The following is a 56,387-nucleotide window of genomic DNA, read 5'->3' on the forward strand; positions in this document are numbered from 1 at the left end:
AACTACAGGAGGCAGACTTCCACATCATTGCCTTTGATGCACCGGGACATGGATATTCCACCGGGCATCAACTTTATGTTCCCTTGTACAGTGAATGTTTGCAAGCCCTTATTGAAAAACACCAACCGCAGTTTTTGGTGGGACATTCAGTAGGAGGCATGACCTTACTTTACAATGATTTCAAAAACCAAAATGAATTTATCCAAAAGATTGTCACTATTGGTTCCCCTTCCGAATTCCATGAGATTATGACCCATTATCAGGGCTTTCTAAGATTCAATGATAAGGTTTTAAATGCGCTGGATGCCTTTATTCAAAGTAAGTTTGATATGCGGATCAAAGACTTTAGCTCCTCCAAATTTGTGGCCACCAACACCAAAAAAGGCCTTTTGTTCCATGACCGATTAGATCTTATTGCTCCGTATCACGCTTCCGAACAGGTACACCAAAATTGGAAAGGCAGTCAGCTTGTCAGTACCGAAGGTTTGGGTCATTCCATGCATCAAGAGGAGGTGAACAATCAAATTATCCAATTTTTGGAAGCTTAAGGGAGATCAAGTAACTTTCCGAAAAAAGTAATTGATATGAAAACCTTGACTCCTTTTCATGTTGCCATTCCTGTTCATAATCTGGAAGAATGTCGAACCTTTTATCGCGAAGTTTTAGGATGTGAGGAAGGAAGAAGCAGCAACCATTGGGTGGATTTTGATGTATTTGGTCACCAAGTGGTCATCCATTACAAGCCAAAAAGTGAAGAGGCTTTGCATACCAATGCGGTAGATGGCAAAAACGTACCGGTGCCGCATTACGGTGTGGTATTGCCTTGGGAAACCTTCCATGGTTTTGCAGAGGACCTGAAAAGCAAGGGGATAGATTTCATTATAGAACCTTATGTTCGATTTAAGGGGGAAGTTGGAGAACAGGCCACAATGTTCTTTTTGGACCCCTCTGGCAACGCCTTAGAGTTTAAAGCATTTAAAGACATGGGGCAGTTATTTGCCAAGTAATTACACCTTTAATACAATTCGAAATCTAGCCTTTCCTTCTTCCAAATGTTGCATGGCTTCATTTACGTTTTCCAAAGCGAATTCCTCAACAATGGGGTAGATATCATGCCGAACACAAAACTCCAACATTGTTCTTGTGAGCGCTGGACTGCCAAGAGGACTTCCTCCAACAGATTTTTCCCCGCTAATTAGCGTGAACGCTGGAATGGGCATAGGGTCTGGTACGACACCCACGCTATGCAGTTTTCCTTTTGGAGCCAAAGTGATCAAATAAGCGTTCCAATCTAGGTTTACATTGGTAGTATTGAGAATAAAATCAAGAGTGCCTGCTATACTTTCCAATTCTTGTGGATCTCTGGAATTGATGACTTTGTCCGCTCCCATATCAAGAATTTGCTTTTTTTTAGCTGGGTTGGAACTAAAGGCAATCACCTCACATCCCCAATGTTTTAAAAACTTGAGGGCAATATGTCCCAATCCTCCAATACCGATTACCCCAACTTTATCGGTAGGTTTCACCCCTGAAAGAATAATAGGGTTAAAAACAGTGATTCCGCCACAAAACAAAGGTCCCGCCTTTGCCATATCTATCCCCTCTGGCAAGGGTGTGGCCCATGACCAATGGCAGCGGACATAGTCCGCAAATCCGCCATATCTTCCCACTATGGTCTGTTCTGCGGTTGGACACAGATTATGGTTACCGCCCATACATTGGTTGCAATGCATACAAGATTCAGAGAACCATCCCAGGCCTACCTTGTCACCTACCTTCAGGTTTTTTACCTCCTCCCCAATCGACACAATTTCACCAACCACCTCATGCCCAGGCACAAAGGGGAATTGGGTCATACCCCATTCGTTGTTCAACATACTCAGATCCGAATGGCATACACCACAATAATGAACTTTGATGTCAACATGTTCACTTCCAATTTTACCAAGTTCGTAGTTGAATTTTTCCAGCTTGCCATTAGCTTCGCTGGCTGCATAGGCTTGCACTTTCATAGTGTTGGATTTTTTGGTGTTCTTTTAAAATTATGGATTATTTGGAGCCTAACCCAGCGACAGGATGAACCTATTCCGATTCTTAACAGGACTTCCTGAACTTAATCAATGACCAAGCCTTTTCGTCTTACCCAAAAATAGGCGAATATTATGTTGGGCACCCAGCACAACCATGCTACAATTTTATAGGCAATTAAAAATTCTCCGAACAAAATGGTCAATAGTGGCAACCAAATTCTTAAGGTCACTGCTGCGAAGCAAGCGGCGTAGCTATAGATCATCATAGCCTGGTGTACGGCAATGTCTTTGACCCTAATCGCCAAGTAAGCTTTACCAGTGGTGTACAACCAAATGACACCTAAACTGATGAAGCCCATGGACGTAATCCAGCCTCCGGTAGCAAAAAAACCTATATACACCGCACAGGTTCCACTGATCAACACCGAAAGCGAATAGAATTTTCCAAGATTGCGGTGCAAATTCAGGTTTTTAGCCCTTAATTTCTTGCTGAACTGCGACCATCCACTCAACAAGGCCAGTCCCCCAAAGGTAATATGGCCATAAAAGCCTATGTTCCAAATCGTACTGGACAACAATTCATCACTTTTGCTTTGAAGTAGCGCTATTTTACCGTCGGCCAACAAATACAACCCTGGATAAAATCCCACTCCAATAGCAAGAAAAGCAAATACGACCCAAGCAATTTTGTTAGAAGTTCTCCCTGCCATAATCTTTATTTATACCGCCAGCTTTTCAAATCTGCCCCTGTTGGAGCGCTCTTGGCAATCCGTTCCATAATTTTGGGCACATACATACTGTTGTAGCGCAAACGGCTAATATGGTTGGGCAACGCGGGGTCACCATTCCAACAATGTTCTGCCCTATCCCCGTACAACACTTCACCCTCGTAATATGGATTTTGGGTTTGCTCCAAAAAATCTTCCATCAAGTAGACAGCGTTGTTAAGATAATAATTGTCCATATCCCCACAATAGATATGAATCTTTCCACGCAATTTCTCCCCCAATTTATCCCAGTCACGCTCTAAAATGTGCTTTAGGTCATAGTTTTCTTTCCAAAACTCAGCCACTTCTGGATTGATATCTCCCGTCATCTTGTTCCAAATCCTTTGTGGATAACCATCTTCCCCCTGTGGGGAATAGGTGGCCTCCCAAATATCCCACTGCTGTCCCGACCTGGATTTTGTACCCAATACCAATTCCAAATGGTTGTATTCCTTCACTGAGATATCAACATGCCCCAAATAATCGCGATGGGCGGGCACCTCAAACTCCTTGTGCTCACTTTCGTAATAATAGGCATTTTTATCATCGTAAATATTCGTAAGACAGTAAGCGCTAAAATCTATAGGGTCGGGGCAAGCGGCAAAGCAACCATTGTACTCATCCGGGTATTTGACTTGTACAGCCAAGGCCTCCCAGCCCCCTGTGGAGCCCCCGTACAGAAAACGGGACCAGCCTTCACCAATTCCCCTAAATTCTTTTTCGATATACGGAATCAACTCATGGGTTATGGCATCACCATAAGGTCCTTGACTTGCAGAGTTTACGGCATAGGAATCATCATAATATGGGGTTGGATGCTGTATTTCGATAATCAAAAATCTTGGAAAATCGGGTTCGTTCCATCGCGTATAAAAATCATAGGCCTCTTGCTGTTGGACGATGTTATACCCTTCAACACCAAAACGTTCAGAATATTCCGGTTCCAAATCAGGATCTGGGGGTGTGGTTCGAAATCCGCCGAAATCATCAGGAAAATGTCCATGAAAAATCATCAAGGGATATACTGCTTCAGGATGTTCATCAAAACCCTTGGGAAGCAAAATATGTGCTCCCAAATACATATCCCTTCCCCAAAACTCAGAGAGTTTCTCTGATTTGATTTTCACGTGCTTTATCCATTCTGTATCCTCCGGTTCCTCAATAGACGGAATTTTTTGGTCCATAACCACCTGAACCTTCGTCAAACCATTTTCAGTTATCGTAACCTGAAAGGGTTTGCTGTAAAGGTTTCCTGGGGAGCGGTTCCACTTTTGCCCCTCGCCATTATCCATAGGTAATTTTACGGTATGTCCGGTTGACAAGTTGAAGGTTTCATACACATGCAACAAAGCCTGAACCTGATAGTCACCGGGGGGAATTTCCTTCATATCGGTATAAGGAAATCCGAATACCTCGTCATCGAACACCTTGGTATCCGCAGGTTGCATATTCTCTACATCCATCCCATAGATGATCTGGGCATCAAGGCCTGCTTTGATTTGAAAGCGGGGCTCCTCTTCATCATTGCTTGAGAACATCAGCAAAAGGCGACCGTCTTTGGCCTCTTTTGAAACCGCTTCAGAAAAAGAAACCTCAATGGCAAAATTGGATTTTTTCGAGGGAGTACAAGCGCAAAATAGAAGAGAAATGGAAAGGCAGTAAAAGAACAGGTGTTTCATGGTGGGTTGTTTTGTTGAAAAAAGATACTGATTTTGGCCGGAGTTGTCATCAAATTCCAATTCAAAAAACATACGAAACTACTTGGTTTCAACGTTTTTACCCTATAACCTACTTATTACGTTACCATGAAAACTATATTGCTTTTGATTACGGTAAGTCTATCCTCCCTTGCCTTGGTCGGTTGTACAAACGATGAAGGTGACAGCGACTTGGATATTATAACCCCCAATGAGGAAGAAACCAGTGCAATCACCAATTCAAGTACTGAAGAAAAGGGGAACTAAGCGTTTTTCTGCTTATGTCTCTCCCTTGCCAATAATGTATTTTTTAGCAGCATGGCAATGGTCATGGGACCCACACCTCCTGGTACAGGAGTGATATAGGAAGCTTTTTCCTTGACCGCTTCAAAATCTACATCCCCTGTAATGTAGTAGCCTCGTTCACGGGTTTCGTCAGGAACGCGGGTGATGCCCACATCAATAACTACCACATCTTTCTTGACCATGTCCGCCTTCAGGAAATTGGGTACACCCAAGGCAGAAACGATGATATCGGCTTGCAGGGTCATGGATTTGATATCCTTGGTACGGCTATGCGTCAATGTTACCGTAGCATTGGCTGCCTTTCCTTTTTGGCTCATTAAAATACTGATAGGCCTTCCCACAATATGGCTTCTGCCAATTACCACAGTGTGCTTCCCTTCGGTGTCCACCTCATATCTTCGAAGCAATTCCATTATTCCAAAGGGGGTAGCTGGAATAAATGACTCCATATCGAGGGCCATTTTTCCAAAGTTTGTGGGATGGAATCCATCCACATCCTTATCTGGATGCACCGCCATCAAAACTTTTTGCTCATCGATATGCTTTGGAAGGGGAAGTTGAACGATATACCCATCGATGTCGTCATTGGCATTGAGGTTGGCCACTTGTTGCAACAGGGTTTCTTCGGATGTATCCTCGGGAAGATGAATCAACGTAGACTCAAATCCTATTTTTTTACAGGAGCGCACTTTGCTTCCGACATAGGTAAGACTTGCCCCATCATTACCTACTAAAACAGCTGCCAAATGAGGGACTTTTTCTCCCCTTTCTTTCATTTGGTCCACTTCAATGGCAATTTCTTCCTTGATTTGATTGGAAACTTTTCTTCCGTCAAGAATTTTCATGAGGGTTGGTCTTTTATTGTGGTTATCTAACTTTATGTAGCTCTATCGCATATTTTGCATCATCTGCATCATCTTCTTTCCACCGCCACCTTGCATCATCTTCATCATTTTGCTCATTTGCTGGAATTGCTTTAATAGCTGGTTGACCTCTTGAATAGACCTTCCGCTACCCACTGCTATTCGTTTTTTTCTGCTCGCATTGAGCTTAGATGGATTGGAACGTTCGTCCGGCGTCATGGAATGAATAATTGCTTCAATGTGTTTGAAAGCGTCATCATCGATATCCAGACCTTTCATGGCTTTGCCAACACCGGGAATCATGCCCATTAGGTCTTTCATGTTCCCCATCTTCTTGATTTGCTGAATCTGACTCAAGAAATCATCAAAGCCAAACCTATTTTTGGCAATTTTCTTCTGAATTTTTCTGGCCTGCTCTTCGTCGAACTGTTCCTGTGCCCTCTCCACCAAGGAAACTACATCACCCATGCCCAAAATGCGGTCTGCCATCCGATTGGGATAGAACACATCGATGGCGTCCATCTTTTCACCCGTTCCGATGAACTTAATGGGTTTGTTTACAACGGATTTAATGGAAATGGCCGCACCCCCGCGGGTATCACCGTCCAATTTGGTAAGGATCACTCCATCGAAATTCAAGACATCATTGAAGGCCTTTGCGGTGTTCACGGCATCCTGACCGGTCATGGAGTCCACAACAAACAGCGTTTCTTGTGGATTAACGGTTTTATGGATGTTCGCAATTTCAGTCATCATTTGCTCATCCACTGCCAAACGCCCAGCGGTATCGATGATGACCACGTTATTGCCATTTTTCTTTGCATGGGCCACACCTGCTTTGGCAATGGCCACAGGGTCGTTGTTTTCCTTATCGGAATATACCTCAACCCCTATTTGCTCGCCAACAATGTGCAATTGGTCAATTGCGGCAGGTCGATATACGTCACCCGCCACCAAAAGCGGATTTTTTGATTTTTTCTTTTTGAGATAGTTGGCCAGTTTGCCAGAGAAAGTCGTTTTACCTGAACCTTGTAGACCAGACATTAAGATTACCGAAGGGTTTCCTGAAAGATTGATTCCTTCAGCCTCGCCTCCCATCAGTTGTGTCAACTCATCCTTTACAATCTTTACCATGAGCTGACCGGGTTGCAAGTTGGTCAATACGTTTTGCCCCATGGCCTGTTCCTTCACCCTATTGGTGAACTCTTTGGCTATTTTAAAGTTGACATCCGCATCAAGTAAGGCCCTTCTAACCTCCTTGAGGGTTTCGGCTACATTGATTTCGGTAATTTGGCCATGTCCTTTAAGGACGTGTAAGGCCTTATCGAGTTTATCACTTAAATTATCAAACATGTGCTTTCGTCATTTTTGAAGGAGCACAAAGTTAAGCATAAGCAGTGGGAAGCACAATTGGCATGGGCACAAATAGAAAAAGGGCACTTTATAGTGCCCTTAGTATATATTTTGCTCTAAACTTTGGTTACTACACGCGGGTTAAGGTCAAGAAATCATCCTCACCATCGTCATCATCATCGAGGAGACGAATGCTATTGGAACTATACTCAATTACGTACCAATCTTCGCTTAATTCATCGAAATCGTTGGATAAGGAAAACGATACATTAAATTCCAGCTCATCGGAATCGTCGTCATCGTCAAGGCTGCTGTCATCCAACTTAATGAACCAAGATCCAGTGAAGCTTAAGGTGCCATTTTCGGCAACTACGCTACCATCGGCATTAAAAGTGAAAGTAAATCCATCAAAATCACTCGTTTCGTCCCTTCCATCATCAATAAATTGGGTGATGCGCCAGGTTCCATCAATTGCAGCATCACGAAGAGCCGTGACATCGGTGTTGTCAAAGTCGCCTGTTGTCACCGTATCGTCGTCGTTGTCACAAGCAGCCAGAAAAATGACCAAAGCAGAAAAAAATAGGTTTTTAAAGTGTTTCATTTTCATTTCTTTTAGGGTTAAAGCAATTTTTGCTGTTCTCAAGCAACAAGGGGTCATGGTACTCCCCTCTCATATATAAAACTATTCAAGCCTTAATTACCCTACTCGAAAGTTTTTATTTGGGAAACATTTAACAAAGAAAAGGACGGCCTTGGGGAGAGCCGTCCTTTTCCAAATGATTGGGGAAATCGATTATGGTTTTTCGAAAACTAAAATTTCAGTTGAGTTTTCATCTTCGTGTACCAATTCAATTCGATTGGCATCTACTTCGTTAATGTACCAGTCATCGGTAAGCTCGGTCAAACTTCCATCGTTGTCAAAATTCAAGAAGAATTTCAAGTTACCATCGTCATCTCTCAGCACTCTCCAAAGTCCAGCAGCGATTGGGTCATCATTTACAGAAACCTCAACTTGGTGCATGGTAGAGAAATTGAAATCCATATCGGTATAGTTATCGGTCATATCCATGCCATCTTCTGTGTAGCTGGCAACGTTCCAAGGACCACCGAACAAAATATTTCTGATTTCTGGAATATCACCATCGTCAGCGCTGTCGTCACATACTCGCAACAAAACTAGCTCGTAACCTATCTCTTCAACCTCGAACTTCAATCGGTGGTCGTCAAGGTCGCGTAGTGGCCAGTCGAAGCTTACGCCGTCCTCGGGCATTTCTATCAATAGTGAAGGTATTTCTTCGTTGTTTAGACCTACTTCCCAGGTACCTTCGATGGTAGTGATACCATCACTTAAGGTAACTACACCGTCAGCCATGAAGTTGAATTCATATCCAAGTAGTCTGCGAATTTCCTCACCTTGGTTTTTCACCTTTTTGATGATCCACTCACATTCCTTCAAAATTTCTCTTAAGGTGTCAGGGTCGTCATCTCCATCATCGTCTGGACAATGTTGTCTCATGATGATCTTATTTCCGTTTTCGGCAAACAACTTGATGGTATGATCTCCGATTTCGTATACCAACCACTCCAGGTTAAAGTCAACCAAAACATCAAACTCTAGGGTAAGAAGCGGGCCTCTGTCAGTAAACCTAGCACTCCATGTACCGTTCAACACATTTCCTTCCCGGTCTTTTACCGTAACTCCTCCGTCTTCGGTGAAGTTCATTACATACTCGAAGTACTGGTCCGTTTGGTCCACATTGTCACGCACAACCTCTCTTACTACCCAAGGACATTGGGTCAAGCAAAAGTCGAAACGCTCTTCGTCAAAATCGTCATCATTATAATCGTCGTCGTCATCTTCATCACACTCATCTTCAGCTTGCTCAAGGGCCATTGCCAATTCGGCATTGCTGTCAACAACAATTTCAGTACCGTCAAATTTTTTCAGGGTCACAGGGAATTGAATACTTACAAGATCATCATCCTCAAGTCCGTCAAAAAACTTACGAAGATCTTCATCACTTGTAATATTGAACTCTCCTGTTTGCTGCTCATTGATATCAAATGTGAAAAGGGTGATAGGGTATACAAAATCGATACATTCAATATCGTCATCGTCTCCACCTTCCAAACAACCTTCGGCAAGATCTTCCAATTGATCGGCATTTTCGATGACCAATTCGGTAAAATCAGCAAATGTGATGGTAATCGGGAAAAGAATTTCAAGAATATCATCATCAACATCAACTTCGTCAAAGATTTCTTCAATGGCATGAAGATCTTCGCGAGAGTCAATGGTAATTTCAACACCGTTAACATTTACGGTATAAGGAAAGTTAACGGCAAAACAGCTGGCGCTGTCCACGATGTTGTCAAAAGAACCGTCATTGGACGAAGTTTTCTTAATCAATGAAGCCGTAGTGGAGCTTGCTGTAATAGTTTCTTGTTGGTCTCCACCAACTTCTTCAAATTCCTCTTGACACGAGGTAAAGAGTAAGGCCAAAGCGAAAAGGCCGGTAAGTGCAAATTTTGTTATAAGATTTTTCATAACGATTTGGATTTTTTAGTCGTGATACACTTCTAGAACAACTTCCAAAACAAAAACCCTACTTTGTCTTTGTTTTTTTTAAAATATCTTTGGACAACAACAAACCTTCCTAAATGAGCAATGTTTGTGAAGATCAGGTCTATAGCTCCATTTTCAGGGCCAATTCAAAAACGCTATTCAACTACATATATTATAAGTTTGGCAACGAGGCCAAAGCCAACGATGCCGTACAAGAGGCTTTTGTGAAGCTTTGGGAGAACTGTAGCAAAGTCGCTCCCGAAAAGGCAAAGGCTTATCTATACACCGTGGCCAACAATATGTATTTAAATGTGCTCAAAGCGGAAAAGGTGCGCTTAAAGTATGCCGACACCTCAAATGACAGGTCGAACGAATCGCCTGAATTTTTGATGGAGGAAAAGGAATACAAACAAAAACTGGATAATGCCCTGGACAGTTTACCGGAAAACCAGCGTACCACTTTTTTGCTGAATCGAATAGATGGAAAAAAATATGCTGAAATTGCTGAAATGGAAGGCGTAAGCGTAAAGGCCATTGAAAAAAGGATGCATTTGGCACTAAAATCGTTGCGGGAGAAGATTGATGGGATATAATGGGGGATGCTGGGTGTCAGATGCTGGGTGTCAGATGTTGGGTGAAAGGTGAAGGGTGAAAGGTGAAGGGGTGAAAGGAATTCAGGGCCATCCGGCATTTAAGTCGAAAAAAAAACAGATAAACGGAAAAAAGTAGGGTTTTTTATTCCCTAGTTGTTATAATAGCGTAAAGCCTAGAAATCATGCAGGAAAATTACTTGGCAAAGTGGCTTAATGGTGATCTTTCGGAAGACGAACTCAAAGAGTTCATGAAGTCGGAAGAATATGCCTCATATCAAAGGCTCAAGGAAGTTTCTTCTACCTTGAGAGCCCCTGAATTTGAGGTTGAGACCGCTTTACAGCAATTAAAGCAAGAGCGTATTGGCGAGGCACCAAAGGTTATTGCATTGCAGCCATACAAGAAGTTTTTGCGCGTAGCCGCTGCAGTAGCAGTTTTAATGGTAGGTTCTTATTTCTACTTAAACTTGGGCAAAGAAACCTTCTCTGCCGAGCTGGCGCAGCAAACTGAAGTAACCCTTCCTGATAATTCGGAAATCCTATTGAATGCCGATTCCAAAGTGACCTTCAACGAACGTACTTGGGACAAAACCCGAAAGGTTTCCCTTAAGGGAGAGGCCTTTTTTAAAGTGGCCAAAGGAAAAACCTTTACGGTAAGTACCTCTCAAGGTAGCGTTACGGTTTTGGGTACACAATTCAATGTGGAAAATCGTAAGGGTTTCTTTGAAGTGACCTGTTATGAAGGCTTGGTAAGCGTATCTTATAAGGATACGGAAAGAAAGCTTCATGCGGGAACCTCCTTTATGGTTGTTGATGGGCGGGTTGTTGACGCTTCTCAACCTACCACTTCCACCCCATCTTGGATGAACAACGAAAGTTCTTTTGAACGAATCCCCTTAAAATTCGTTTTCGAAGAGCTTGAAAGACAATATGATATTACGGTAAAAACCGAAAATGTGGACCAAAGTCTACTTTTTACCGGTACCTTTAGCAACACAGACATGAAAATGGCGTTAAAAAGTATAAGTGCCCCATCTCGAATTAAATTCAAACAAGAGGGTGATAATGTACTTTTCTATGCTGAGAACACACCGTAGTAGACCCAAGGTTTTCTGCCTAGGATTGCTATTCCTTTTTTGTTTTTTGCATTCTCGCGGATGGGCGCAGGAAAAACTAACTGAGCAAAAGTCTCTTATCGCTGTTGTCAAAGAATTGGAGCAGCAGTTCAATGTCAAGTTTTCCTATATCAATTCCGACATGGAGCCCCTTTCCTCAGATATTCCTGGGAATCTTGTGGCCCTCGATGATATTCTTTCCTATCTAGAGGAAGACCTTCAGCTAAAAATTGAACGTCTTAATGAACGCTATTACACCTTGACCAAGCGAACATTGGTTTCCATTTGTGGGAAGGTGCTGGACAATTTTGCTGAAAACAATGTACCCTCAGCCACCGTGGAGGTAATGAATACCGAAGTGGCCCTGACCACCGATATCGATGGGAAATTCCAACTCGATGACATCCCCAGGAACGCAACCTTAAAAATTAGATATCTGGGGTACGTCACTCAATACGTTCCCGTGGAAAGATTGATTGAAGGTGATGGTTGTGCCAAAATTCTACTTGCGCAGAACTATCAACAATTAAAGGAAGTCATCGTATATAAGTTTCTCACAACAGGGATTACCAAAGAAACGGACGCAAGTGTCACCTTAAATACTGCCGAATTTGGAATTTTGCCAGGATTGATTGAACCCGATGTCCTTCAGACCGTGCAGGCCTTACCCGGAATCAAGAGTATTGACGAAACCGTATCGGATATCAATATTCGCGGAGGAACCAACGACCAAAACCTTATTTTATGGAATGGGATAAAAATGTATCAGTCTGGTCACTTCTTCGGGCTGATTTCCGCTTTTAACCCCTATCTCACCGAAAAAGTGACCGTCTACAAAAACGGAACCCCAAGTCGCTTTGGTGATGGAGTAAGCGGGGTCATCCAAATGGAAACCAGTGATGACATCTCTGATTATTTTACAGGAGGTGCAGGTTTTAATTTAATCAGTGGTGATGTTTTTGGGCAAATTCCACTTCGAGAAAATGTGGCCCTACAATTTTCTGCCCGTAGGTCTACCACCGACTTCTTGAACACACCCACTTATGATCGTTTTTTTGATAGGGCCTTTCAGGACAGCGAGGTAATCGACCAAAACAACGTGCGACTAGATCGTGCATTCCGTAGGAATGAAAATTTCTTTTTCTATGATTTTACAGGGAAGCTCCTTTATGATTTCAATGATTATCACAAAATCCGGCTGAACTTTATCAGCATAAACAATAACCTCGATTTTGAGGAAACCAATCTGGATACCGATGAAACCACAAACAGCGTTCTGGACCAGACCAATCTTTCGTTTGGAGGACAGTTGACCAGTGAGTGGACAGACCGCTTGTCGAGCCACCTTAATGTGTATTATACCCGATATAATTTGGATGCCCAAAACCTATTTGCCAACCAGGTGCAATTGTTGCTCCAAAACAATCAAGTGGAAGAAAATGCCCTGAAGCTCAATACCGCTTACAAATTGCACAAGAACCTGATGTGGCATAATGGGTACCAATACATTGAAACGGGTATCACCAACACAACCAATATAACCCAACCCCCTTTTAATAGTGAAATCAAAGGGGTTATACGAATTCACGCCCCCTTTTCAGAAATTGCTTATAATACCGAGGACAACCGTTTTATTGGAAGAGCTGGGATACGATTAAACTACATCAATAACCTGGGTACTTTTGACGCATTTTTGGTAGAACCTCGACTCAATCTCAATTTCCGATTGGCCAATTATCTCAGGGCCGAAGTTTTGGGGGAGTTTAAAAGTCAGAGCACCAATCAGGTGGTGGATTTGGAACAAAATTTCCTGGGCATCGAAAAAAGACGTTGGATTCTTTCTGACGACAATCTGTTACCCATCACCAAAAGCAAGCAGGGTTCAGTAGGAATCAATTATGAGAAAAATGATTTCTATTTAGGCTTGGAAGCCTTTTACAAACAGGTGGAAGGCATCAGCACGAGTACCCAAGGTTTTCAAAACCAAAATCAGTTCAACGGGGAAATTGGTTCTTATGATGTGCGGGGCATTGAGTTTCTTGTCAATAAAAGAGGAACAGACTACAGTGCCTGGTTCAGCTACACCTACAACAAAAATGATTATACATTTGAAACCATAGTGCCGCAGGCTTTTCCAAACAATCTGGATATTCGGCATACACTTACTTTCGCAGGAACCTATACCTACAACAATTTTAAATTTGGCCTGGGCATCAATTACCGAACAGGAAGGCCATTTACAGAGCCCTTGGAAGGGGATCAGGCCCTTAATACCACTGTATTTCCTACACAAATCAACTTTCAGGAACCCAATTCAAGTAGATTGCCTGAGTACTTTCGGGCAGATGCTTCTGCGATTTACCTGTTCAATATAAGTGATCGGGTCAAGGCCAATGCCGGGGTATCGGTATTGAATCTAACCAACAGAAGAAACCGTTTGAACACCTATTATCGAGTAACGGAGGATGACCAAATCGAAACAGTGGAGAACATTTCACTGGGCATCACCCCAAATTTAAGTTTTCGGGTAAGCTTTTAATCCTTCATGGTCTGGTGTGAATGCAAAATGCTATACCCCTTAAAGGGTATTTCTTTACATTTGATAAGAAAAAATATATTTAGATATCGGTCTAAAATGTTTGATTCTAGGGTCTTAGTATCCATAAACCACGATTCGGCATAGAAATTGTGTTTCCCAAATTGACTAACATATCTACACCAAAGAAACACGTATGAAAACTCTCTACACTTCCACAATTTTTCTTTTCCTTTTCGTTTTTGGTCCATTCGCAAACGCACAATGTTCTGAAATATACTTTTACCGCACCAATGGTTTTCAAAGTAAAAGGGCCATAGTACTATATCAAAATGGAACTCAACTGGCTACAATCAACGCAGGAGAACGGTTCAAGGCGGTAACCTGTTCAACCGAAGCTTTGGAATTTGTTGTAAGAACCAGCGAAAATGATATGGTGCCAAGTAAAGTTAATTTTACCCCTGAGGCCGGTAAAAACTACTACTTAAAAGTAAACTGCGCTGTGGGAGTAGAGATTGCTTCCATCAAAATACAAGACGCCATAAAGGGCAAAAGGGATGTCAATAATGGAAACAAGTTCATAAGTCCAACCAAATCCTTATCCATAGAAGGAAGCACAGACGCTCAAACCCCCAATCCTTTGAGCTCTACTCTGGTTGGCGAAACCAACAGCAAGTCTTTTGAGCGTACACAAGTTATCGACAACTTTAAATTTGAGATAGTAGACATCATCAAAGCAGGGGAAATGCTCACGCTAGAATATAAGATAACCAATTTGGCCGCAGATGATAGAAGATTGGAAACATGCGCCAACCTGATTTATTTTTATGATGATTTGGGGAACCTAAGTTTTGCCAAACAAGTCTGTTTGGCCAATTCCTGTTCCAGTCCCCCAAACTGGATAAAGACTCTGAATGTTCCTGAAAAGTACGGTTGTCACTCCAGCGTAAACTCCAATACGATTATGCCATCGGGAATTCCCTTAAATGGTAAAATTGTAATTCAGGATATCAATAAAAGGGCAGTCAAATTTGTAAGGGGCACAGTCTGGTTCAAATCAGAAGTGAGTTACAAGGTCAATTATGCCAACATCGAATTCCCCAAAGTGGTTGACCCAGAAAACGCAAACAAGCGAAATTTTGGAGATCAGTCCATTGAGCTATTGGCCGCTTCGCGAGAAGACAATGTAACTTACATTCATTTTCAGCATTCAAACCAAAATCGAGAGGCTTATTCTTCAAAAATTCAATCTGGTGAAGTCTATGACAATTTGGGAAACAAGCATATTGTTGATGGGCTCTCATTAGTTTCCAAGGACAAAAGGGTCAATTATAATCGTTATGCCAAAGGATGGGACTTTGTTGTCGCTCCAAACGGCTCATCAGATATGTTTGCCATAGTGGACAAAATTCCTGCCACCGCTACCCAAATCAGAAGAATCACCTTGACTTTTGATGGTTTTACGCTTTCATGGGACAATATCGATATCGGGGGTTCATCAAGTTCCCAACCCGGACCGGAATATATTCCATACTCTGAATTTGAGACAAAGGTGCGAAACAATCAAGATGTAATAGGTACCAAAGTGATACTCAAAAACATCTATTTCTCTACCGGAAGTGATGAAATCTTAAAAAACTCGCATCCTCAACTCAATCAGCTAGCCGATTTATTGATTTTGAACGGAGGACTAAAAGTTGAAGTCTCAGGGCACACCGACAATGTCGGTGACGATGTATCCAATATGCTGCTTTCACAAAAAAGGGCAGATGCCATAAAGTATTACTTAATTGGTAAGTCCGTTTCCCCAACTCGAGTGCTAAGTATTGGCAAAGGTGAAAATGAACCCATTAGCGACAATAGCACAGATAGTGGAAAACAGGAGAACAGAAGGGTCGAAATACAGGTGGTAAAGTAAAATCGAAAAATACAATCGAAATCAATCTTTCTCCAAACGCGACATTACAATAACATGAGGGAATGTTATTGCGGCCAGAAAATAGATGAGGACAGAAATAAAATACTCATTGTTTTCACCCAACAGCCAATATAAACCGATAAGGCCGACCAAAGAGACCAGCCAGTAGGGCCAAGAAGTCTTCAAATAATTTCGGAAAGTCTCCCAAGTTGACCTACCATACAAATAGTCCATTTGGTCCATTAAAGAGGGAATGCTATGCCATACCACAAAATAGATACAAAACCCCCATAAAAGTGAGGCCGTTTTAAAGATGACAAAGAAAACGCCAAGGAGAAACAGCTCTTCCCAAGGATTGGAAGTAACACGACCCATTAAGAATTGAATTCCCAAAGAAAGTAACAACAAAACACCCAAGGTAAGCATGGTCCCCTCTAAGAAGTCCATAGTTAACCTATTGCCTGTTAATTCATCTATTATCGGTATCACTTGTTCATGTTTTAAATAAAAAAGCATAAACAAAATGAACAGTCCGTAGACAAGGTATATACCTTTGTTCCAAATCGTTTTGACAGAAAAGCTCTTTTCCCAATGTTGTTCCCCAAAATGATACCCGCTTACCAAAATAAAGAAAATCAATGCCGTAAAGGGCGATAATGAAAACAGGGCCAGAATAGAGAAAACCGCTAGAATATAAATAGTAATTACTTTATTCCTAGATACTTGTGTGTTTTTTGTGTTGTAGGTAGACCAAATTAAATGAATATCGTTGGCTCCATGCAATATCCCAAAACTAAGAATTAAGGTATAGGACAATATGGCTTCCACCCGTTCTCCAAAATACACAGAAAACCACAGTGCGAAGACGGTGAACACCAACATCGCATTTTTCAAATTGATAAAATTTCGACCTTTTTGTTGAGACATTACAAAAAAAGTATAAACAAATTTATGAAATTATGTTTAATTTTTTATACATTTGGTTAAACAAAATTAATTAACTCATATAAACTCTATGGAAAAATTATTCACTTCCCTCCCTATGGTAGCTAAAATTGCCACCGACGATTATGTAGGATTTACATTTTTTGTAGGCTGTATGGCCATGATGGCAGCAGCTGCCTTCTTCTTTTTCTCGATGAACAACTTTGACAGAAAATGGAAAACGTCTATCCTAGTTTCTGGACTGATTACCTTTATCGCTGCAGTACACTATTGGTACATGCGTGATTATTGGGCCGCTAATGGAGAATCGCCCACATTCTTCCGATATGTGGACTGGATTTTGACCGTGCCCTTAATGTGCGTTGAATTCTATCTGATTTTGAAAGTGGCAGGCGCCAAAAAATCATTGATGTGGAAGCTTATCTTCCTTTCTGTGATTATGTTGGTTACAGGTTACCTCGGTGAGGCCGTTTACCGTGACCAAGCCCAAATCTGGGGGCTTATCTCCGGTGCTGCGTACTTCGTAATCGTTTATGAAATTTGGTTGGGTGGGGCCAAAAAGCTTGCCCAAGAAGCCGGAGGCGCCGTGCTATCGGCTCACAAAACCTTATGCTGGTTTGTATTGGTAGGATGGGCCATCTATCCTATCGGTTATATGGCGGGTACACCAGGATGGTACGAAGGTATTTTTGGAGGCATCTCCATGGACGTCATCTATAACATTGGTGACGCCATCAACAAAATTGGATTTGGTCTGGTTGTCTACAACCTTGCAGTAACTGCAGATTCGAATTCATAAGTTTAGTTGGTTAGAAGAAAGGCCGCGCTGAAAAGTGTGGCCTTTTTTTTTGCCCTATTTTCGAGGGAAGCTTTTAGGATCACTGAAATCAAAATTCAGCATGGTTTTGGTCAGCTCATACAGTTCAGGAAAATTGCCCTTGAATTCTTTAGGGGTCTCGAGAAAGTTTTCTGTAGCGACCGCAAAAAATTCAAACAAATTGGAATACCCGTATTCCCTAAAATAGTCCGAGTCTTTTATCCTCTTTTGAAAGTCTGAATCCTGCAGTTGTTCTCTCATTTTTCGCAAACCCGCTTGAAACTTACGCGCTTCCCAGGTATTTTTTCTTCTGGTTTCAAAACAGAGCGCGTGTGCCATCTCATGAATGGCCAAATTGACGTTGTCCTTGGTATTTTCAAAACCTGATTGTACACTATCGGCCGAAAATACCGCGGTTCGAAGGCGTGGATTGTACTCTCCTGCATGATGTCGTCTATTGAGCAATGAAAAGTAATCAGAAGGATAGATCACAATACGCTGTACCGAGCGGATGTACTTAAAGTTCTTCATGCCCAAAGTCAAGGCCACGGCCGCGGCACTGATCAAGAGCTCTACCTCTTGTTTTTTTCGCACACCCTTACGATAAGCGAAGGTTTTTTTGTATTTAAACCAAGCCGTGCGCTCATAGAAAAGTTGAAGCTCGGTTTCTTCCAATTGATGCAGAAAATCAATGCTGTTTTTTAACTGGTGGATTTCCTTGGTGGATAATGGTTTGGGCCTTAAAAAAGGATTCAATTCATATAGCCCAATGGCATAGTATAGAATGTAAATAAGATAGCTGAATATGAAAAGAAGACAAGCTATTCCGAATATGTCAACCCCATCGATATCCACAGCTACATGCGTTCGGGAACGTCCACGCCCAATAATCGAAATGCCGACTGAATCACCTCACCCACTTTTTGGGACAATAGAACCCTAAAGCGTTTTTTCTCTGCATCCGTTTCGCCCAAAATGGTCACCTGCTGATAAAAAGAATTGAATTCCTTCACCAAATCGTACACATAGTTGGCCACCAAGGCCGGACTATAGTTCTCCGCTGCCAACTGCACCGTTTCAGGAAATAATTGGACCTGTTTCAACAACTCCTTTTCTTTTTCATGCAAGTCCAGTGTCACCTCGAGCGCAGTCGAGAAGTCTTTTGCATCCAAATTCGATTTTCTCAAAATCGACTGGATTCGGGCATAGGTGTATTGAATAAAGGGCCCTGTGTTCCCTTGAAAGTCCACTGACTCTTCAGGATTAAAGAGAATCCGTTTTTTGGGATCCACCTTCAAAATGAAGTATTTCAAGGCTCCCAACCCAATGATTCTAAAGAGATTTTGCTTCTCTTCTTCTGAATAGCCCTCGAGTTTCCCCAATTCCTTGGAAATCTCGGCAGCGGTTTCCTCCATACTGGCAATCAAATCGTCAGCATCAACGACAGTACCTTCCCGGCTCTTCATTTTTCCGCTAGGTAAATCCACCATACCGTAACTCAAATGGTAAAGTTTTTCTGCCCAAGGATAGCCCAATTTCTTTAGGATGAGGAATAGCACTTTGAAATGATAATCCTGTTCGTTTCCAACCGTATAGACCATCCCATTGATATCTGGAAAATCAGTCACCCGTTGAATAGCGGTTCCGATGTCTTGGGTCATGTACACCGCGGTTCCATCGGAGCGCAACACAATTTTTTCATCCAAACCTTCGTCTGTAAGGTCAATCCAAACGCTGCCATCTTCTTTTTTAAAGAAGACGCCTTTGTTGAGACCGTCCTTGACCACATCGCGACCCAACAAATAGGTGTTGCTTTCGTAGTAGAGTTTGTCAAAATCGACCCCCAAATTTTGGTAAGTGGTATCGAAACCTTCATATACCCAACCGTTCATCATTGTCCAAAGGGCAACAACTTCTTCATCCCCTGCTTCCCATTTTCGGAGCATTTCTTGGGCTTCCAACAAAATGGGAGCTTCTTTTTCAGCCTGAGCTTTGTCCATGCCTTCAGCGACCAAGGTCTCAATTTCCTTTTTATAGGCCTGATCAAAGGCCACGTAGTACTTTCCGACCAGATGATCACTCTTTAAACCGGAAGTTTCTGGCGTTTCTCCCTTGCCAAATTTCTGCCAGGCCAACATGCTTTTGCAAATGTGGATGCCCCGGTCATTAATGATCTGGGTTTTATACACCTTATGGCCCGAAGCTTTCAAAATCTCAGAAACGGAATACCCCAAAAGATTGTTTCGAATATGCCCCAAGTGCAAGGGTTTGTTGGTGTTCGGAGAAGAATATTCCACCATCACCGCATGCTTGCTGTTGGGTTCGGCATAGCCGTAGTTTGCTGTGGAAAGAATACTATTGAAAAAATTCAGGTAGTAGTTATCAGCGACAACCAGATTCAAAAAGCCCTTCACCACGTTGAATTTGGCAATTTCCTCAACATTTTCCTGAAGGAATTCCCCAATTTGGGTTCCGATTTGCACCGGATTCCCCTTCACAAAGCGCAACATAGGAAAAATGACCACGGTAACATCCCCTTCAAAGTCCTTTCGGGTGGGTTGAAACTCCACCGAGGGCAGTTCGATTTGGTACAAATCCGAGACCGCTTTTTTGACCTTTTCCTCCAATATCTGTTGCAAACTCATGAAATGCTTTTTGAGGCAGCAAAACTACATATTTTTTTGGCCTTTTAGCATAAGATTCACAGCTTGTGCATGGCTAGGTACCAGCATTTTGGTTAATTTTACGAATGCTTCTCAATGTTTCGTACACCGATAAAAAAATTACCCAAAAAATTGACGAAGAACTGGGCAAGCCCTTCACCTTGAAAGAACGCCTAAAATTAGGCGGAATCGGTTCCCCAAAATTGCATATCACGGATGCCAGTATCGAAATCCAAAATCTGCTCATTCTCGATAACAATCTCAACACTTGTAATATCGAAATGCGGCCTAAAGGCATCATTGTGCGATTTCGGTCACTGCTGGAAACCTATGGTTTGGTCATTCCTTTCTATAAATTGACCATTTACAAGGGCGATTTGGCCGTGTATTCCATATATCGGGACAATTATTTCATCAAAGTACGGTCCGACACCAAGGCCATTCAGAAGTATTTCAAAAAACTGCTGGATTACAAGGCGGACAACGCTCCGACTTCCATAGAGGACCTGTAACATGTTCCATAACCATCCCAAAATAGAAGTAAGTCCAAGCGACTTGGACAAACGGGCCATCAAATGGGGATGGGGCATCATTGTGCTCAACTTCTTGGTGGTGCTTTGGTTCTATTTTGATTTGCCCGACAAAATTCCGCTCCATTTCAATATAGAGGGAGAGGTGAACGGATATGGCAACAAGTTGGAATTATGGATACTTCCCGCCCTAAATCTGATCGTGTACTATATTATTGCTGTATTCACCTTTAAGATAAAGCCGTACAAAATGAACTTCCCCACCAAGGTTACGGAGAAAAGTGCTCCAATATTGTATCGAATGGCTTTGACCACCATGGCCTGGACAGGAGTAATTACAGCCTTACTACTATTTTTAGTGTCAATAGAGGTAATATTGCGAGCATCCCAAATCGATTCTTTCAGTTTGTTTTATCCTATTAATGCGCTGGTCCTTTTGCTTCTATTCGGCTCATTCTACATCATTTACAAAATGATCAAAGTTCCCAAATCATGAAGATACTCCTCACTGGTGCCAACGGCTATATCGGAATGCGATTGTTGCCCCGCCTTTTGGACATGGGCCACGACATTGTCTGCGCTGTGCGGGACGGGAAACGGCTTTCGGTGGATGCGAAGACCCGAGCCAAAATCGAAGTGGTCGAAATCGATTTTCTAGAGGAAGTACAGCCCAATGTGATGCCCAAGGACATCGATGCCGCCTACTACCTCATTCATTCCATGGCCTCTTCCATTTCTGATTTTGATGAAAAGGAGGCCATTGCAGCCCATAATTTCAACGCTTATTTAAAGGATACCGAGGTACAGCAGGTCATCTACCTCAGTGGCATCGTAAACGATGAGGAGCTGTCCAAGCACCTTTCCTCACGAAAAAATGTGGAGGACATTCTCTACCAAGGCAATTTTAACCTGACCGTGCTCCGCGCAGGCATCATCGTGGGTTCAGGAAGCTCATCTTTTGAGATTATTCGTGACCTCTGCGAAAAATTGCCCTTTATGATCACCCCTAAATGGGTGCTCACCAAAACCCAGCCCATTGCCATTCGCGATGTGATCAACTTTTTGACCGGGGTTTTAGGCAACGAAAAAACCTATGATCAATCCTTCGATATTGGAGGCCCGGATGTGCTCACCTACAAAGAGATGCTACACAAATATGCCAAAGTAAGGGGCTTTAAAAACTGGATTCTCACCGTACCAGTGATGACGCCCAAGCTTTCCTCCTACTGGCTCTATTTTGTCACATCCACCTCCTATAAATTGGCGGTGAACCTGGTCGACAGCATGAAAATGGAAGTGGTCGCCAAGGACAATCGCCTTCAGGAATTATTGGGCCTCAAAGTCCATTCCTATGAGGAGGCCATTGATATGGCCTTCAAGAAAATTGAACAGAATTTGGTGGTGAGCAGTTGGAAAGACAGTATTGCCAGTGGCCAAGTACAGGAAGACCTTGAAAAGTACATTCAAGTACCCAAATATGGCGTGCTCAAAGATTACAAGCAGATAACACTCGAGGATTCCGAAGCTGTTCTGGACAACATTTGGCGTATTGGTGGCGAAACCGGCTGGTATTATGGCAGTTGGTTATGGAAAATTCGCGGTTTTTTGGACAAACTCAACGGGGGTCCCGGCCTAAGGCGCGGGCGTACCCATCCTGATAAGATTTTTCCAGGCGATGCGCTGGACTTTTGGCGGGTGCTTTTTGCCGATAAAAAGGCAAAACGCCTGCTTCTTTTTGCCGAAATGCGGGTTCCGGGCGAGGCCTGGCTCGAATTTAAGATCGACGACCAAAACGTGCTGCACCAAAATGCCACCTTCCGTCCCCGAGGCCTTAAAGGCCGGTTGTACTGGTACAGCGTGCTGCCCTTTCACTACTTTATTTTTGGTGGCATGATCAGAAATATCGCCAAAACGTAATTTTTTGGCCCAATTCGTGTTATAATTTTAGGCCTAATTCGTCTAATTCGCGAGCAACCCTTTTAGGGTTTTATGCGTCTTGAACGTATACCCAAAAATCAAAAACGAATTCATGTCAGTCTATAAATCCCATTTCACGCTACTTTTTGCCCTCTTGGGTGCAAGTTTTGTAACCGCCCAAACGACCATTACTTCTCGATTGGTCGATGCCAAGACCGAAAGGGGCATTCCCTATGCCACGGTGCAGTATGGCGAATACAAAGGGGTGATCACCAACGAGGAAGGCCGCTTTAGTTTTCTGTTGGAGGAAGGCACTGAACTGCTCGATTCCATCTATGTATCCTCCATGGGATACCAAAAAACCGGGCTGACGCTGGAGCAACTGCAGGACACCTTGATCACTATCAAACCCAAGGCCATTGAGCTGAGCGGGGTGTACCTTTTTGATAAGGAGCTGAGTGTGGACGATATTATGGAGAAGGTAAAGGAGCGCCTGCCCCAAAATGTGAACAATGCACCCATAAAACAGCGGTATTTTTTACGACAGTCCATTTTTGGGACTGTGCAAAAGTTGGATATGGGCTTTGAAAAATCCTCCATCGAGGAGCTGGACAAAGAGCTCGTAGATAGCATCGCCCGCATCATTCCCCGAAATTCCTACCACTATACCGAAACCTTGGGGGATTTTTACAAAACCAAGGACGACGATTACAAGGTGAGCGTTTTGCGCGCCGCCGAGCTATACGACAAAAAAGATATTGGCTCTTTTGAGGACCTGGGCAAGCGTATGGAGGAAATGTTCAAGCAGAACGTAAAGAAAGATTCGTACCTCAAGATCAAGTCGGGGCTGTTTAGCCAAAAGGTGCAGGTCGATTCCATTTTGACCGAAATTCAGGAGCAAGAAGCCAAAGAACTCGAAAAAGAACTGGGCAAGGACACCATTTCAGGGCTGGTGGATGCCCAAAAGCGCATTTTTAAGGAGGTGTTGGGCGAGGTGTACCACGAGGAGGACACCAAACTGAACGTGATCGACAAAAGCCGTAAGTACCGCTTTGAACTGGTGGGCTATGCCGATATTGACGATGCCGGGGTGTATGTGATCAGTTTTGAGCCCAAGGGCAGTGCCGATTTTAGGGGGCGTTTGTATGTGAACATCGAGGATTTTGCCGTGATGCAAGTGGACTTTGAAAACCTGAAAAACCTGCGCAACTTTCGCCTGTTGGGTATTTTTTACCGCGAAACGCTGTACAAGGGCACCATGCGCTTTAGCAAACTGCCCAACAACCGCTATGATCTACGCTTTGTGGACTTTACCTTTGGGCGTTGGTTCCGGTTTGATAGGCCGTTGGATGTGATTGAAAAGAACAAGAATGTTCGTGGTCGCCGCAAGCAGAACGAGCTGCGCCTCAATATCGATTTTCGTATGGCCAACACCAACAAATGGGAACTGGTGGTATACGACAATACCCTTATTGACAAGGCCCAGTTTGAGGCCCTTACCGAGGACAAAAGCGTTAAGGCCACTTATATGCCCACCTACAACCCTGAGTTTTGGCAGGGCTATACCATTATGGAGCCCAACCAGGCCATTCGGGAGTTTACGGTGGAGGGGAAGTAGAAAATGGGTTAATGGTAAAGGGTTTAATCCTTAAAAATTAAGATACTACCCTTTTTCTGTGAGAAGTTTTTAATTTTCCGAGTTGTATTTCTCATAGATGTCATTATCCAGATATTCCATTACCGGTTCGTAGGGCAATTTTTCCCATCTGAATTTCCCCTCCATTTTCCATTCGTTGATTTTTTTAATGGAAGTACCGGCTCTTTTTAAGTCAACGTCCAAATTGGTATTGCAATCAAAAAGCATGATGCTATCATTTCTTATAATGAAACACTTATTGCTTTTAGGTATTTTTTGAAAATAATCATTTCTCTTGATTAGGCCATTTAGAAAACAATCTCTGCCAATCCCATATGTTGCAGTGTCCTTTTTGAACGAAATTGCTTTTCTATTTTTATCTTCAAATTCTAGATATAGCCCACAGCCCTTTATCAGCTCCATTTTTTTGATTACACCAATTTTCGAAGTTTCATAGTTGTTTAGAGTAATTTCTTCAAAGGTTTCATAGTCCCAAGGTCTGTCCAGCATGAAAAGAAATACCATGAATATAATTGGTAGTGCAATCAATATTTTTATTCCTGGGAATTTTTTCAATTTTCAAAATCTAATTGTCTGCCAATATTGATTATTTAAATAGCGTCTTACGTTGCCATACCCAAAATACTACGAATTCGTAGTACTACCGCATAAATTTTATAGATATGTTGCACCCATGAAAGATCTTGAACAGGCCGAACACTTTTTCGAATGGGTCAACGATACCTACGGCTGCCCCGAGGCCCTGGCCCAACACTTCGATGCCACTCTCGAAATGCTCTTTTATCTCGAGCCCCACACCTTTGATCCCCATGAGGTTCGGGAGGTGGTGGCGGCGCTACGGGGGGTGGTGAAGGTTTTGAGGGGGTGAATGTGTTTAATTATATATATTTAATGTTTAGTGGATTTGCAGTTTCAAGGTATTTTGAACGATTTTTTTATTTGTCTATACCATTTACTTGATCGTAATTATCCATTTTAACCCTTAGCTTAATGTTGTGTTTTTTATAACCTCATAGAATTCAGGTTCTACTTTGTCATCAGGAACATTTTTAGAACAATGCATGGTTTTTCTAATACCATTTTTCTTAAAGTCAATAACCCAACCATTTCTCTTTCTAAATTTGGTTATTTCATAGCTAGCACCATTTCCCTGTCCAGTCCAATTATCATTGTCAATTTGCACCCAATCAATTGCAAAATTTAGTTTGTCAATTGATTGTCTAAAGTCATTACAATTTTGGTAACGTGTAGTTTTGACTTTGTGTATTGATTTCTTTAAAATCGATTGTACCTTTTTGGGAATGTGAGGTAAAAATACCCTAGGAGGAAATTTATCTCTTTTTACTGCTACTTTCCATTCGTCAATGCTGGTAAAAGTAAAGTTTAACCTATTTGTATTATTCAAAAGTCTATAGAAAGTAATTCCCATTGCATATATATCTGAAACCTTATCCATTGGTTTCCCTTCAATTACTTCTAAAGGCTGATGAGGTCTGTAACCCATTATATTGCTTGGTTCCGCATGATAGTTTATAGCAAGCCCAAAGTCTGATAACTTGATTTCATCATTGTCACCGAACATAATATTTGCCGGCTTGATGTCTCGATGCAAAATATTGTTATTATGGGCGTGTTCAAGTCCCAACAATGCTTGTTGAATAACCCTGCATGCGTCCTTCACCGAAATAAACCTTTTCTCAATATGTTTCTGAATAGAACCTTTTGCCAAGTATTCCATTACGATTATTACAACTTGTTCTCCTCTAAAAATAACAGACCTGACATCTTTTACATCGACGATGTGTTTGTGTCTGCACAAATCCAAAGTCTGTCCTTCTTTTACAGCTTTTATAAATTTATCAGGGTCCGTTACTTTAATAACTTTTACGGCAATTTCATTCTGGAAAAAAGGGTCATAACATAAGAATACATTTCCGAAGAAACCACTTCCAATATGGTCTATTATTTGAAACTTATCTAGCTTTTCCTTAGCCATATCTACAACAAATTAAACCAAGCAATCAAAACTGAGTCTTTGGTTGCTTTATCCCAATATGGCTTGTGAACCCCAATTATTGGATCAATGTATTCATAAACATCAGTCTTTTTAGGTTGTCCAAATTTGGTAGCATTAATTCCCTGGGGGGAGTACGAATTGATAGAAATTCCCTTTTTCTTTGCAATCAGATTTAAAATACCTTGAGGATAACAGGAATTTTTAATTTGAACTAAGGACGACAAAGCCGAAGAAATCTTGTGAGAAATTTTATCTGGCTTGTGCTTGTCAATAATTAACGAAATTTGAGTTTCAAACCACTCCATTAGTTCATCAGTTTCCATGTTTGGAAGAACGATTTTGTTTTTCTCAATTATTACCGGTGGATTTGAACTATTTTCTAGGACCGCAAACCTGAAGTCATTCTTTGTAAAATTAAACCCTATAACTTTCATATTGCTTTTTACGTTACTGATTACAGCTTTATCGGAAAATCAATAGATTGGCATTCATTATGGAATTTTCATAGTGTCCAAACACCTATATTTCCTTCAGTTTTTTCCAATTATTTTATTTCTGATTATTACAGTTTTAACTTCAGGTGTATTCTTTGAAAATGTGAAATCAGATTCCCATTTTCTATCGTCCAAATCAACTGATTCGTCCACAAGTATTGCAAAAATTAAGGTTCTAATATTAGGATGTTGAACATAAAAACCTTTTAATCCACTTAATGTCTTTACTATGGACCTTTTGTCACCATCGTTTTTTATATGCTTCATTTCAATTACCATTTGGCTGTTGAACAAATTGAAGTCCGATCTTTTTTCTTGTCCATCATATTTTAATTGAACGTCCTCTCTACTTAGGCTTGGCAACCATGGTTTAACCACAATCCAAAAGAGATTCTGAAAATCATATTCATCATTTAGGTTTTTCGTCCAGCCTACCTTGGCTTGTCCGTGATTTGTGACTGAATGCGTGGATGGTACTAACCCTCTTAAAATTTCAACAATAAACTCACTTGCTTCTTCAGTTGATGCTCCAATATAAGGTTTAGCAGTTAAGCCATTTTCATTGGCTCTCTCTAAGAATTTTTCAAAAGCCTTTTCTTCAATATATTCAATGGTCGAGTTTGGTAATGAGGTCAATTCATGATTTATCCTTTTATCGATTTCGATTTGTTTCTTTTTGGCTAATTCGGGACTTGCCCCAGTATCCTTGTCATAAAGAAGTAGTGCGTTGACATCTTTAACTAATTTGTCATTACTACTTGCTTCGATGTAACTTTCATTTGCTACGCTTGTTGCCCTACCATTTTCCAAAATGAATAAGTCCAAAGCTGTACTATGCTTCAATGTGAAATCTCTTAGTTGTGAAGGCTTAATTCTACTAGTCGTAGTAATCAGAATATCAATATCGGAACGTGAACTACCCGTTTCAAATCTTCTTGAGCCAAATAAATAGATTTCTGCTATATCGGGAAAATCTTCTGCAAGAACCTCAATTATAGCCTCTAAATCGATAATTTCTTCATCCATTAGTCAAGTTCTTATCAAGAACAATTACTTCTTGTAACTTCTCACCTGTGGTTCTACCCTATTCTTTGACAGGGTTTCATTAATTCAAGGCATGTATTTGGGGGAGTTTCGCCTGTAAGGGCCACCATGAAGATAGTACTTTTTGTGAAATAATGTCCTACGCTAGGTGTCAGATGCTAGATGCTAGGTGTTGGGTGCGGGGTGGCGGGTGTTGGATGAAGGGTGAAGTTTCAAATTCCAAATGACAAATCACAAATTCCAAAAAAAGAGAATGTTGGGTGGTTGGTGCTTGGAGTTTGGTGCTTGGTGAGGTTTTAAGTTCCAAATGACAAATCAAAAGTTTCAAAAAAGGGTGTTGCGTGCTTGGTATTTGGTGCTTGGTGCTTGGTGTTGGGTGTTGGGTGTCAGATGATGGATGCGGGGTGTTGGGTGTTGGGTGTTGGGTGAAGGGTAAAGGGTGAAGGGTTTAATTTATTTGGCCATGCACCTTTTACCCTTAACCTTATACCTTCTACCCTTTACTCCCTAACTCAATTACAGTCGCCGTTATAACTATCAATATTCGACCAGATGTGGCTGCACTCTTCCGCTGAGAAATTTTGCCGGTGCTGTTTGGGGTTGCTGATCATAAAACGTTTCCTGTCCCTAATCCCCTTATGTTCGTTGCCTCCATCTTCATTTCTGGGCAAATCAATCAACAAATGCCCCAATTCGTGAATCAGTACATTGTTATTGACATCCAGTCCAGCCGTCATGATGATGCCGGTACCGCTATTCTGCGCGCCCGTGGTCTCCGGAAAATCGTTGGGGGAAATGGTCACTGCCCATCCCTTATACCATCTACCTCTTTTATGAAACACTTCGGGCACCATATAAACCGGGTTACAATTGGCCTTTCGGCATTTTTTAAGCAAGTTTTTCAATTCAGGGGAAAGTTTCCATGCGTCCTTGGTAGCATCGTTTCTATTGAAGGTCGAATTTCCTCCTTCCTTCCAAATACCGCCTTCGAGCTTTCCGGGCTTGGCCCCTCCGTTCACAATGGGCCGATATTCCCGCCAAGTCAGGTTGTTGTAACAGGCCTTGATCTTCACCTTGGGGCAGCAATTGGCGATGTTGTTATCAAAGTGCTGTTGCGCCTTCGCGACCTCTGCCTCAGCCAAGGTCTTGAGCTGGGCAAAGGTTTTGCCTCCCGGTTTTGTGACCAAACAGAAATTAAGACAAAGCTGTTTTTCGCGCCTTTCCTTTTGGGGCCGGCAATAACGCAAACCGGGGTGCAATGCATGGTTTCTATTGGGGGACCGTTGAATCACGATATCACCGCTCATCACTTCTAAACAGGCCTCCAATTCATTCAAACAGGTGTACAGGAGTTCAGTAACCACTAACCTTGGCGTCTTTTCTGAAAGCGGGACTTCCATTTTTTCGATGGTCAACCGCAGGTTGCCCTCTGCATCTGTGCTGGTCGATACGGGAGGTATCATATCGTCATGGTCGGTGGCCGATACAAACTCCGCGGCCTCACCAGGAGATGATACGGCCACTGAAAGTGCCTTGGCCATTCCGCCACCTGAAGATGGGAACACCTCCACTTGCACCCGAAAGCTGTCCCCCACAAAAGCATAATCATTCTCCTCCACAGGGCGCAAGTACACACCGGGCAAGTCTACCCGAGTAGATGTTGAAAGTTTTTCAAAGGTTGCGGTTACCTGGGCTATGGAATCTTGCTCAAAGTTGAGATGCGCCGCCGCCGAAGTTCCCTCACTTGGGGAAATAGGCTTTACATTTCCTGTTGAGGTTGACCAATCGACCCCTTGCATGGGGACTATATTTCCAAAATTGTCGAGGGCCCTGAGTTCAACCGTGGTTTGGTCATAAGGGGGTTGATGTCTGGGGTTTTCCACAGGCAAGAATTCCAAAGAGCTCACCGTACCAGGTAAAAATGCTATCTCTTCTTCAATGGTGAACTCCGAGCTTTCGTCGCCGATAGTAAGCCACTGCTTCGCTGCATATTCTGACTGCAAGTTGAAGGTGAATATGCCATCTCCTTCCGATGTGCCTTCAAAGGTCTGTGGAGGAATCTCAGGAAAGTCTTCACTCACAAAGGATGCCAGTAAATTGGCGTTCTCCACGGGTGCATCAAGCCAGTCCGTGGCCCTCACCTGCATTTGCAAAGGTTCATCCACAGAAACGGGGTCGAAGGGTAGAACGGTCAGTTTTGATGTAATGCCTTCGGTATAAATGGTTATAAAGGCGTCCACGCTGTCGAAAAAATCAGGAAGTGTTGCGCGCACCACATAAACTCCAGCACTGCTCCCCAGTCGAATACCGACATTGGCCCGGCCTTGATCATCAGTAGCTGTGGAGCTCCCTTCTCCACCAGTGAACAACTCCATATTGGCCCCGTCGGGTTGTGCTATTACCTCGAAGGAAACCGTAACGGGCATCACCTCACCCTTGGCATTGGTTGGGGGTTCCTTGTCTTCATTTCGTACCAACAGGGTGATTCCGTGCTGTATTAGCTCTCCGCTGCGGCCGTACGCGTCAAAATTGGTTTCTGCAGCTAAGGACTGTACGATAAAGGGGCCGTTCAAATCGCTGGTGGTCTGTTCGTCCTGTTGCTTTTCCTTGCATCCCAAAAATGCCAGAATCATAAGTACACCCATACCTATTGACTTGAAATTTCTAAATTCAATAGATGCTGCATTTTTAATCTTTTGCTTGATTATCATAACCCAAAAAATTTAATCGTTGCTAATCGGTAATCCAGATTTCGGATTCCAAGGGAACTAACCATCACGATATCCCCAGTCAACCTAGGGATACGGAAACTTCAGATATTTTTGAGGGAATTTTTGTTTGAAAGGGACCTTATAATATACTACAATTATCAAGAATCTCCTATTCTTTTTGATGAAAAGTCGTTCAAATAGTATACCTGTACTATTTGAAATGCCATCTGATTTTCAATCTGGGGAGAAGGCCACTCTGTTCAATACTTCTTGAGTCATCAGCTCGATATTTCTCCTTACTTTCGAAATGACATAAACCGAAACCCATTTTAGGATTATTTAAAAATAACAAGCTGCTCTCCGTTTCCACTGGCCTATTGGTGCTGTTTTCGGCCGTGGTGTTCTTTTTTACCGAGTGGAGCTACCAGAGCATAGAGTCCGTTTCGCTATGGGTGCGCAGCTACTTTGGGTACTTTTACCTCTACTTGGGGCTGGGCTGTGTGCTGCTCCTTTTAGGAATCGCCATCTCCCCCTGGGGCAAGCGCAAACTCGGCCAAGCCGATGAAAAACCCGAGCACTCCACCTGGGCCTGGGCCAGTATGCTCTACAGCACGGGTATGGGCGCCGGTATTCTGCTCCGCGCGGTGCAAGAACCGGTGTTTATGCAGCAAAATCCGCCTATTCCCACAAACACTACCCCCGAAATCCTTGCGCTGGAGTTTACCTTTTACCAATGGGGCTTTACGGCCTGGGCCTTTTACGGGCTGTTCGCCCTGGTCATTGGCTATGCTCTATTCGTAAAAAACCAACGGGTGTTGGTGAGCCGTAGCATCCCCGCCCGCCTCAATGGGCGCAAGCGCGCTGCCATCATCGATGTGCTGGCCATTCTCACCACCGTTTTTGGGTTGATTGCCGCCGTGGGCCTCGGAACTGCCCAGATCACCGGAGGGCTCGACCACCTCTTCGGCGATATCTTCGGCCTGGGCACTACCCTGCTCTTGGCGATTTTAATATCGTCCATCGCCTTTGTCTCCGTTTGGCTGGGGGTCGACCGGGGAATCAAGCAGATATCCAAGTTCAATATTTTGGTCACCCTGCTGCTCTTGGCCTTTGTACTGGTGAACAGCAATGTGGGGGAGATCCTCCTTTCCTTCGGAAAGGCCTCCCTGCAATACCTTATCGATTTTGTGCCCCTGAGCGTGGCCTGGGGCCACTACAACCCTGGCATTGACTTCCTCACCGACTGGACGTTCTACTACTGGGCCTTTTGGTTGGCCTGGGCGCCCTTCACCGGAATTTTTATTGCGCGAATCTCCCGTGGGCGCACCCTGCGGCAAATGCTATTGGGGGTACTGCTGTTGCCCTCGCTGGGCACGTTTTTCTGGTTTTCGGTCTTTGGCACGTCGGCCTTTGAGATCATCGAAGGCTGGGGCGCGTACAACAATGAGTTCGGGAATGTGTTCTCGTCCATCTTTGTTTTTTTTGAGAGCTATCCGCTGCCGTCGCTGCTCAATGGGGTCACCATTTTACTTCTCATAAGCTTTTTGGTCACTTCGGTGGATTCGGCGGTGTTTGTCCTCAGCATGTTCACGGACCGTGGCAATCCTATCCCCGACCGGAAGCATCGGTTGTTGTGGTCAGTCATTATTCTTTTGGCAACTTTGGCGCTTATCCTTCTCGGTAATGCCAAACCCGAAATTGATGTGCTGGTGGCCGTGCAAAAGTTGCTCATCATCACCTCCCTGCCCTTCGCCTTTTTTATGGTGGCCATGGCGGGGATTTTTATGTATTTCTATAAGAAAACATAAACTCCCCGGTTAACCACCCCTCTTTGAAAAGAGGGGAGCCATAAGTACTCACCAGAATCTTCTCAACACCGAGAGTATCTGGCAGGAGGCTCTTGAGCAAGTTATGTCCTGAAATCATGGCAACCTCCCTGGCTCCTCCTGTTCAGTGGACCAATGTCCCACCGCTAGACATTACTCCAAAACAAGTCCCCAACAGGCTCCTCCCTTTGTAAAGGGAGGTGTCCCACCGTAGTGGGACGGAGGGATTCCCCACACTCATTTGGACCACCTGCCCAAAATTTACTACTTTACCCCTCCCAATGAAACCCATTCACAGCCAAAAATACCTACTACCGCTACGGCGGAAACTCCGCAAGAACCTAACGCCTGCCGAAGCTTTTCTGTGGACCCACCTCAAGGGCAAAAAGCTGCAGGGACGTAAATTCCAACGGCAGCATAGCATCGGAAACTACATTGTTGATTTTTATTGCGCCTCGGAACAACTCATCATTGAACTGGACGGGGAAGTGCATTTTAATGCAGCTGCCCAAGAAAAAGATAACATCCGAACCGAATATTTGGAAAGCTTGGGCTATACCGTCATCCGTTTTGAAAACAAGCTGGTCTTTGACCAGTTGCCTACAGTACTATCAGAAATAGAAAGTCATTTTAAAGTTTAATAGTCCTAAAACTGGAAGTAGATAAACTGTTCTCCACTGCCTTGTGAAATCACGATGAAAAAGACCAAAATGGCCCAAAACACCCCCATGAGCACAGGTGACACTTTTTTGGACACGTCTTTCATCGTTCTGTTGCGCATATACCAATGACAGAGGAACAAACCAGCAATTACTGTGCTCACCTTAACAATCTCGAAGGTATGTAGCACTTGGGCACCATCGGTATTTCCTAAAAACATGGAGGCCATCATATTCTTAGCCGTAACAAATTCCCTCGCCCTAAAAAATACCCAGGTGATGTTCACGCAGGTATAGGTGAGCAGCGCGAGCATAAATCCTTGCCAGCCCGTGGTCTTTGCCTTCACCCTGCCACGAAATTGTCGTTCGATAACCAAGTAGATGCCATGTAAAGCTCCCCAGACCACAAAGGTCCAAGCCGCGCCATGCCAGAGTCCGCCCAAAAGCATGGTCACCATAAGGGCCACATAGGTTCGGGTCAATCCCTTGCGGTTTCCCCCCAAGGGGATATAGAGATAATCCCGCAGCCAGGTCGACAGTGTTATGTGCCACCTCCGCCAGAGATCGGAAAATCCGATAGAGGCATAGGGATATCGAAAGTTATCGGGTAGGGCGATGCCCAACATCAGGGCAATGCCAATGGCACAGGTGGAATAGCCGGCAAAATCGAAAAATATTTGTCCGGAAAAAGCCAAGGTGCCCATCCAGGCATCGAGGCCATGCAGAACGTCCTTGCTTCCAAACACTGTATCGGAGGCACCGGATAACAACGTATCGGCCATCACCACTTTTTGGAACAAGCCTATCGTCAGCAAAAAGGCACCCCATAAAAATTGATTCACCGTAGCCTTTTTAGGTTCGTAAAACTGGGTGATAAGTTCCTTCGCCCGCACAATGGGTCCGGCCACCAACTGAGGAAAAAAGGTGACGTAGAGGGCAAAGTCCAACATGGTTTTTGCTCGTTCCGTTTTGCGTTGGTACATATCGATGGTGTACGACATGGTCTGAAACGTATAAAAGGAAATGCCCATGGGCAAAATGATATCCATGGGGCGAGCCTGAAAATCCAAGCCGATAGACTGCATCAGCAGAACAAAGTTTTCAAGCAAGAAATCCCCATATTTGAAAAAAGCGAGGAATCCCAAATTAACCACCATGCTCAAGATGAGCCAAAGTTTGCGTTTCTTTTCGTTCTGTAATATGGCCAATTTTTTGCCCGCGGTCCAATCGACCATGGTCGAAATCCATAACAGAATCACCAGAGGTGGGTTCCACAGGGCGTAGAACACATAACTTGACAGCAACAACATCGCCTTTTTTCCCTTCCAGGAAAGTACAGGCGTATAGTACAATAGGAGTACAACAAAGAGAAAAACAAAAAATCCCAGGGAGTTGAACAACATGATCAGTCGGTTTTAAGGTTAGTGATTACCTTGTCTTTCAGCATAATCTTGACCAGGGCTTTGGTGAATTTTTTGGCATCGGGCTCCGAAAGGTGCGACCATTCGGGGCAATCAAAATTTCGTAACTCCTCATAATCCTGATAATGATATCCCGGAAATTTGGTAACCGTCAATAAACTGTCATAAAAAGTTTCCCTTGGGGTAATTTTCTTTTCCCCTTCATGAAAAATACCTGTGGAGGGACATCTTACAAAAACCGCATTTCCCCCTCTTTCCCTTAGCTTTTCTGCATCTTTTGCGAAAAAGGCCGTGGTGCCATTTTTATCGGGTGGGGGATTCTTTCCGCTGAAAACAAACTCCCAAGCCCCCTTGATTTGATTGGCAGCTGTCGTATCACTTGTCATTTGTGGCGCCATTCGAACGTTTCGGGAATCGTCTATATAACCAAATTCAAAAAACGGAGGATATCGCGGCTTTTTTGTTCGGTTGTTGATTTCTACATTGTTCAATAGTGTTTTTAGGTCTACATTATCGTCCAGCACCTCATCGTGGGTGGCAACCATTACCAAATTCTTTTGAAGTGGCATCGATAACCAGTGATTGAATCGCTGGGCGTAGGTCCACTTTTTATGATGATCTACCCTGGATTGGGGCCACTCGATGGGCGGGGCCTTTGGAAAGGTGGTCGAGAAAAAAAGGGGTGGGGTCACCCCTACGATGACCGTTCCGCTGAAATCAGTGTTCTCTACAATATCATGAAAAACCGGAAGTGGTGAACTTCCTGCGCAGGCCAACTGTATGGGACGTACGCCCGATAATTCTTCAAACTCATCCAATTGAATATCGAACATTACCCTTGAGGATCCTACGATTACAATGTCATCGGGACCCAGTTGGTCAACTTTTTCGCGTTCTGCGGCCCAAAGATGTTTATCGTCGTCAATGGTGGGAATCCTACCTTGGGACCTCCAGTAGATTTCCCAGACCGTAAGTGATGCCACACTTAAAAAAAGTGCGATTCCGGCCGAAAGTGTTAGTTTCATTTCCTTGTGTTTTAGCATTTGTAATCCATTGAAGGCACCAAAGGGGGGGCTTGGAACATCTAGATGTTCCTTAGGGTACTTCCAATTCATTTCAGTTTGGAAAGGCCATAGCAAAAACCATGACTTTCCTAAAAGGAAACCAAAGGGGAATTAACTAAATAAGGGGGGTACATATCGAAAAAACGGTTTTCGACTATTTTAGATTGGTTTTGGTTGGTTTCATTGTTTGCCAACGTAACTAGTAAGTCAGATAAGAAATGTCAGGAGACTGTTCCTGAAAAGGGCATACCGTGAAGTATTCATGAAAGATAAGCATTTTTGGCGTCCCACCAAATTAGCTCGACATCGGTAAGAATACCTCTGCCATCATGCATCGAGCAGAGCCTCCACCACAGGTTTCAATGGTATCCAATGGGCTATGAAGAATGGGGCAATGCTTTTCAATCGCAGCAATTTGGTCAGGTCGCAGGCTTTTGTAGGCCGCCGTGCTCATCACCATATAGCGTTGGTCGTTGGCTCCAATCACCTGAAGCATGTTCCCCGCAAACTGGTACATCTGTTCTTCCGTGATGGAAATGATTTCCTTGCCATCCTTTTTAATCTGTTCCACCACATTTTTGCGTTCCTTTTTGTCGTCGATGGTATCGAGGCAAATGACCACAAAGGTTTCGGCCATAGCCATCATCACATTGGTGTGGTAAATGGGCAATCGTTCCCCATCCACAGTTTGATTGGCCGTAAAAATCACCGGGAAGCAATCAAAATCCTCACAAAACTCAATAAAAAGCTCCTCGTGGGCACGTTCGGAGAGGGCGCAATAGGCCTTTTGGTTCACACGGTCCTTCAAGATGCTACCGGTGCCTTCCAGAAATACACCTTCCTCCTCAGCGGAGGTATAGTCCATCACATCATTGATTTGGAAACCATTCTCCTCAAGGATTTCGAAAATATCCTCTCGACGTTCTTTTCTGCGGTTTTCGGCAAACATGGGATACACACAGACCGTTCCATTGGAGTGGAAAGACACCCAATTGTTCGGAAAAATGGAATCGGGGGTATCCGTTTCCACCTTGTCATCCACAACAATCATGTTGACGCCATGGGCACGAAGCTTTTCCACAAAGGCATCAAACTCCTGTTGGGCCCTTTTGTTGATTTCGGCATTGGTGATATCGGGCCTTTCTTGAAAGTAGTTATTTACGGCAGTCTGTTCATTCATCCGGAAATTGACCGGCCTGATCATGAGTATGGTGTTGGTAATCTGCATTCTTAATTCGTATCAGCTTGCTTTTCTGGTTGACCCTTTAGGGTCTGGTCATCTTGAGCGGGGTCGAAAGGCGGATAAGACATCTCGACTGGGCTCGATGTGACATTCTATTACTTTTCTCTAATCAAGGGCATGGTGCTGCATCGCAACAACCCCTCTTGTTTGGCGATTTCGGCATAGGGAATTTCCTCTACCGTAAAACCTTGTTCCCTGAGCCAATTATTCAGTCTTGTAAAGCTTTTCTCAGAAACCACAACCTCGGGCGATATGGAGAACACATTGCTGAACATATTGTACATCTCGTCCTTATCAATTTCGAAAATATTCTCTTTTCCGAAATAATCCACCAACCACTGGTATTCCTCCTCCACCAAAAAACCATTTTTGTGCAAGATGGCCTTATCCTTACCCACAGGTTGAAAACAGCAGTCCAAATGCAAAGCGTTGTCTTTGGCATTGGTATTGGACTTTCGTAACTCAAAGGCTTTTACGGTTTTATTCGGAAATAGCTCCTGAATAAACTCGACGGCCTCCTTATTGGTTCGCGCCGTAATGAAGTCAGGATAGTCCTTACCGGTATAGGTTCCTATGAAAATATAATCATTCCATGGCATTACATCTCCTCCTTCGATATGGACTTCTTCCGGCGGTCTAATGATCTTCTTGGGGTCAATTTGGTCCAAAACTTCATGGATGGCTTCAAACTCCCTTTCCCGATCCGGTAAAATATTGGAATGGAACAGCTTGTCCTCAATTACAAAAGCAATGTCCCGAGAGAAAATCTGGTTACAGTCCTTCAACACCTCTGGGCGGAATACTTTTACTCCGTATTTATGAAAAACTTCAGCAAAGGCATCCATTTCTTTGACCATATCTTCTTCCTTGGGATACGTTCCTGCCAAAATATGCTCCAAGGATTTTGGATCATAGGCCTCCTCGGGTTTCGGTACCGGTCCACAGCTTTCAGCAGTTCCCAAAATCACCGCTTTCAAGGGTGCTGTTTCATCCACAATATGCAATTGCATCATAGCTCAAATTTATGTAGGGCGTGGAAACACTTTTCCATCAACACTAAGGAAAAGGCTCAAAAAATTTAGGGCAAAACTAGTGTTTTGCTGGTGATTTTCCTTTACCTCTTTCAAAAAAAATATCAGTGTCCCTCAACAAAAACCTTAATGTGAAAAGGGATACGATTTAACATTCAACTAATTGCTAATCAAATAGTTAAATATAGTTCAAAATAGCACGTTTATCGAAAAAATTGTAGGTGGTTTCTGAAGGAATCGCTACATTTAAGAAAATGAAAAAGATTAGATGATGAAGAAACTAGGTTTTGTACTTGTAGCAATCACCGCTGTGTGTCTGCTTATGTTGGGCATGGGCTTGAAAGGAAAAATCAATCCTTTTGGCATATCAACTTCAAGTAAAACAAAGTCTGATTCCGATTACGATGCCAAGTATCGGGAATGCATCACCTCCGAGGACCTTTTTCAACTCTCGGAAAACAAAAAACAATACATTAAGGAAACCCCAAAGAAGCTCGTTAAGGAAATTGATCAGCACGTGGCGGATTATGAGACTTCTATGGAGTCGACCGTCAACAGCCTTAACACCATTGACGCCCATAATTTTCTGCACGATGAATACAACCGTTGTAGGAGCTTACTTTTGAAGAACCGGCAATCGAAACTGAAAAAGTATTATTACTTGAAAATTATGGCTTCCTGCTACGAGTGGGACAAAAAGCTGAATCTGAGTTCTGAAGTCCATCAAGTTTCCCTATAAAAAAGGCGGTCCTCTGGGCCGCCTTATCTTATTTGTACATCACTCTTTGCCTATCGTTTCCCCAGGTCCACAAAAGGTCTGTGCGTTTCTCCGATATAAATTTGTCTTGGGCGGCCTATTGGCTCTCCCCGTAATCGCATTTCTCTCCATTGGGCAATCCAGCCGGGAAGTCTTCCCAAAGCAAACATTACCGTGAACATCTCCGTTGGGATTCCCAAGGCACGGTAAATAATTCCCGAGTAGAAATCCACATTGGGATAGAGCTTGCGTTTTACAAAATAATCATCTTGCAGAGCTTCCTTTTCAAGTCCCTTGGCAATCTCTAAAATAGGATCTTCTATTCCCAGATTCCCCAATACTTCATCTGCTGCTGTTTTAATAATCCGTGCCCTTGGATCAAAGTTTTTGTAAACACGGTGACCGAAGCCCATTAAACGGAAAGGGTCGTTCTTATCCTTGGCCTTGGCCATATATTTTTTAGTATCGCCACCGTCGGCCTGAATCGCTTCCAACATCTCCAAAACGGCTTGGTTCGCTCCTCCGTGAAGGGGGCCCCAAAGCGCAGAGATTCCCGCTGAAAGTGAAGCAAATAGACCCGCATGGGAAGAACCAACGATTCGTACTGTGGAAGTGGAACAGTTTTGTTCGTGGTCCGCATGCAAAATCAAAAGCTTATCGATAGCATCAATGGCGATCTGGTCTTTTTCATATTCTTTGCTGGGCTTTTTGAACATCATTTTGTGGAAGTTCTCCACATAGCCCAAGGTGTCGTCACCATAATTTAAGGGAAGGCCCTTTTTCTTGCGTTGGGTCCATGCCACCAATACCGGAAACTTGGCCAAAATCCGTACAATGGAATTGTACATGGCTGTTTCTGAAGAGACATCAACCGAAACCGGATTAAAGGCAACCAAGGCACTGGTCAAGGACGACAAAACGCCCATAGGATGCGCCGCTTTTGGGAAAGCATCCAAAATCTTCTTCATTTCCTCATCTACCTGGGCTTCTTCCTTGATGTCGTGATGAAAGGTTTCGAGTTGTTCCTTGTTGGGAAGCTCCCCAAAGATGAGGAGGTAACATACTTCAAGGAAATCAGCTTTTTCAGCCAAATCCTCAATCGAATACCCTCGATATCTTAAAATTCCTTTTTCACCATCCAAAAAGGTGATGGCACTTTCACATGACCCCGTGTTTTTATAACCAGGATCAATGGTCACTATACCACTGGCTGCTCTTAGGGTTTTAATATCTACGGCCAACTCATTTTCACTACCTTTTATCACCGGGAATTCGTAACGGTTTCCGGAATATTCAAGTATCGCTTTATCCGACATGCTATATTTTAAGAGATTATTAAAATGGAACCCGAAATTTACGAAAAAGCAAAGGCATTAACAATTTCCCCGTCCCATTTATATTGTTCTTAACAGGAAAAAAGAAGATCAAAAATCTCACCTCATTTACGCCAGTTCGTACAGAGAAAGGTAATACTCATCCACTGATTTTTTCCAAGTGAAACGCATGCGTTTCGCATTGGCCTGAATCTTTTTCCAAGCGGGTGGGTCATTGGCATACATATCAAGGGCCAAATCGAGGGTGTCCAGCATATTCTTGATTTTCTTGTCGTAGGTATCCCCATCGAAACCGAAACCGGTTTTTAAGTGTTCCACGGTATCTTTTAGTCCGCCGGTATGATGTACCAAACACGGATTACCGTTGCGCATGGCCAACATTTGGCTAATACCACAAGGTTCGAAAAGGCTGGGCATAAAATATAAGTCAGACTCCAAGTAGATGGAATCTATCAGCTTTTCCGATTGCCCATTGGTGAACACAAAGTTTTTGTGCTCATAGCTCAACTCCCTGAACAATTCTTCATACTCAGGAGCACCTGTGCCCAATAGCATGAAAATTCCATCCACCTTTTCCAATCGCTTCAAAATCTCTACAAAAGCTTCAGGGGAACGCTTGAAGAAATAGAATTTTTGTTCCGTTAAACGTGCTACGCTCGACGCAATGAATTTGGGGCGATTATCCACAAAATCCATGATTTTCTCGCCGGTATGGGCCAGAAAGTCAGCTTTGTACTTTTTGGATTCTTCTTGTAACCATTGAAACAGGGCCTTGATGGTATTACGATAAATGAGTCCTTTCTTTTCCTTGTTGATGTTTTTGTAGTTGCATCCATTGAGAATGCCAAAAAGACGGCCTTCTTCATCCGCTTTTTGAAGGTCCTTTTCTAAACCCTCGCCGCCTATAAATTCAGGAGGGGAACTGGGCAAGAGAACATCTTTCTTATAACTGGGCGACACCGTATGGACAGCATCCGCAAATCGAATACCGACCGCCATAAGATTAATGCAATCTTGATAGCGATAGTCCATTAGTGCTTTTTCATCCAAGGGTACATTCGGAAACCAATTTTCCAACGAAGAATAATTATCCGCAAAGGGACGAATCCCCTGAATTGCCAAATTATGGATGCTGTACACAAACCGAATGGGCTTCAGCGTTTCGTACTCTTTGTGGTATTCACGAAGAAAAAGGACCAAACTGGTGTGCCAGTCATGCAAATGCACCACATCCAACTTTCCGAAAGCTTCCCTCTTAATAGCTTCTGCAACAGCGGTACAAAAAATGAAGTATTTAATGGCGTCCGTATAAAAGGGCTCTTTGGGATCATTGTGATAGATATGGGCAATATCCCCTGCTTCTATTTCGGGGTGATGGATGACGTAATGGGTGATATTTGGAAACTCTTTTTTGGGCCGTACCTCATAAAGTTCAGCCGTATATCCCATAATCCGAAGGTCGAAGTTTAAGCTTGTCTTAAAAATCCCATCTTGGTGCAGTCGGCCATAAGATGGGACAATGACATGCACCTTATCGCCCCTTTCAGATATTTGCCTTGGTACGTCACGTACCACATCGCCCATACCGCCTGCCTTGCAGTTGGGTATCGCATCATTTTCGGCTGAAACGAATAAAAAGTTGTTCATTGGGGGGATTGTTAGAAGGTTCGGTTTTGTTAAGGTACCAAAGTTTGTTTCGTAAACAAAAAAAAGCCTTTCCCAAATGGAAAAGGCCCTTGCAATGCTAAAAAATCATTATGAATCAGTTGACTTTAAAAGCCTTTTCCTGCGGATAGTACGCAGTACTGCCCAATTCTTCTTCTATGCGAAGCAACTGATTGTATTTGGCCATACGATCACTACGTGAGGCAGAACCTGTTTTGATCTGTCCAGTATTCAAAGCCACTGCCAAATCGGCTATGGTGTTATCTTCTGTTTCTCCGGAACGGTGTGACATAACAGAAGTATATCCTGCATTTTTGGCCATGTTCACCGCTGCAATCGTTTCTGATAAGGTTCCTATTTGGTTTACCTTGATCAAAATAGAATTGGCGATGTTGTTTTCGATTCCTCTAGAAAGGCGTTCCACATTGGTCACGAATAAATCATCACCTACAAGCTGCACACTTTCCCCAACTTTTTCAGTCAGCGTTTTCCAACCGTCCCAATCGTTCTCATCCATCCCATCTTCGATGGAGATAATCGGATATTTTGCACAAAGGTCCGCCAAGTATTGAGCTTGCTCTTCTGAACTTCTTACCGCTCCCTTATCGCCTTCGAACTTGGTGTAGTCATATTTTCCGTTTTCAAAGAATTCAGCAGCAGCGCAATCGAGGGCGATCATCACATCATCCCCTAACTTGTAGCCTGCTTTGTCCACAGCTTTGCCAATCGTATCCAAAGCATCTTCAGTTCCATCCAAGGTTGGGGCAAATCCTCCTTCATCCCCTACCGCAGTGCTTAGTCCTCTATCGTGCAATACCTTTTTTAGGTTATGGAAAATCTCAGTTCCCATTTGCATGGCGTGTGAGAAATCCTTGGCCTTCACAGGCATTACCATAAATTCTTGAAAAGCAATGGGTGCATCGGAGTGTGAACCTCCGTTGATGATGTTCATCATGGGAACAGGCAAGGTATTGGCGCTTACACCACCTACATAGCGATACAAAGGCATCCCTAATTCGTTCGCCGCAGCTTTAGCAGCTGCCAAAGAAACTCCTAAAATTGCATTGGCCCCCAACTTGGATTTGTTGGGTGTACCGTCCAGGGCAATCATGGTTTCATCGATATAGTTCTGCTCAAAAACCGACGTTCCCACCAATTCCTCTGCAATAACGGTATTTACATTAGAGACGGCTTGGCTCACACCTTTTCCCATAAAGGTGTTGCCTCCATCCCTCAACTCAACAGCTTCATGCTCTCCGGTAGAAGCTCCAGATGGAACTGCGGCTCTACCCAAAACTCCGTTTTCGGTAATTACGTCAACTTCAACAGTTGGGTTACCTCTTGAATCTAATATTTGCCGTGCATGAATGTTGATTATGATACTCATTTTGAAGTATTTTTTTGGTTGAAATTAATTTGGCAAAGATACAAAAGCCTTATTGTTCTCAGGCTTTGAGAATAGGATTACGCACAGAAAAATAACAATTCGTTAAACTACAACGTTTTTGTTACTGCTCGCCTTTATAGCCTCGAAAAACTGGTCGAACAAATACTCGGCATCATGTGGGCCAGGACTGGCTTCCGGATGGTATTGTACAGAAAATACATCCTTATCCTTCATCTTGATTCCAGCAACGGTATTGTCATTCAAATGCACGTGGGTTATTTCCAAATCGGTATTGGCTTCGGTATCCTCCCGGCTTATGGCAAAACCATGGTTCTGGGATGTGATTTCTCCCCTGCCCGTTATAAGGTTCAGAATAGGATGGTTGATTCCGCGGTGCCCGTGGTGCATTTTGTAGGTAGAAACTCCATTGGCCAAGGCCAAGACTTGGTGACCCAAACAAATACCGAACAATGGTTTCTCGGCTTGAATCATTTCTTTTGCCGTGGCAATGGCATCATTTAGGGGTTCTGGATCTCCAGGTCCATTGGAAATGAAGTACCCATCTGGATTCCAGGCTTTCATTTCATCAAACGGGGTATTGTAGGGGAAGACCTTAATGTAAGCACCTCTTTTGGCCAAGTTTCGAAGGATGTTCTTTTTGATTCCTATATCCAAAGCTGAAATACGGTATTCTGCGTTTTCAGCTCCGTAGTAATAGGGTTCGCTTGTGGAAACCTTGGAAGCGAGTTCCAAACCTTCCATACTGGGCACGTTTTTCAATTCGGCTTTCAGCGCATCAATTTCATCGACCCTTGTTGAAATCACGGCGTTCATAGCACCATTGTCTCGAATGTAGCTTACCAAAGCTCGGGTATCCACATCGGAAATTGCAAAAAGCTGGTTTTCATCCAAAAATTCGAGCAGGCTCATGTCCGCATCGGGACGTGAATACTCATAGCTGAAATTTTTACAGATCAAGCCAGAAATTTTAATGGAATCCGATTCCACTTCATCTCGATTGGTACCGTAATTCCCAATGTGGGCATTGGTGGTCACCATCAATTGCCCAAAATAGGAGGGATCGGTGAAAATTTCTTGATAGCCTGTCATGCCGGTGTTGAAACATACCTCACCCACGGCGGTTCCTTCTTTGTTTCCTACAGATTTCCCATAAAAGATAGTTCCGTCCGCGAGTAAAATCAGCGCTTTCCTTTTTGCTTGATACTTCATAGCTTTTAAAACAATTTCATTTTCACAAAAAAACACAAAAAAAGGATAAGTTCTCACTTATCCTTTTTCCACTATTCCAATAGTTAATAACATTTTTTTATTCTTCTGAGTCGTCAGCTTTGGTTTCTGCTACCGGAGCGGCAGCTTCCACTTTTTTCGTTCCTCCTCTTCTACTTCTTCTTGTTGATTTCTTCTTGGCAGGTTTTTCTGCATTGTACAATTCGTTGAAATCAACCAATTCGATCATGGCCATATCGGCGTTGTCACCCAATCGATTACCCAATTTAATGATTCGGGTATATCCTCCTGGCCTATCACCAACCTTTTCAGCCACTGTACTGAACAATTCAGTTACAGCGTGCTTGTTTCTAAGGTTACTGAAAACCACTCTCCGATTGTGCGTACCTTTTTCCGTAGTTTGATTGTTCTCGGTCTTGGCCTTGGTGATCAAAGGTTCGATAAATTGCTTTAAGGCCTTGGCCTTTGCAACCGTTGTATTGATTCTCTTGTGTTCAATCAAGGAGCATCCCATATTCGCCAACATCGCCTTTCTGTGGGCTGCCGTTCTTCCTAAATGATTGAATTTTTTTCCGTGTCTCATCTTCTTAAGTTATCATCTTGCTACCAAACCCGATGTACTCGGGGAGCAAAATATGATTATTAATCTTTATCTAATTTGTATTTGCTCAAATCCATACCAAACTGAAGTCCCTTGTTGATGACCAACTCTTCCAATTCAGTCAAGGATTTTTTACCGAAGTTTCTAAACTTCATCAAATCGTTCTTGTTGAAGGAAACCAAATCTCCCAAGGTATCCACTTCTGCAGCTTTCAAACAATTCAAGGCTCTTACGGACAAGTCCATATCAACCAACTTGGTCTTCAACAACTGACGCATGTGCAATGATTCCTCATCGTAGGTCTCGGTTTGTGCAATTTCATCAGCCTCTAGGGTGATGCGCTCATCTGAGAACAACATAAAATGGTGAATCAACACCTTCGCCGCTTCGGTCAAAGCATCTTTTGGGTGAATGGAACCATCGGTAACGATTTCAAAAACCAACTTTTCATAGTCAGTCTTTTGCTCAACCCTAAAGTTCTCGATACTGTATTTTACATTCTTAACAGGAGTGTAAACAGAATCAACGGCAATGCTGCCCAAAGGGGCATTGGATTTCTTGTTTTCCTCTGCAGGAACATATCCACGACCTTTTTCAATAATGATCTCAAGGTTGACGTTCACCTTTGGATCCATATTGCAAATGACCAAATCGGGGTTCAATACTTGGTAACCAGAAATAAACTTCTGGAAATCCCCAGCGGTCAACTGCTCTTTTCCGCTAACAGAAACAGAAACGGTTTCACTTTCTACGTCATCAATCTGTCTTTTGAAACGTACCTGTTTTAGGTTCAAAATGATTTCTGTAACGTCTTCCACAACGCCAGGAATCACTGAAAACTCGTGCTCAACACCATCGATACGTACAGAAGTAATGGCAAAACCTTCCAATGAGGAAAGCAATACCCTTCTTAACGCATTTCCAACCGTCAATCCATAACCAGGTTCCAAAGGGCGAAATTCAAATTTCCCTTCGAAATCTGTTGAATCGATCATTATAACTTTATCGGGCTTCTGAAAATTAAGTAATGCCATATTTGGACTAATGTTGATTTATTTAGAGTATAACTCGACGATTAATTGTTCCTTGATATTCTCTGGAATCTGTAGTCTTTCTGGAATGGTCACATACGTACCTTCCAACTTTTCTGAGTTCCAAGTGATCCATTCATAAACACTGCTATTGGCAGCCAAGGAATCTTGAATGGATTGAACAGATTTGGACTTTTCGCGAACTCCCACTACATCACCTGCTCGCAAGGAGTATGATGGGATGTTTACGATTTCACCGTTTACGGTGATGTGTCTGTGCGAAACCAATTGTCTGGCTCCTCGTCTTGTAGGTGAAATTCCCATTCTGTACACAACATTGTCCAGACGGGACTCACATAGCTGAAGTAAAACCTCACCAGTAACGCCTTCACGTCTTTTGGCTTCGGTAAATAGGTTTCTAAATTGTCTTTCCAGAATACCGTAGGTGTACTTGGCCTTTTGCTTTTCCATCAACTGGATTGCGTATTCTGATTTTTTTCCACGGCGTCTGTTGTTGCCGTGCTGGCCTGGAGGATAATTTTTCTTTTCGAATGCCTTGTCGTCACCGAAAATCGCTTCTCCAAACTTTCGTGCGATTTTTGATTTTGGTCCTGTGTATCTTGCCATCTTCTTTGTTTTTGAAAGTGCGATTATGAATTAAGGCTTATCCTTCGATAATCTCCATTGCACTTTCGTGAAGACCCTTTCGGGCCATGATTATAATTAATTAAACTCTTCTTCTTTTTGGAGGTCTACACCCGTTGTGTGGTAGTGGTGTAACATCTACAATCTCGGTAACTTCAATACCGGAGTTGTGGATGGTTCTAATTGCCGATTCTCTACCGTTACCAGGTCCTTTGACGTATACTTTCACCTTGCGCAAACCAGCTTCGTGAGCTACTTTGGCACAATCTTCGGCAGCTACTTGGGCCGCATAAGGAGTATTCTTCTTAGATCCCCTAAATCCCATTTTACCGGCAGAAGACCAAGAGATTACATCTCCTTTTTTGTTTGTCAAAGAGATAATGATATTGTTGAAAGAAGCAACAACGTGCGCTTCGCCAGTAGATTCTACTACTACTTTACGCTTTTTTGTTGATTTAGTACCTGCTTTTGCCATACTATCTATTATTTAGTTGCTTTCTTTTTGTTGGCAACCGTTTTACGCTTTCCTTTTCGTGTCCTAGAGTTATTCTTGGTACGCTGACCTCTCAATGGCAATCCTGATCTATGGCGAATTCCGCGATAGCACCCAATGTCCATCAATCGTTTGATGTTCAATTGGGTCTCAGACCGAAGCTCACCTTCGATGGTATAGCTGGATACAGCTTCCCTGATTCGACCGATTTCATCATCGTTCCAATCAGAAACCTTGGTATCTTCACTAACCTTGGCTCTTTCCAAAATTTCTTTGGCCCTACTTTTACCTACTCCGTAGATATAGGTAAGCGAAATAATACCACGCTTGTGTTTTGGTATGTCTACACCTGCAATTCTTGCCATAATTACCCTTGTCTTTGTTTAAATCTAGGATTCTTTTTGTTGATCACATACAATCTGCCCTTCCTGCGAACTATTTTGCATTCGGCGCTTCTCTTCTTTATGGATGCTCTTACTTTCATCGTATTAGTATCTGTAAGTAATTCTTGCTTTTGTTAAATCATATGGACTCATTTCCAGCTTCACTTTATCCCCTGGCAACAACTTAATGTAGTGCATGCGCATTTTTCCAGAGATGTGGGCTGTAACCACGTGTCCATTTTCCAATTCTACCCGAAACATTGCATTGGATAACGCTTCGATAATAGTTCCGTCTTGTTCTATTGCCGCTTGCTTCGCCATAGGTTATGCTACTTTTCTATTTTTACCTGTTTTCATCAGACCATCATAGTGTCTGTTCAACAGATACGAATTTACTTGCTGCACCGTATCAATGGCCACACCCACCATAATCAATAGCGACGTACCACCATAAAACAATGCCCAACCTGCCTGCACATCCATCAACTTCACCACTACTGCAGGTAAAACTGCCAACAGGGCCAAGAAAATAGATCCTGGGAAGGTAATCAATGACATAATCTTGTCTAAATAATCCCCAGTTTCCTTCCCTGGACGAATACCGGGAATGAAACCTCCACTTCGCTTCAAATCATCTGCCATCTTGTTCGTTGGAACGGTAATAGCCGTATAGAAATACGTGAAGATGATAATCAATATGCCAAATAATATGTTGTACGCCAATCCGAAGATATCTGCGAACTGCACTTCCATCCATTGCCCTACAGCGGTATCATTAAATGTTCTTCCGATAAGGCTGGGTGCAAACATGATTGCTTGCGCAAAAATGATAGGCATTACGCCAGAAGCATTCAACTTCAAAGGAATGTACTGTCTGGACCCCATCATGTTCTTCTCGTAGCCGCCAGATGCTGTTCTTCTTGCATACTGAACCGGTATTTGTCGAATCGCCATAACCAAAAGGACACTGGCCAGAATAACAACAAACCAAATGATCACTTCAATCAACATAAACATAATACCACCTGTATTGTTGGTAGTTCTTGAGATGAACTCCTGAACAAAGGATTGGGGCATCGTGGCGATAATACCAATCATAATCAACAAGGAGATACCGTTACCGATTCCCTTGTCTGTAATTTTTTCACCCAACCACATGGCAAATATGGTTCCTGTAACCAAAATGATCACAGATGGGATAATGAAATCAAGACCTTTTCCAAGAATAAATGCACTCTCAGGAACACCCAAAGCACTAAGACCATACAAGTAGGCCGGTGCTTGAACGATACATATCCCAATGGTCAACCATCGTGTGATTTGATTGATGGTCTTTCTACCGCTTTCTCCTTCCTTCTGTAATTTTTGAAGGTAAGGAATGGCGATTCCCATCAATTGCACAACAATCGACGCAGAGATGTAGGGCATGATTCCCAAGGCAAACACGGACGCATTGGCAAAAGCCCCTCCGGTAAATGCATTGAGGATACCCAAAATACCCTGTTCGGTATTTGATGATAGTTCTGCCAATTGGGCGGTATCAATACCTGGAAGCACAACTTGGGCACCGAAACGATACACCAAAAGAAGGCCTAGGGTCACGATAATACGTTGCCTAAGCTCTTCAATTTTCCAAATATTGGAGATGGTCTCAACAAATTTCTTCATGCTCTTTTCTTACAAACTTATTGCTTCACCTCCAGCGGCCTCAATGGCTGCTTTGGCAGATGCAGTAAATTTATGTACCGAAACTTTTAAGGAGGCTTTGAGCTCTCCGTTACCTAAAATCTTTACCAAGTCATTTTTGTGGGCCAAACGGTTTTCCACAAGGGTGTCCAAAGTCACTTCCTTCTTCACAACTCCTTTGTCAACCAACTCTTGCAACTTGCTCAAGTTGACTCCTTGGTATTCCTTTCGGTTAATGTTCTTAAAACCGAACTTGGGCACACGTCTTTGTAGCGGCATCTGTCCACCTTCAAAACCAATTTTCTTGGAATATCCAGATCTAGACTTGGCACCTTTGTGTCCGCGTGTGGAAGTACCTCCTTTTCCTGAACCTTCTCCTCTTCCTACGCGTTTTCCTTCTTTATGTACAGCGCCTTCTGCTGGTTTAAGATTATGTAATTCCATTACAATTATATTTTTAAGCTTCCTCTGTGGAAACCAAATGTTTTACCTTATTGATCATTCCAAGGATATTGGGTGTGGCATCATGCTCAACAACCTGACCTATTTTTCGAAGACCCAATGCCTCAAGCGTTCTTTTTTGATTCTGCGGACGCTTGATGCTGCTTCTTACTTGTTTTACCTTAATCTTTGCCATGCTATCCTTTTTTACCCTTTAAAGACTTTTTCCAAAGAAATTCCTCTTTGATTTGCAATAGTTTGGGCACCTCTCAATTGTAGAAGCGCATCAAATGTTGCCTTAACCACATTGTGGGGGTTGGAAGAACCTTGGGACTTGGACAATACGTCGTGTACCCCAACAGCTTCCAATACCGCACGTACGGCACCACCTGCAATTACCCCGGTACCTTGGGATGCTGGCTTAATGTAAACGCGAGCACCACCATATTTACCTTTTTGCTCATGAGGAAGCGTTCCCTTGTTCAAAGGAATTCGAACCAAGTTCTTTTTGGCATCCTCAATGGCTTTGGCAATAGCTGTAGCAACTTCTTTGGACTTTCCAAGACCATGACCTACAACACCATTTTCATCACCAACGACAACGATGGCCGAAAAACCGAATGCACGACCTCCTTTGGTCACTTTGGTAACTCTTTGTACACCTACCAAACGGTCTTTCAACTCAAGTCCTCCTGGCTTAACTATCTCTACGTTCTTATACTTTTGGTACATAGTCTTATTAGAATTTTAGTCCCGCTTCCCTGGCACCATCGGCCAATGATTTTACTCTTCCATGATAAAGGTTTCCGCCTCTATCGAAAGCAACTGCTTCAACACCAATCTTCTTGGCTTTTTCCGCAATCGCTTTTCCAACCAAGGCCGCAACCTCAGTTTTTGTGCCTTTGGCCTCGATATCTTTGTCTCTTGATGATGCAGACGCTAATGTAACTCCATTGTTGTCATCAATCAATTGCGCATAGATTTCTTTGTTGCTTCGGAAAATAGACAATCTTGGTCTAGCTGCTGTTCCGGAGGAAATCTTGCGGATTCTTCTTCGTATTCTTAACTTTCTATCAGTCTTAGATAATTTCATTGTACGGCTTATTACGCTGATTTACCTGCTTTTCTTCTTAACTGCTCCCCTACAAACTTGATTCCCTTTCCTTTGTAAGGTTCTGGTTTACGGAAAGAACGAATCTTGGCCGCAACCTGTCCCACCAACTGCTTGTCATGTGAAGTCAACTTCACGATGGGGTTTTTCCCTTTTTCAGAAATAGTCTCAATTTTTACCTCAGGGGCGATATTCATCACAATATTGTGTGAGAAGCCCAGGGCTAAATCCAATTTTTGCCCTTGATTGCTGGCACGGTATCCAACTCCGACCAATTCCAATTCCTTGGTCCAACCTTTGGTGACTCCCTCAATCATATTGGCTATCAAAGCACGATACAGACCATGCTTCGCTTTATGTTCTTTAGAATCAGAAGGTCTCTTCACAATGACGTTACCTTCCTCAACCTCAATGGCAACTCCTGAAAACTCTTGAGTCAACTCACCTAGTTTTCCTTTTACTGTAACGATGTTGTCATTCACCTCTACAGTAACTCCTTCAGAGATTGCGACCGGATTGTTACCTATTCTTGACATTTCTTTATTCTTTTATCATTAATAAACGTAGCACAATACCTCGCCACCTACGTTATCTTGCTTCGCTTGTTTACTGGTCATAACACCATGGGAAGTGGACACAATGGCAATTCCCAAACCGTTAAGTACCCTTGGCAATTCGTCAGAACCGGCATATTTGCGCAGTCCTGGTTTACTTACCCTTTGAATTCTTTTGATAACAGGCTCTTTAGTGAACTTATCGTACTTCAAAGCAATTTTGATGTTCCCTTGAACCTTGTCCTCTTCAAACTTATAGCTCAATATGTAGCCTTGGTCAAAAAGGATTTTGGTCATCTGCCTCTTTAAATTGGAAGCAGGAATATTTACCACCCTATGACCTGCCATGCTGGCGTTTCGAATTCTGGTCAGATAATCTGAAATTGGATCTGTAAGCATTTCTTTTCTTTAAATCGGTTTACCAACTAGCCTTTTTAACTCCGGGAATCAAGCCTTGATTGGCCATTTCTCTAAAAGTCACCCTTGAGATACCAAAAGTTCTCATGTAGCCTCTAGGTCTTCCTGTCAACTTGCAACGGTTGCGCATACGCACAGGCGAAGCATTTTTAGGAAGCTTTTGCAAAGCATCGTAATCACCAGCTTCTTTCAAAGCTTTGCGCTTCTCGGCATATTTGGCTACCATTTTTGCCCTTTTTCTCTCACGGGCTTTCATTGATTCCTTGGCCATCTTAATTCTTTTTAAAGGGTACTCCCAATTCGCTTAATAATGATTTTGCTTCTTTGTCCGTCTTTGCCGACGTAACAAAGGTGATATCCATCCCGTTGATTCTATTGATCTTGTCAATGTTGATCTCTGGGAAAATAATTTGTTCGGTTACACCTAGGTTGTAATTTCCTCTTCCGTCAAAACCATTGGCTTTAACCCCTTGAAAATCACGAACCCTTGGCAATGCTGTAGTGATCAATCGGTCCAAAAACTCATACATGCGTTCACCTCTAAGGGTAACTTTGGCACCAATCGGCATTCCCTTTCTTAATTTAAAGGAAGCAACATCTTTCTTGGAAAGCGTAGCCACAGCTTTTTGCCCAGTAATATTGGTCAACTCGTCAACAGCGTGATCAATCAATTTTTTATCGGAAACCGCGGCACCGACTCCTCGGCTGACAACGATCTTCTCCAATTTAGGAACCTGCATGATGTTTTTGTAGCCAAACTCATCTGACAAGGCTTTCATCACGCGCTCCTTATATTCTTGCTTAAGTCTAGGAATGTAACTCATAACTAAATGACTTCATTGGATTTTTTGGCCAACCTTACCTTTTTACCATCTCTCACTTCGTATCCTACTCGGGTGGTATCACCTGACTTGGGATCGATCAACGAAAGATTGGAAATGTGGATGGGAGCCTCTTTTTTCACGATTCCTCCTTGAGGGTTTTTAGCACTTGGCTTTTCGTGCTTGGATACCATATTGATACCTTCAACGATAGCCTTGTTCTTTTCACGGTCTACCTTTACCACTTTTCCTTCGGAACCTTTGTGATCCCCTGTGATAACCTTGACCGTATCCCCTGTTTTTATTTTTAATTTCATCTCTCTCTATGCTTTAAAGTACCTCTGGGGCCAATGAAACAATTTTCATAAACTGCTTGTCCCTAAGCTCTCTTGCTACAGGACCAAAAACCCTGGTTCCTCTCATTTCTCCGGTTGGATTCAACAATACACAAGCATTGTCATCAAATCGGATATATGATCCGTCAGGCCTTCTAACTTCCTTCTTGGTTCGAACAACGACTGCTGTGGAAACAGAACCTTTTTTAATGGTTCCGTTTGGAGTGGCTTCTTTTACCGTTACCACAATCTTATCTCCCAAGGAAGCATATCGTCTTTTTGTTCCTCCCAATACGCGGATGGTCAAAACTTCTTTTGCCCCTGTGTTGTCCGCTACTTTTAATCTAGACTCTTGTTGTACCATGATTATTTAGCTCTTTCAAGGATTTCGACCAACCTCCAGCATTTTGTCTTGCTCAAGGGTCGGGTCTCCATAATTCTTACAGTATCACCTTCGTTGCAATCATTCTTTTCATCATGGGCAACATATTTCTTGGTCTTCAAAACGAATTTCCCGTACATTGGGTGCTTCACTCGTTTTACCTCAGAAACCACAATGGACTTCTCCATTTTGTTACTGGTAACTACCCCTATTCTTTCTTTTCTTAAGTTTCTTTTTTCCATAAGGCAAAAACCAATTATTGTACTTCCCTTTTAGTTAATTCTGTTGCCAATCGTGCTACCGTTCTTCTTGTGCTTTTTATCTGCATAGGATTCTCCAATGGTGTAACGGAATGTGCCATTTTTAGATCTTCGTGCTGTTTTTTATAATCGGCCAATTTTTCCTTTAGCTCTTCAACCGAAAGTTCTTTTATTTCTGACTGTTTCATCTTTCTTTCCAATTAGACATTAGGCGGAATAATCCCTTGCTACTACAAATTTGGTCTTCACGGGCAGCTTTTGTGCAGCCAAACGAAGTGCTTCTTTAGCAATATCGTGAGGAACTCCAGCTACCTCGAACATAATACGTCCAGGCTTTACAACGGCCACCCAATATTCTGGCGCACCCTTACCTTTACCCATACGTACCTCAAGTGGTTTTTTGGTGATAGGCTTGTCTGGGAAAATTTTGATCCACAATTGACCTTGCCTTTTCATATATCTTGTCGCAGCAATACGCGCAGCCTCTATCTGACGGGCAGTAATGAAATGCGAATCCAAGGATTTGATACCGAACATTCCATTGGAAAGTTGGTGACCTCTTTGGGAAATCCCTTTCATTCTACCCTTCTGGGCTTTACGAAACTTAGTTCTTTTGGGCTGTAACATCTTCCTTTACTTTATCTTATTACTTTCTACGACGTTGTTGTCGCTTACCACCTTCTTGTTTTCCTTTTCCTTGGCTCTTGGATAATCCTACCAATGGGGAAAGTTCTCTTTTCCCGTATACTTCTCCCTTCATGATCCAAACCTTGATTCCCAATCTACCATAGGTAGTGTGAGCTTCCACAAGGGCATAATCCACATCCGCACGGAAAGTTGACAAAGGGATTCTTCCTTCTTTGTAAGACTCTGAACGTGCCATTTCAGCTCCGTTCAAACGTCCAGAAATTTGGATTTTGATTCCCTCGGCATTCATTCGTATAGCCGCAGCAATGGCCATTTTGATGGCCCTACGGTAAGAAATTCTGCTTTCAATTTGTCTGGCAACACTCGCAGCGACCAAATTGGCATCCAATTCAGGTCTTTTGATTTCGTGAATGTTGATCTGAACTTCCTTATTGGTAATTTTTTTGAGCTCTTCCTTAAGTTTATCCACTTCTTGACCTCCTTTACCAATAATGATACCTGGTCTTGCCGTGGTAATCGTAATGGTGATCAATTTTAGAGTTCGCTCGATAATTACCCTTGAAACGCTGGCCTTGGCCAAACGTGCGTGGATATACTTTCTAATTTTGTCATCCTCAGCCAGCTTGTCGCCGTAATCATTACCGCCGTACCAGTTGGATTCCCATCCTCTGATAATTCCTAAGCGATTTCCTATCGGATTGGTCTTTTGTCCCATTTCTAATCTAGCTTTGAACGTTGTTATTAGATTCCAATACCATGGTTACATGATTGGAACGTTTTCTAATTCGGTGTGCCCTACCCTGGGGAGCTGGACGCAATCTTTTCAACATGGTTCCACCATCTACACGGATTTCCTTAATAAAAAGGTCAGCCTCCTCAATGTTGGCATCTTCATTCTTCGCCTCCCAATTGGCAATTGCAGAAAGCAACAACTTCTCCAATCTTCGGGAAGCCTCTTTTGGGTTGAATCTCAAAATAGCCAAGGCCATTTCAATTTTCTTACCTCTGATCAAGTCCGCCACCAATCGCATTTTTCTAGGCGATGTTGGACAGTTGTTCAGTTTGGCAAAAGCAAGTTGCTTTTTCTCAGCTTTAAGCCTCTCGGCCATTTCTCTTTTTCGAACTCCCATAGCTTACTTACTTTTTACCTTTGTTTTTAGCTCCTGCATGACCTCTAAAGGATCTTGTAGGTGAAAATTCCCCAAGTTTGTGACCTACCATATTTTCAGTTACATATACAGGAACAAATTGTCTCCCGTTATGAACCGCGATGGTCTGTCCAACGAAATCAGGAGTGATCATAGACGCTCGAGACCAAGTCTTGATAACTGTCTTTTTTCCTGAGTCTATATTGTTCTGGACTTTCTTTTCCAGACTATGATGAACGTATGGTCCTTTTTTTAATGAACGTGCCATTTTTCTTTGCTTTTATTTCTTTCTACGTTCTACAATGTATCTATTGGAATCTTTCGTCTTGGAACGTGTTCTATATCCTTTGGCAGGAATACCGTTCTTAGACCTTGGGTGACCTCCGGACGCCCTTCCTTCACCACCACCCATTGGGTGATCAACAGGGTTCATGGCCACTGGCCTTGTTCTCGGTCTTCTACCCAACCATCTGCTTCTACCAGCTTTACCTGACACCAACAATTGGTGATCAGAGTTGGAAACCGCTCCAATGGTAGCCAAACAGTTGGCCAAAATCATTCGGGTTTCTCCAGAAGGAAGCTTAATGGTGACAAATTTTCCATCCTTGGCCATTAATTGGGCAAACGTACCAGCACTGCGGGCCATAACGGCACCTTGACCAGGACGAAGCTCAATACAGGAAATGATGGTTCCCAAAGGAATTTCACTTAAAGGCAATGCATTTCCAATTTCGGGTGCTGATTTAGATCCTGAAGAAATCTTCTGACCTACCTGCAATCCGTTTTGGGCAATGATGTATCTTTTTTCACCATCCTTGTATTCCACCAAGGCAATAAATGCCGTTCTGTTGGGATCGTACTGAATGGAAACCACGGTGGCATCCACACCTTGCTTATCTCTCTTGAAATCGATAAGACGATACCTTCTTTTATGACCTCCACCTCTGTGGCGTATGGTCATTTTTCCTTGACTGTTCCTACCACCTGTCTTTTTTAACGGAGTCAATAAACTTTTCTCCGGCTTATCAGTAGTAATCGCGTCAAATCCGTTTACTACTCTAAAACGCTGACCAGGGGTTATAGGTTTTAATTTTCTAACTGACATTTCTTGTCCTTATAGATTGCTGTAAAAATCAATAATATCTCCTTCGGCAACATCTACAATTGCCTTTTTCAAAGCATTGGTCTTACCGTGTTGGATACCTGTTTTCGTGTACCGAGATTTACGGTTTGGGCCATAATTCATGGTACGAACCTTTT

Annotated in this window: 65 protein-coding genes (2 of these 65 cut by a window edge); 16 read left to right on the forward strand and 49 right to left on the reverse strand. The window is 42.9% G+C overall.

What is annotated here, in order from left to right:
* Both EW142_RS07390 and EW142_RS07395 read left to right on the forward strand, forming a co-directional pair.
* Window positions 1-548, forward strand: partial view of an alpha/beta fold hydrolase gene (locus EW142_RS07390; protein WP_130611830.1) — the 3' portion only. Its footprint begins 292 nt before the window's first position; the window shows 548 of its 840 coding nt (coding positions 293-840); its start codon lies off the left edge, out of view; its stop codon occupies window positions 546-548.
* Between the two features lie 36 nt (window positions 549-584).
* Window positions 585-1,007, forward strand: a complete 423-nt coding sequence (locus EW142_RS07395) for a VOC family protein (protein WP_130611833.1) — start codon at window positions 585-587, stop codon at window positions 1,005-1,007.
* Here EW142_RS07395 and ahr read toward each other — a convergent pair whose 3' ends face one another.
* From ahr to EW142_RS07410, 3 genes are all read right to left on the reverse strand, one after another.
* On the reverse strand, window positions 1,008-2,012 hold the full coding sequence (ahr, locus tag EW142_RS07400; protein ID WP_130611836.1) for an NADPH-dependent aldehyde reductase Ahr: 1,005 nt from the start codon (window positions 2,010-2,012) through the stop codon (window positions 1,008-1,010).
* Window positions 2,013-2,113: 101 nt separating this feature from the next.
* On the reverse strand, window positions 2,114-2,740 hold the full coding sequence (locus EW142_RS07405) for a DUF2306 domain-containing protein (protein ID WP_130611839.1): 627 nt from the start codon (window positions 2,738-2,740) through the stop codon (window positions 2,114-2,116).
* A gap of 5 nt (window positions 2,741-2,745) precedes the next feature.
* On the reverse strand, window positions 2,746-4,476 hold the full coding sequence (locus EW142_RS07410; RefSeq protein ID WP_130611841.1) for an alpha/beta hydrolase-fold protein: 1,731 nt from the start codon (window positions 4,474-4,476) through the stop codon (window positions 2,746-2,748).
* A 126-nt stretch (window positions 4,477-4,602) separates the two neighbouring features.
* Between EW142_RS07410 and EW142_RS16705 the strand changes: the two genes are divergently transcribed.
* Window positions 4,603-4,761, forward strand: coding sequence for a hypothetical protein (locus EW142_RS16705; protein ID WP_165395238.1), 159 nt, complete (start codon window positions 4,603-4,605; stop codon window positions 4,759-4,761).
* On the opposite strand, the gene folD is transcribed toward EW142_RS16705, so the two are convergent.
* The 4 genes from folD to EW142_RS07430 form a co-directional block, all read right to left on the reverse strand.
* Window positions 4,758-5,645, reverse strand: coding sequence for a bifunctional methylenetetrahydrofolate dehydrogenase/methenyltetrahydrofolate cyclohydrolase FolD (folD, locus tag EW142_RS07415; RefSeq protein WP_130611844.1), 888 nt, complete (start codon window positions 5,643-5,645; stop codon window positions 4,758-4,760). The two genes, EW142_RS16705 and folD, sit on opposite strands and share 4 nt — an antisense overlap.
* A 42-nt stretch (window positions 5,646-5,687) precedes the next feature.
* Window positions 5,688-7,016: a signal recognition particle protein gene (gene ffh / locus EW142_RS07420; RefSeq protein WP_130611847.1), complete on the reverse strand. Its 1,329-nt coding sequence runs from the start codon at window positions 7,014-7,016 to the stop codon at window positions 5,688-5,690.
* A gap of 130 nt (window positions 7,017-7,146) precedes the next feature.
* On the reverse strand, window positions 7,147-7,617 hold the full coding sequence (locus EW142_RS07425; protein WP_240740173.1) for a hypothetical protein: 471 nt from the start codon (window positions 7,615-7,617) through the stop codon (window positions 7,147-7,149).
* Between the two features lie 192 nt (window positions 7,618-7,809).
* Window positions 7,810-9,564, reverse strand: coding sequence for a hypothetical protein (locus EW142_RS07430; protein WP_130611850.1), 1,755 nt, complete (start codon window positions 9,562-9,564; stop codon window positions 7,810-7,812).
* Between the two features lie 113 nt (window positions 9,565-9,677).
* Here EW142_RS07430 and EW142_RS07435 point away from each other — a divergent pair, with 113 nt between their 5' ends.
* The 4 genes from EW142_RS07435 (at window position 9,678) to EW142_RS07450 (ending at window position 15,741) form a co-directional block, all read left to right on the forward strand.
* The gene (locus tag EW142_RS07435; protein ID WP_130611853.1) at window positions 9,678-10,175 is read left to right on the forward strand and encodes an RNA polymerase sigma factor; all 498 of its coding nucleotides are present in this window, start codon (window positions 9,678-9,680) and stop codon (window positions 10,173-10,175) included.
* 182 nt (window positions 10,176-10,357) lie between these two features.
* Window positions 10,358-11,269 carry a FecR family protein gene (locus EW142_RS07440; protein WP_130611856.1) on the forward strand — a complete coding sequence of 304 codons (912 nt, stop codon included), beginning with the start codon at window positions 10,358-10,360 and terminating at the stop codon, window positions 11,267-11,269.
* A complete protein-coding gene (locus EW142_RS07445) occupies window positions 11,250-13,826 on the forward strand; it encodes a TonB-dependent receptor (protein ID WP_130611859.1) in 2,577 nt (858 codons plus the stop codon). The genes EW142_RS07440 and EW142_RS07445 overlap by 20 nt, the downstream gene beginning before the upstream one ends.
* Window positions 13,827-14,019: 193 nt before the next feature.
* A complete protein-coding gene (locus EW142_RS07450; RefSeq protein ID WP_130611861.1) occupies window positions 14,020-15,741 on the forward strand; it encodes an OmpA family protein in 1,722 nt (573 codons plus the stop codon).
* A gap of 21 nt (window positions 15,742-15,762) precedes the next feature.
* Here EW142_RS07450 and EW142_RS07455 read toward each other — a convergent pair whose 3' ends face one another.
* On the reverse strand, window positions 15,763-16,668 hold the full coding sequence (locus EW142_RS07455; protein WP_130611864.1) for a Brp/Blh family beta-carotene 15,15'-dioxygenase: 906 nt from the start codon (window positions 16,666-16,668) through the stop codon (window positions 15,763-15,765).
* A gap of 88 nt (window positions 16,669-16,756) precedes the next feature.
* On the opposite strand from EW142_RS07455, the gene EW142_RS07460 reads away from it, so the two are divergent.
* A complete protein-coding gene (locus tag EW142_RS07460) occupies window positions 16,757-17,485 on the forward strand; it encodes a bacteriorhodopsin-like (protein ID WP_130611867.1) in 729 nt (242 codons plus the stop codon).
* A 54-nt stretch (window positions 17,486-17,539) separates the two neighbouring features.
* Here EW142_RS07460 and EW142_RS07465 read toward each other — a convergent pair whose 3' ends face one another.
* Window positions 17,540-18,358, reverse strand: coding sequence for a zinc-dependent peptidase (locus EW142_RS07465; RefSeq protein ID WP_165395239.1), 819 nt, complete (start codon window positions 18,356-18,358; stop codon window positions 17,540-17,542).
* Window positions 18,359-18,360: 2 nt separating this feature from the next.
* Complete coding sequence (gene argS / locus EW142_RS07470; protein WP_130611873.1) at window positions 18,361-20,148, reverse strand: arginine--tRNA ligase; 1,788 nt, start codon at window positions 20,146-20,148, stop codon at window positions 18,361-18,363.
* A 104-nt stretch (window positions 20,149-20,252) separates the two neighbouring features.
* Between argS and EW142_RS07475 the strand changes: the two genes are divergently transcribed.
* From EW142_RS07475 to EW142_RS07490, 4 genes are all read left to right on the forward strand, one after another.
* Window positions 20,253-20,678: a hypothetical protein gene (locus EW142_RS07475; RefSeq protein WP_130611876.1), complete on the forward strand. Its 426-nt coding sequence runs from the start codon at window positions 20,253-20,255 to the stop codon at window positions 20,676-20,678.
* A gap of 1 nt (window position 20,679) precedes the next feature.
* On the forward strand, window positions 20,680-21,192 hold the full coding sequence (locus EW142_RS07480; RefSeq protein WP_130611879.1) for a DUF1648 domain-containing protein: 513 nt from the start codon (window positions 20,680-20,682) through the stop codon (window positions 21,190-21,192).
* The gene (locus EW142_RS07485) at window positions 21,189-22,613 is read left to right on the forward strand and encodes an SDR family oxidoreductase (protein ID WP_130611882.1); all 1,425 of its coding nucleotides are present in this window, start codon (window positions 21,189-21,191) and stop codon (window positions 22,611-22,613) included. The genes EW142_RS07480 and EW142_RS07485 overlap by 4 nt, the downstream gene beginning before the upstream one ends.
* A 112-nt stretch (window positions 22,614-22,725) precedes the next feature.
* Window positions 22,726-24,231, forward strand: a complete 1,506-nt coding sequence (locus EW142_RS07490; protein WP_130611885.1) for a peptidase associated/transthyretin-like domain-containing protein — start codon at window positions 22,726-22,728, stop codon at window positions 24,229-24,231.
* Window positions 24,232-24,300: 69 nt separating this feature from the next.
* Here the strand turns inward: EW142_RS07490 and EW142_RS07495 are convergent, their stop codons facing one another.
* Window positions 24,301-24,774, reverse strand: coding sequence for a hypothetical protein (locus tag EW142_RS07495; protein WP_130611888.1), 474 nt, complete (start codon window positions 24,772-24,774; stop codon window positions 24,301-24,303).
* A 169-nt stretch (window positions 24,775-24,943) separates the two neighbouring features.
* On the opposite strand from EW142_RS07495, the gene EW142_RS07500 reads away from it, so the two are divergent.
* A complete protein-coding gene (locus EW142_RS07500; RefSeq protein WP_130611891.1) occupies window positions 24,944-25,138 on the forward strand; it encodes a hypothetical protein in 195 nt (64 codons plus the stop codon).
* Window positions 25,139-25,252: 114 nt separating this feature from the next.
* On the opposite strand, the gene EW142_RS07505 is transcribed toward EW142_RS07500, so the two are convergent.
* The 4 genes from EW142_RS07505 to EW142_RS07525 form a co-directional block, all read right to left on the reverse strand.
* Complete coding sequence (locus EW142_RS07505; protein WP_130611894.1) at window positions 25,253-26,266, reverse strand: serine/threonine-protein kinase; 1,014 nt, start codon at window positions 26,264-26,266, stop codon at window positions 25,253-25,255.
* Window positions 26,267-26,268: 2 nt separating this feature from the next.
* Window positions 26,269-26,721, reverse strand: coding sequence for a RuvC family protein (locus EW142_RS07510; RefSeq protein WP_130611897.1), 453 nt, complete (start codon window positions 26,719-26,721; stop codon window positions 26,269-26,271).
* A 96-nt stretch (window positions 26,722-26,817) separates the two neighbouring features.
* Entirely contained in the window at window positions 26,818-27,807 is a 990-nt protein-coding gene (locus tag EW142_RS07515) for a PD-(D/E)XK nuclease domain-containing protein (RefSeq protein ID WP_130611900.1), read from the reverse strand.
* Window positions 27,808-28,337: 530 nt separating this feature from the next.
* Window positions 28,338-30,536, reverse strand: a complete 2,199-nt coding sequence (locus tag EW142_RS07525; RefSeq protein WP_130611903.1) for an Ig-like domain-containing protein — start codon at window positions 30,534-30,536, stop codon at window positions 28,338-28,340.
* A gap of 353 nt (window positions 30,537-30,889) precedes the next feature.
* On the opposite strand from EW142_RS07525, the gene EW142_RS07530 reads away from it, so the two are divergent.
* Both EW142_RS07530 and EW142_RS07535 read left to right on the forward strand, forming a co-directional pair.
* Window positions 30,890-32,344: a BCCT family transporter gene (locus EW142_RS07530; RefSeq protein WP_262708059.1), complete on the forward strand. Its 1,455-nt coding sequence runs from the start codon at window positions 30,890-30,892 to the stop codon at window positions 32,342-32,344.
* A 299-nt stretch (window positions 32,345-32,643) separates the two neighbouring features.
* Complete coding sequence (locus EW142_RS07535; protein WP_130611908.1) at window positions 32,644-33,003, forward strand: endonuclease domain-containing protein; 360 nt, start codon at window positions 32,644-32,646, stop codon at window positions 33,001-33,003.
* 5 nt (window positions 33,004-33,008) lie between these two features.
* Here the strand turns inward: EW142_RS07535 and EW142_RS07540 are convergent, their stop codons facing one another.
* The 4 genes from EW142_RS07540 to EW142_RS07555 all read right to left on the reverse strand — a co-directional run bounded on the left by EW142_RS07540 (window position 33,009) and on the right by EW142_RS07555 (window position 37,762).
* Window positions 33,009-34,424 carry an MBOAT family O-acyltransferase gene (locus EW142_RS07540; protein WP_130611911.1) on the reverse strand — a complete coding sequence of 472 codons (1,416 nt, stop codon included), beginning with the start codon at window positions 34,422-34,424 and terminating at the stop codon, window positions 33,009-33,011.
* A gap of 2 nt (window positions 34,425-34,426) precedes the next feature.
* Window positions 34,427-35,467, reverse strand: coding sequence for a hypothetical protein (locus EW142_RS07545; RefSeq protein WP_130611914.1), 1,041 nt, complete (start codon window positions 35,465-35,467; stop codon window positions 34,427-34,429).
* Window positions 35,468-35,801: 334 nt separating this feature from the next.
* Window positions 35,802-36,734: a citrulline utilization hydrolase CtlX gene (ctlX, locus tag EW142_RS07550; RefSeq protein ID WP_130611917.1), complete on the reverse strand. Its 933-nt coding sequence runs from the start codon at window positions 36,732-36,734 to the stop codon at window positions 35,802-35,804.
* Window positions 36,735-36,844: 110 nt separating this feature from the next.
* A complete protein-coding gene (locus tag EW142_RS07555; protein WP_130611920.1) occupies window positions 36,845-37,762 on the reverse strand; it encodes a dimethylarginine dimethylaminohydrolase family protein in 918 nt (305 codons plus the stop codon).
* A 286-nt stretch (window positions 37,763-38,048) separates the two neighbouring features.
* Between EW142_RS07555 and EW142_RS07560 the strand changes: the two genes are divergently transcribed.
* Complete coding sequence (locus tag EW142_RS07560) at window positions 38,049-38,519, forward strand: hypothetical protein (protein WP_130611923.1); 471 nt, start codon at window positions 38,049-38,051, stop codon at window positions 38,517-38,519.
* A 50-nt stretch (window positions 38,520-38,569) separates the two neighbouring features.
* Here EW142_RS07560 and EW142_RS07565 read toward each other — a convergent pair whose 3' ends face one another.
* The 30 genes from EW142_RS07565 to rplW form a co-directional block, all read right to left on the reverse strand.
* Entirely contained in the window at window positions 38,570-39,853 is a 1,284-nt protein-coding gene (locus EW142_RS07565) for a citrate synthase (RefSeq protein ID WP_130611926.1), read from the reverse strand.
* A 126-nt stretch (window positions 39,854-39,979) separates the two neighbouring features.
* Window positions 39,980-41,518 carry a glycogen synthase gene (locus tag EW142_RS07570; RefSeq protein ID WP_130611929.1) on the reverse strand — a complete coding sequence of 513 codons (1,539 nt, stop codon included), beginning with the start codon at window positions 41,516-41,518 and terminating at the stop codon, window positions 39,980-39,982.
* 115 nt (window positions 41,519-41,633) lie between these two features.
* Window positions 41,634-42,923, reverse strand: coding sequence for a phosphopyruvate hydratase (gene eno / locus EW142_RS07575; protein ID WP_130611932.1), 1,290 nt, complete (start codon window positions 42,921-42,923; stop codon window positions 41,634-41,636).
* Window positions 42,924-43,025: 102 nt separating this feature from the next.
* Entirely contained in the window at window positions 43,026-44,153 is a 1,128-nt protein-coding gene (gene carA, locus EW142_RS07580; RefSeq protein WP_130611935.1) for a glutamine-hydrolyzing carbamoyl-phosphate synthase small subunit, read from the reverse strand.
* A 97-nt stretch (window positions 44,154-44,250) separates the two neighbouring features.
* The gene (rplQ, locus tag EW142_RS07585) at window positions 44,251-44,754 is read right to left on the reverse strand and encodes a 50S ribosomal protein L17 (RefSeq protein ID WP_130611938.1); all 504 of its coding nucleotides are present in this window, start codon (window positions 44,752-44,754) and stop codon (window positions 44,251-44,253) included.
* Window positions 44,755-44,813: 59 nt separating this feature from the next.
* Window positions 44,814-45,806 (reverse strand): DNA-directed RNA polymerase subunit alpha, encoded by a 993-nt coding sequence (locus EW142_RS07590; RefSeq protein WP_130611941.1) that lies wholly within the window; start codon window positions 45,804-45,806, stop codon window positions 44,814-44,816.
* Window positions 45,807-45,824: 18 nt separating this feature from the next.
* A complete protein-coding gene (gene rpsD, locus EW142_RS07595; protein WP_130611944.1) occupies window positions 45,825-46,430 on the reverse strand; it encodes a 30S ribosomal protein S4 in 606 nt (201 codons plus the stop codon).
* A 100-nt stretch (window positions 46,431-46,530) separates the two neighbouring features.
* Window positions 46,531-46,923: a 30S ribosomal protein S11 gene (gene rpsK, locus EW142_RS07600; protein ID WP_130611946.1), complete on the reverse strand. Its 393-nt coding sequence runs from the start codon at window positions 46,921-46,923 to the stop codon at window positions 46,531-46,533.
* Window positions 46,924-46,931: 8 nt separating this feature from the next.
* Window positions 46,932-47,306, reverse strand: coding sequence for a 30S ribosomal protein S13 (gene rpsM, locus EW142_RS07605; protein WP_130611949.1), 375 nt, complete (start codon window positions 47,304-47,306; stop codon window positions 46,932-46,934).
* 2 nt (window positions 47,307-47,308) lie between these two features.
* On the reverse strand, window positions 47,309-47,425 hold the full coding sequence (ykgO, locus tag EW142_RS07610; RefSeq protein WP_013621733.1) for a type B 50S ribosomal protein L36: 117 nt from the start codon (window positions 47,423-47,425) through the stop codon (window positions 47,309-47,311).
* 4 nt (window positions 47,426-47,429) lie between these two features.
* Window positions 47,430-47,645: a translation initiation factor IF-1 gene (gene infA / locus EW142_RS07615; RefSeq protein WP_011710675.1), complete on the reverse strand. Its 216-nt coding sequence runs from the start codon at window positions 47,643-47,645 to the stop codon at window positions 47,430-47,432.
* A 3-nt stretch (window positions 47,646-47,648) separates the two neighbouring features.
* A complete protein-coding gene (secY, locus tag EW142_RS07620) occupies window positions 47,649-48,992 on the reverse strand; it encodes a preprotein translocase subunit SecY (RefSeq protein WP_130611952.1) in 1,344 nt (447 codons plus the stop codon).
* A 9-nt stretch (window positions 48,993-49,001) separates the two neighbouring features.
* Window positions 49,002-49,454 (reverse strand): 50S ribosomal protein L15, encoded by a 453-nt coding sequence (gene rplO, locus EW142_RS07625; RefSeq protein WP_130611970.1) that lies wholly within the window; start codon window positions 49,452-49,454, stop codon window positions 49,002-49,004.
* A 13-nt stretch (window positions 49,455-49,467) separates the two neighbouring features.
* The gene (gene rpmD / locus EW142_RS07630) at window positions 49,468-49,647 is read right to left on the reverse strand and encodes a 50S ribosomal protein L30 (RefSeq protein ID WP_130611973.1); all 180 of its coding nucleotides are present in this window, start codon (window positions 49,645-49,647) and stop codon (window positions 49,468-49,470) included.
* An 11-nt stretch (window positions 49,648-49,658) separates the two neighbouring features.
* The gene (rpsE, locus tag EW142_RS07635; RefSeq protein WP_130611976.1) at window positions 49,659-50,183 is read right to left on the reverse strand and encodes a 30S ribosomal protein S5; all 525 of its coding nucleotides are present in this window, start codon (window positions 50,181-50,183) and stop codon (window positions 49,659-49,661) included.
* A 7-nt stretch (window positions 50,184-50,190) separates the two neighbouring features.
* Window positions 50,191-50,544 (reverse strand): 50S ribosomal protein L18, encoded by a 354-nt coding sequence (gene rplR, locus EW142_RS07640; RefSeq protein WP_130611979.1) that lies wholly within the window; start codon window positions 50,542-50,544, stop codon window positions 50,191-50,193.
* 11 nt (window positions 50,545-50,555) lie between these two features.
* Window positions 50,556-51,098, reverse strand: a complete 543-nt coding sequence (rplF, locus tag EW142_RS07645) for a 50S ribosomal protein L6 (RefSeq protein WP_130611982.1) — start codon at window positions 51,096-51,098, stop codon at window positions 50,556-50,558.
* Between the two features lie 18 nt (window positions 51,099-51,116).
* Window positions 51,117-51,515, reverse strand: coding sequence for a 30S ribosomal protein S8 (gene rpsH / locus EW142_RS07650; protein ID WP_130611985.1), 399 nt, complete (start codon window positions 51,513-51,515; stop codon window positions 51,117-51,119).
* Window positions 51,516-51,534: 19 nt separating this feature from the next.
* Window positions 51,535-51,804, reverse strand: coding sequence for a 30S ribosomal protein S14 (rpsN, locus tag EW142_RS07655; protein ID WP_130611988.1), 270 nt, complete (start codon window positions 51,802-51,804; stop codon window positions 51,535-51,537).
* A 1-nt stretch (window position 51,805) separates the two neighbouring features.
* Window positions 51,806-52,357 (reverse strand): 50S ribosomal protein L5, encoded by a 552-nt coding sequence (rplE, locus tag EW142_RS07660; protein ID WP_130611991.1) that lies wholly within the window; start codon window positions 52,355-52,357, stop codon window positions 51,806-51,808.
* A 2-nt stretch (window positions 52,358-52,359) separates the two neighbouring features.
* The gene (gene rplX, locus EW142_RS07665; RefSeq protein ID WP_130611994.1) at window positions 52,360-52,671 is read right to left on the reverse strand and encodes a 50S ribosomal protein L24; all 312 of its coding nucleotides are present in this window, start codon (window positions 52,669-52,671) and stop codon (window positions 52,360-52,362) included.
* 13 nt (window positions 52,672-52,684) lie between these two features.
* The gene (gene rplN, locus EW142_RS07670) at window positions 52,685-53,053 is read right to left on the reverse strand and encodes a 50S ribosomal protein L14 (RefSeq protein ID WP_130611997.1); all 369 of its coding nucleotides are present in this window, start codon (window positions 53,051-53,053) and stop codon (window positions 52,685-52,687) included.
* A gap of 2 nt (window positions 53,054-53,055) precedes the next feature.
* Window positions 53,056-53,313, reverse strand: coding sequence for a 30S ribosomal protein S17 (gene rpsQ, locus EW142_RS07675; protein WP_130612000.1), 258 nt, complete (start codon window positions 53,311-53,313; stop codon window positions 53,056-53,058).
* Window positions 53,314-53,327: 14 nt separating this feature from the next.
* On the reverse strand, window positions 53,328-53,519 hold the full coding sequence (rpmC, locus tag EW142_RS07680; RefSeq protein WP_130612003.1) for a 50S ribosomal protein L29: 192 nt from the start codon (window positions 53,517-53,519) through the stop codon (window positions 53,328-53,330).
* A gap of 19 nt (window positions 53,520-53,538) precedes the next feature.
* Complete coding sequence (rplP, locus tag EW142_RS07685) at window positions 53,539-53,958, reverse strand: 50S ribosomal protein L16 (protein ID WP_130612006.1); 420 nt, start codon at window positions 53,956-53,958, stop codon at window positions 53,539-53,541.
* Between the two features lie 19 nt (window positions 53,959-53,977).
* Window positions 53,978-54,694: a 30S ribosomal protein S3 gene (gene rpsC, locus EW142_RS07690; protein WP_130612009.1), complete on the reverse strand. Its 717-nt coding sequence runs from the start codon at window positions 54,692-54,694 to the stop codon at window positions 53,978-53,980.
* Window positions 54,695-54,701: 7 nt separating this feature from the next.
* The gene (rplV, locus tag EW142_RS07695; RefSeq protein WP_130612011.1) at window positions 54,702-55,109 is read right to left on the reverse strand and encodes a 50S ribosomal protein L22; all 408 of its coding nucleotides are present in this window, start codon (window positions 55,107-55,109) and stop codon (window positions 54,702-54,704) included.
* Window positions 55,110-55,116: 7 nt separating this feature from the next.
* A complete protein-coding gene (rpsS, locus tag EW142_RS07700) occupies window positions 55,117-55,395 on the reverse strand; it encodes a 30S ribosomal protein S19 (RefSeq protein ID WP_097047030.1) in 279 nt (92 codons plus the stop codon).
* A 12-nt stretch (window positions 55,396-55,407) separates the two neighbouring features.
* Window positions 55,408-56,232, reverse strand: a complete 825-nt coding sequence (gene rplB / locus EW142_RS07705; RefSeq protein ID WP_130612014.1) for a 50S ribosomal protein L2 — start codon at window positions 56,230-56,232, stop codon at window positions 55,408-55,410.
* Between the two features lie 9 nt (window positions 56,233-56,241).
* A protein-coding gene (rplW, locus tag EW142_RS07710) for a 50S ribosomal protein L23 (protein WP_130612017.1) crosses the window boundary here: on the reverse strand, window positions 56,242-56,387 show its 3' portion. It continues 145 nt past the right edge of the window; only the last 146 of its 291 coding nucleotides appear in the window; its start codon lies beyond the right edge, outside the window — the gene reads right to left on this strand; the stop codon is at window positions 56,242-56,244.

Source organism: Flagellimonas allohymeniacidonis (genome assembly GCF_004296335.1).
Classification (GTDB): domain Bacteria; phylum Bacteroidota; class Bacteroidia; order Flavobacteriales; family Flavobacteriaceae; genus Flagellimonas; species Flagellimonas allohymeniacidonis.

Coding starts and splice junctions, on each gene's coding strand:
- EW142_RS07395 (WP_130611833.1), top strand. CDS start 585: ATGAAAACCTTGACTCCTTTTCATGTTGCCATTCCTGTTCATAATCTG.
- ahr (WP_130611836.1), bottom strand. CDS start 2,012: ATGAAAGTGCAAGCCTATGCAGCCAGCGAAGCTAATGGCAAGCTGGAA.
- EW142_RS07405 (WP_130611839.1), bottom strand. CDS start 2,740: ATGGCAGGGAGAACTTCTAACAAAATTGCTTGGGTCGTATTTGCTTTT.
- EW142_RS07410 (WP_130611841.1), bottom strand. CDS start 4,476: ATGAAACACCTGTTCTTTTACTGCCTTTCCATTTCTCTTCTATTTTGC.
- EW142_RS16705 (WP_165395238.1), top strand. CDS start 4,603: ATGAAAACTATATTGCTTTTGATTACGGTAAGTCTATCCTCCCTTGCC.
- folD (WP_130611844.1), bottom strand. CDS start 5,645: ATGAAAATTCTTGACGGAAGAAAAGTTTCCAATCAAATCAAGGAAGAA.
- ffh (WP_130611847.1), bottom strand. CDS start 7,016: ATGTTTGATAATTTAAGTGATAAACTCGATAAGGCCTTACACGTCCTT.
- EW142_RS07425 (WP_240740173.1), bottom strand. CDS start 7,617: ATGAAACACTTTAAAAACCTATTTTTTTCTGCTTTGGTCATTTTTCTG.
- EW142_RS07430 (WP_130611850.1), bottom strand. CDS start 9,564: ATGAAAAATCTTATAACAAAATTTGCACTTACCGGCCTTTTCGCTTTG.
- EW142_RS07435 (WP_130611853.1), top strand. CDS start 9,678: ATGAGCAATGTTTGTGAAGATCAGGTCTATAGCTCCATTTTCAGGGCC.
- EW142_RS07440 (WP_130611856.1), top strand. CDS start 10,358: ATGCAGGAAAATTACTTGGCAAAGTGGCTTAATGGTGATCTTTCGGAA.
- EW142_RS07445 (WP_130611859.1), top strand. CDS start 11,250: ATGCTGAGAACACACCGTAGTAGACCCAAGGTTTTCTGCCTAGGATTG.
- EW142_RS07450 (WP_130611861.1), top strand. CDS start 14,020: ATGAAAACTCTCTACACTTCCACAATTTTTCTTTTCCTTTTCGTTTTT.
- EW142_RS07455 (WP_130611864.1), bottom strand. CDS start 16,668: ATGTCTCAACAAAAAGGTCGAAATTTTATCAATTTGAAAAATGCGATG.
- EW142_RS07460 (WP_130611867.1), top strand. CDS start 16,757: ATGGAAAAATTATTCACTTCCCTCCCTATGGTAGCTAAAATTGCCACC.
- argS (WP_130611873.1), bottom strand. CDS start 20,148: ATGAGTTTGCAACAGATATTGGAGGAAAAGGTCAAAAAAGCGGTCTCG.
- EW142_RS07475 (WP_130611876.1), top strand. CDS start 20,253: ATGCTTCTCAATGTTTCGTACACCGATAAAAAAATTACCCAAAAAATT.
- EW142_RS07480 (WP_130611879.1), top strand. CDS start 20,680: ATGTTCCATAACCATCCCAAAATAGAAGTAAGTCCAAGCGACTTGGAC.
- EW142_RS07485 (WP_130611882.1), top strand. CDS start 21,189: ATGAAGATACTCCTCACTGGTGCCAACGGCTATATCGGAATGCGATTG.
- EW142_RS07490 (WP_130611885.1), top strand. CDS start 22,726: ATGTCAGTCTATAAATCCCATTTCACGCTACTTTTTGCCCTCTTGGGT.
- EW142_RS07495 (WP_130611888.1), bottom strand. CDS start 24,774: ATGGTATTTCTTTTCATGCTGGACAGACCTTGGGACTATGAAACCTTT.
- EW142_RS07500 (WP_130611891.1), top strand. CDS start 24,944: ATGAAAGATCTTGAACAGGCCGAACACTTTTTCGAATGGGTCAACGAT.
- EW142_RS07505 (WP_130611894.1), bottom strand. CDS start 26,266: ATGGCTAAGGAAAAGCTAGATAAGTTTCAAATAATAGACCATATTGGA.
- EW142_RS07510 (WP_130611897.1), bottom strand. CDS start 26,721: ATGAAAGTTATAGGGTTTAATTTTACAAAGAATGACTTCAGGTTTGCG.
- EW142_RS07515 (WP_130611900.1), bottom strand. CDS start 27,807: ATGGATGAAGAAATTATCGATTTAGAGGCTATAATTGAGGTTCTTGCA.
- EW142_RS07525 (WP_130611903.1), bottom strand. CDS start 30,536: ATGATAATCAAGCAAAAGATTAAAAATGCAGCATCTATTGAATTTAGA.
- EW142_RS07535 (WP_130611908.1), top strand. CDS start 32,644: ATGAAACCCATTCACAGCCAAAAATACCTACTACCGCTACGGCGGAAA.
- EW142_RS07540 (WP_130611911.1), bottom strand. CDS start 34,424: ATGTTGTTCAACTCCCTGGGATTTTTTGTTTTTCTCTTTGTTGTACTC.
- EW142_RS07545 (WP_130611914.1), bottom strand. CDS start 35,467: ATGAAACTAACACTTTCGGCCGGAATCGCACTTTTTTTAAGTGTGGCA.
- ctlX (WP_130611917.1), bottom strand. CDS start 36,734: ATGCAGATTACCAACACCATACTCATGATCAGGCCGGTCAATTTCCGG.
- EW142_RS07555 (WP_130611920.1), bottom strand. CDS start 37,762: ATGATGCAATTGCATATTGTGGATGAAACAGCACCCTTGAAAGCGGTG.
- EW142_RS07560 (WP_130611923.1), top strand. CDS start 38,049: ATGATGAAGAAACTAGGTTTTGTACTTGTAGCAATCACCGCTGTGTGT.
- EW142_RS07565 (WP_130611926.1), bottom strand. CDS start 39,853: ATGTCGGATAAAGCGATACTTGAATATTCCGGAAACCGTTACGAATTC.
- EW142_RS07570 (WP_130611929.1), bottom strand. CDS start 41,518: ATGAACAACTTTTTATTCGTTTCAGCCGAAAATGATGCGATACCCAAC.
- eno (WP_130611932.1), bottom strand. CDS start 42,923: ATGAGTATCATAATCAACATTCATGCACGGCAAATATTAGATTCAAGA.
- carA (WP_130611935.1), bottom strand. CDS start 44,153: ATGAAGTATCAAGCAAAAAGGAAAGCGCTGATTTTACTCGCGGACGGA.
- rplQ (WP_130611938.1), bottom strand. CDS start 44,754: ATGAGACACGGAAAAAAATTCAATCATTTAGGAAGAACGGCAGCCCAC.
- EW142_RS07590 (WP_130611941.1), bottom strand. CDS start 45,806: ATGGCATTACTTAATTTTCAGAAGCCCGATAAAGTTATAATGATCGAT.
- rpsD (WP_130611944.1), bottom strand. CDS start 46,430: ATGGCAAGATACACAGGACCAAAATCAAAAATCGCACGAAAGTTTGGA.
- rpsK (WP_130611946.1), bottom strand. CDS start 46,923: ATGGCAAAAGCAGGTACTAAATCAACAAAAAAGCGTAAAGTAGTAGTA.
- rpsM (WP_130611949.1), bottom strand. CDS start 47,306: ATGGCAAGAATTGCAGGTGTAGACATACCAAAACACAAGCGTGGTATT.
- ykgO (WP_013621733.1), bottom strand. CDS start 47,425: ATGAAAGTAAGAGCATCCATAAAGAAGAGAAGCGCCGAATGCAAAATA.
- infA (WP_011710675.1), bottom strand. CDS start 47,645: ATGGCGAAGCAAGCGGCAATAGAACAAGACGGAACTATTATCGAAGCG.
- secY (WP_130611952.1), bottom strand. CDS start 48,992: ATGAAGAAATTTGTTGAGACCATCTCCAATATTTGGAAAATTGAAGAG.
- rplO (WP_130611970.1), bottom strand. CDS start 49,454: ATGGAATTACATAATCTTAAACCAGCAGAAGGCGCTGTACATAAAGAA.
- rpmD (WP_130611973.1), bottom strand. CDS start 49,647: ATGGCAAAGATTAAGGTAAAACAAGTAAGAAGCAGCATCAAGCGTCCG.
- rpsE (WP_130611976.1), bottom strand. CDS start 50,183: ATGTACCAAAAGTATAAGAACGTAGAGATAGTTAAGCCAGGAGGACTT.
- rplR (WP_130611979.1), bottom strand. CDS start 50,544: ATGAAATTATCTAAGACTGATAGAAAGTTAAGAATACGAAGAAGAATC.
- rplF (WP_130611982.1), bottom strand. CDS start 51,098: ATGTCAAGAATAGGTAACAATCCGGTCGCAATCTCTGAAGGAGTTACT.
- rpsH (WP_130611985.1), bottom strand. CDS start 51,515: ATGCTTACAGATCCAATTTCAGATTATCTGACCAGAATTCGAAACGCC.
- rpsN (WP_130611988.1), bottom strand. CDS start 51,804: ATGGCCAAGGAATCAATGAAAGCCCGTGAGAGAAAAAGGGCAAAAATG.
- rplE (WP_130611991.1), bottom strand. CDS start 52,357: ATGAGTTACATTCCTAGACTTAAGCAAGAATATAAGGAGCGCGTGATG.
- rplX (WP_130611994.1), bottom strand. CDS start 52,671: ATGAAATTAAAAATAAAAACAGGGGATACGGTCAAGGTTATCACAGGG.
- rplN (WP_130611997.1), bottom strand. CDS start 53,053: ATGGTACAACAAGAGTCTAGATTAAAAGTAGCGGACAACACAGGGGCA.
- rpsQ (WP_130612000.1), bottom strand. CDS start 53,313: ATGGAAAAAAGAAACTTAAGAAAAGAAAGAATAGGGGTAGTTACCAGT.
- rpmC (WP_130612003.1), bottom strand. CDS start 53,519: ATGAAACAGTCAGAAATAAAAGAACTTTCGGTTGAAGAGCTAAAGGAA.
- rplP (WP_130612006.1), bottom strand. CDS start 53,958: ATGTTACAGCCCAAAAGAACTAAGTTTCGTAAAGCCCAGAAGGGTAGA.
- rpsC (WP_130612009.1), bottom strand. CDS start 54,694: ATGGGACAAAAGACCAATCCGATAGGAAATCGCTTAGGAATTATCAGA.
- rplV (WP_130612011.1), bottom strand. CDS start 55,109: ATGGGAGTTCGAAAAAGAGAAATGGCCGAGAGGCTTAAAGCTGAGAAA.
- rpsS (WP_097047030.1), bottom strand. CDS start 55,395: ATGGCACGTTCATTAAAAAAAGGACCATACGTTCATCATAGTCTGGAA.
- rplB (WP_130612014.1), bottom strand. CDS start 56,232: ATGTCAGTTAGAAAATTAAAACCTATAACCCCTGGTCAGCGTTTTAGA.